The 56,966-nt window shown below is 63.6% G+C and carries 52 protein-coding genes and 4 tRNA genes (2 of these 56 only partly in view); 9 read left to right on the top strand and 47 right to left on the bottom strand.

The window, feature by feature from the left end; genetic code table 11:
* A protein-coding gene (locus AC6LJ9_RS03100) for a branched-chain amino acid ABC transporter permease (RefSeq protein WP_498146387.1) crosses the window boundary here: on the top strand, positions 1-583 show its 3' portion. The gene continues 485 nt to the left of window position 1, outside the view; 583 of the gene's 1,068 nt are visible here — the last part of the coding sequence; its start codon lies beyond the left edge, outside the window; the stop codon is at positions 581-583.
* A 99-nt stretch (positions 584-682) separates the two neighbouring features.
* Here the strand turns inward: AC6LJ9_RS03100 and AC6LJ9_RS03095 are convergent, their stop codons facing one another.
* The 18 genes from AC6LJ9_RS03095 to AC6LJ9_RS03010 all read right to left on the bottom strand — a co-directional run bounded on the left by AC6LJ9_RS03095 (position 683) and on the right by AC6LJ9_RS03010 (position 13,452).
* Positions 683-1,213, bottom strand: coding sequence for a hypothetical protein (locus AC6LJ9_RS03095; RefSeq protein ID WP_498146386.1), 531 nt, complete (start codon positions 1,211-1,213; stop codon positions 683-685).
* 148 nt (positions 1,214-1,361) lie between these two features.
* The gene (locus AC6LJ9_RS03090; protein ID WP_498146385.1) at positions 1,362-2,093 is read right to left on the bottom strand and encodes a hypothetical protein; all 732 of its coding nucleotides are present in this window, start codon (positions 2,091-2,093) and stop codon (positions 1,362-1,364) included.
* Positions 2,094-2,152: 59 nt separating this feature from the next.
* The gene (gene rpsQ / locus AC6LJ9_RS03085; RefSeq protein WP_006216549.1) at positions 2,153-2,434 is read right to left on the bottom strand and encodes a 30S ribosomal protein S17; all 282 of its coding nucleotides are present in this window, start codon (positions 2,432-2,434) and stop codon (positions 2,153-2,155) included.
* Positions 2,435-2,436: 2 nt separating this feature from the next.
* Positions 2,437-2,628 (bottom strand): 50S ribosomal protein L29, encoded by a 192-nt coding sequence (rpmC, locus tag AC6LJ9_RS03080; protein ID WP_003806912.1) that lies wholly within the window; start codon positions 2,626-2,628, stop codon positions 2,437-2,439.
* 13 nt (positions 2,629-2,641) lie between these two features.
* Complete coding sequence (gene rplP / locus AC6LJ9_RS03075) at positions 2,642-3,058, bottom strand: 50S ribosomal protein L16 (RefSeq protein WP_006389610.1); 417 nt, start codon at positions 3,056-3,058, stop codon at positions 2,642-2,644.
* Positions 3,059-3,060: 2 nt separating this feature from the next.
* Positions 3,061-3,852 carry a 30S ribosomal protein S3 gene (rpsC, locus tag AC6LJ9_RS03070; RefSeq protein ID WP_103271738.1) on the bottom strand — a complete coding sequence of 264 codons (792 nt, stop codon included), beginning with the start codon at positions 3,850-3,852 and terminating at the stop codon, positions 3,061-3,063.
* 9 nt (positions 3,853-3,861) lie between these two features.
* Positions 3,862-4,191, bottom strand: a complete 330-nt coding sequence (rplV, locus tag AC6LJ9_RS03065; RefSeq protein ID WP_006389608.1) for a 50S ribosomal protein L22 — start codon at positions 4,189-4,191, stop codon at positions 3,862-3,864.
* Between the two features lie 3 nt (positions 4,192-4,194).
* A complete protein-coding gene (gene rpsS / locus AC6LJ9_RS03060) occupies positions 4,195-4,470 on the bottom strand; it encodes a 30S ribosomal protein S19 (protein ID WP_006216555.1) in 276 nt (91 codons plus the stop codon).
* Between the two features lie 12 nt (positions 4,471-4,482).
* A complete protein-coding gene (gene rplB / locus AC6LJ9_RS03055; RefSeq protein WP_103271739.1) occupies positions 4,483-5,310 on the bottom strand; it encodes a 50S ribosomal protein L2 in 828 nt (275 codons plus the stop codon).
* Complete coding sequence (rplW, locus tag AC6LJ9_RS03050) at positions 5,311-5,607, bottom strand: 50S ribosomal protein L23 (RefSeq protein ID WP_006216557.1); 297 nt, start codon at positions 5,605-5,607, stop codon at positions 5,311-5,313.
* On the bottom strand, positions 5,604-6,224 hold the full coding sequence (gene rplD / locus AC6LJ9_RS03045; protein ID WP_103271740.1) for a 50S ribosomal protein L4: 621 nt from the start codon (positions 6,222-6,224) through the stop codon (positions 5,604-5,606). Before rplD ends, rplW begins: the two co-directional genes overlap by 4 nt.
* Before the next feature lie 4 nt (positions 6,225-6,228).
* Entirely contained in the window at positions 6,229-6,918 is a 690-nt protein-coding gene (gene rplC / locus AC6LJ9_RS03040; RefSeq protein ID WP_199770953.1) for a 50S ribosomal protein L3, read from the bottom strand.
* Between the two features lie 505 nt (positions 6,919-7,423).
* Positions 7,424-7,735 (bottom strand): 30S ribosomal protein S10, encoded by a 312-nt coding sequence (gene rpsJ, locus AC6LJ9_RS03035; protein WP_003806903.1) that lies wholly within the window; start codon positions 7,733-7,735, stop codon positions 7,424-7,426.
* 70 nt (positions 7,736-7,805) lie between these two features.
* Positions 7,806-8,996 carry an elongation factor Tu gene (gene tuf / locus AC6LJ9_RS03030; protein WP_103271742.1) on the bottom strand — a complete coding sequence of 397 codons (1,191 nt, stop codon included), beginning with the start codon at positions 8,994-8,996 and terminating at the stop codon, positions 7,806-7,808.
* Positions 8,997-9,072: 76 nt separating this feature from the next.
* The gene (fusA, locus tag AC6LJ9_RS03025) at positions 9,073-11,175 is read right to left on the bottom strand and encodes an elongation factor G (RefSeq protein ID WP_212318383.1); all 2,103 of its coding nucleotides are present in this window, start codon (positions 11,173-11,175) and stop codon (positions 9,073-9,075) included.
* Positions 11,176-11,192: 17 nt separating this feature from the next.
* The gene (rpsG, locus tag AC6LJ9_RS03020; protein WP_212318381.1) at positions 11,193-11,663 is read right to left on the bottom strand and encodes a 30S ribosomal protein S7; all 471 of its coding nucleotides are present in this window, start codon (positions 11,661-11,663) and stop codon (positions 11,193-11,195) included.
* A 169-nt stretch (positions 11,664-11,832) separates the two neighbouring features.
* The gene (rpsL, locus tag AC6LJ9_RS03015) at positions 11,833-12,210 is read right to left on the bottom strand and encodes a 30S ribosomal protein S12 (RefSeq protein ID WP_005017264.1); all 378 of its coding nucleotides are present in this window, start codon (positions 12,208-12,210) and stop codon (positions 11,833-11,835) included.
* A 540-nt stretch (positions 12,211-12,750) separates the two neighbouring features.
* Positions 12,751-13,452 carry a response regulator transcription factor gene (locus AC6LJ9_RS03010; RefSeq protein ID WP_498146384.1) on the bottom strand — a complete coding sequence of 234 codons (702 nt, stop codon included), beginning with the start codon at positions 13,450-13,452 and terminating at the stop codon, positions 12,751-12,753.
* Between the two features lie 268 nt (positions 13,453-13,720).
* On the opposite strand from AC6LJ9_RS03010, the gene AC6LJ9_RS03005 reads away from it, so the two are divergent.
* The 3 genes from AC6LJ9_RS03005 to AC6LJ9_RS02995 are packed head-to-tail and all read left to right on the top strand — an operon-like array spanning position 13,721 to position 17,908.
* Positions 13,721-14,434 carry a response regulator transcription factor gene (locus AC6LJ9_RS03005; RefSeq protein WP_212318377.1) on the top strand — a complete coding sequence of 238 codons (714 nt, stop codon included), beginning with the start codon at positions 13,721-13,723 and terminating at the stop codon, positions 14,432-14,434.
* Between the two features lie 38 nt (positions 14,435-14,472).
* Entirely contained in the window at positions 14,473-15,579 is a 1,107-nt protein-coding gene (locus AC6LJ9_RS03000; protein ID WP_103271747.1) for a FecR domain-containing protein, read from the top strand.
* Between the two features lie 13 nt (positions 15,580-15,592).
* Complete coding sequence (locus tag AC6LJ9_RS02995) at positions 15,593-17,908, top strand: CHASE2 domain-containing protein (RefSeq protein WP_498146383.1); 2,316 nt, start codon at positions 15,593-15,595, stop codon at positions 17,906-17,908.
* 15 nt (positions 17,909-17,923) lie between these two features.
* On the opposite strand, the gene AC6LJ9_RS02990 is transcribed toward AC6LJ9_RS02995, so the two are convergent.
* On the bottom strand, positions 17,924-19,222 hold the full coding sequence (locus AC6LJ9_RS02990) for a serine/threonine-protein kinase (protein ID WP_498146382.1): 1,299 nt from the start codon (positions 19,220-19,222) through the stop codon (positions 17,924-17,926).
* Positions 19,223-19,381: 159 nt separating this feature from the next.
* Here AC6LJ9_RS02990 and AC6LJ9_RS02985 point away from each other — a divergent pair, with 159 nt between their 5' ends.
* A complete protein-coding gene (locus AC6LJ9_RS02985) occupies positions 19,382-19,777 on the top strand; it encodes a TssQ family T6SS-associated lipoprotein (protein WP_498146381.1) in 396 nt (131 codons plus the stop codon).
* A 138-nt stretch (positions 19,778-19,915) separates the two neighbouring features.
* Here AC6LJ9_RS02985 and rpoC read toward each other — a convergent pair whose 3' ends face one another.
* The 14 genes from rpoC to hisN form a co-directional block, all read right to left on the bottom strand.
* Positions 19,916-24,160, bottom strand: a complete 4,245-nt coding sequence (gene rpoC, locus AC6LJ9_RS02980; protein ID WP_103271751.1) for a DNA-directed RNA polymerase subunit beta' — start codon at positions 24,158-24,160, stop codon at positions 19,916-19,918.
* Entirely contained in the window at positions 24,160-28,272 is a 4,113-nt protein-coding gene (gene rpoB / locus AC6LJ9_RS02975; protein WP_498146380.1) for a DNA-directed RNA polymerase subunit beta, read from the bottom strand. The genes rpoC and rpoB overlap by 1 nt, the downstream gene beginning before the upstream one ends.
* A gap of 163 nt (positions 28,273-28,435) precedes the next feature.
* Entirely contained in the window at positions 28,436-28,816 is a 381-nt protein-coding gene (rplL, locus tag AC6LJ9_RS02970; RefSeq protein WP_006389590.1) for a 50S ribosomal protein L7/L12, read from the bottom strand.
* An 81-nt stretch (positions 28,817-28,897) separates the two neighbouring features.
* Positions 28,898-29,422, bottom strand: coding sequence for a 50S ribosomal protein L10 (gene rplJ / locus AC6LJ9_RS02965; RefSeq protein WP_103271753.1), 525 nt, complete (start codon positions 29,420-29,422; stop codon positions 28,898-28,900).
* A 266-nt stretch (positions 29,423-29,688) separates the two neighbouring features.
* Positions 29,689-30,384 (bottom strand): 50S ribosomal protein L1, encoded by a 696-nt coding sequence (gene rplA / locus AC6LJ9_RS02960; protein WP_498146379.1) that lies wholly within the window; start codon positions 30,382-30,384, stop codon positions 29,689-29,691.
* Positions 30,385-30,386: 2 nt separating this feature from the next.
* Complete coding sequence (gene rplK, locus AC6LJ9_RS02955; protein WP_006389587.1) at positions 30,387-30,818, bottom strand: 50S ribosomal protein L11; 432 nt, start codon at positions 30,816-30,818, stop codon at positions 30,387-30,389.
* A 65-nt stretch (positions 30,819-30,883) separates the two neighbouring features.
* Positions 30,884-31,417 carry a transcription termination/antitermination protein NusG gene (gene nusG, locus AC6LJ9_RS02950; RefSeq protein ID WP_006389586.1) on the bottom strand — a complete coding sequence of 178 codons (534 nt, stop codon included), beginning with the start codon at positions 31,415-31,417 and terminating at the stop codon, positions 30,884-30,886.
* Positions 31,418-31,426: 9 nt separating this feature from the next.
* Positions 31,427-31,807 carry a preprotein translocase subunit SecE gene (gene secE / locus AC6LJ9_RS02945; RefSeq protein ID WP_103271755.1) on the bottom strand — a complete coding sequence of 127 codons (381 nt, stop codon included), beginning with the start codon at positions 31,805-31,807 and terminating at the stop codon, positions 31,427-31,429.
* A gap of 63 nt (positions 31,808-31,870) precedes the next feature.
* Positions 31,871-31,946, bottom strand: a tRNA-Trp gene (locus AC6LJ9_RS02940).
* A gap of 217 nt (positions 31,947-32,163) precedes the next feature.
* A complete protein-coding gene (gene tuf, locus AC6LJ9_RS02935; protein WP_103271742.1) occupies positions 32,164-33,354 on the bottom strand; it encodes an elongation factor Tu in 1,191 nt (396 codons plus the stop codon).
* 48 nt (positions 33,355-33,402) lie between these two features.
* Positions 33,403-33,477: transfer RNA gene (locus AC6LJ9_RS02930), tRNA-Thr, on the bottom strand.
* A gap of 10 nt (positions 33,478-33,487) precedes the next feature.
* Positions 33,488-33,561: transfer RNA gene (locus tag AC6LJ9_RS02925), tRNA-Gly, on the bottom strand.
* A gap of 159 nt (positions 33,562-33,720) precedes the next feature.
* Positions 33,721-33,807: transfer RNA gene (locus AC6LJ9_RS02920), tRNA-Tyr, on the bottom strand.
* A gap of 751 nt (positions 33,808-34,558) precedes the next feature.
* Positions 34,559-35,362 (bottom strand): histidinol-phosphatase, encoded by an 804-nt coding sequence (hisN, locus tag AC6LJ9_RS02915; protein WP_498146378.1) that lies wholly within the window; start codon positions 35,360-35,362, stop codon positions 34,559-34,561.
* Between the two features lie 596 nt (positions 35,363-35,958).
* Here hisN and AC6LJ9_RS02910 point away from each other — a divergent pair.
* A complete protein-coding gene (locus AC6LJ9_RS02910) occupies positions 35,959-36,720 on the top strand; it encodes a DeoR/GlpR family DNA-binding transcription regulator (protein WP_212313189.1) in 762 nt (253 codons plus the stop codon).
* Between the two features lie 52 nt (positions 36,721-36,772).
* Here the strand turns inward: AC6LJ9_RS02910 and AC6LJ9_RS02905 are convergent, their stop codons facing one another.
* The 8 genes from AC6LJ9_RS02905 to AC6LJ9_RS02870 form a co-directional block, all read right to left on the bottom strand.
* Positions 36,773-37,774: an asparaginase gene (locus tag AC6LJ9_RS02905; RefSeq protein WP_498146377.1), complete on the bottom strand. Its 1,002-nt coding sequence runs from the start codon at positions 37,772-37,774 to the stop codon at positions 36,773-36,775.
* Positions 37,767-38,684: a ParB/RepB/Spo0J family partition protein gene (locus tag AC6LJ9_RS02900; RefSeq protein ID WP_103271759.1), complete on the bottom strand. Its 918-nt coding sequence runs from the start codon at positions 38,682-38,684 to the stop codon at positions 37,767-37,769. Before AC6LJ9_RS02900 ends, AC6LJ9_RS02905 begins: the two co-directional genes overlap by 8 nt.
* A gap of 43 nt (positions 38,685-38,727) precedes the next feature.
* Positions 38,728-39,555: a GNAT family N-acetyltransferase gene (locus tag AC6LJ9_RS02895; RefSeq protein WP_498146376.1), complete on the bottom strand. Its 828-nt coding sequence runs from the start codon at positions 39,553-39,555 to the stop codon at positions 38,728-38,730.
* Between the two features lie 10 nt (positions 39,556-39,565).
* Positions 39,566-40,363 carry a ParA family protein gene (locus AC6LJ9_RS02890; RefSeq protein ID WP_498146375.1) on the bottom strand — a complete coding sequence of 266 codons (798 nt, stop codon included), beginning with the start codon at positions 40,361-40,363 and terminating at the stop codon, positions 39,566-39,568.
* Positions 40,360-41,043: a 16S rRNA (guanine(527)-N(7))-methyltransferase RsmG gene (rsmG, locus tag AC6LJ9_RS02885; protein ID WP_498146374.1), complete on the bottom strand. Its 684-nt coding sequence runs from the start codon at positions 41,041-41,043 to the stop codon at positions 40,360-40,362. The genes AC6LJ9_RS02890 and rsmG overlap by 4 nt, the downstream gene beginning before the upstream one ends.
* Positions 41,040-42,998 carry a tRNA uridine-5-carboxymethylaminomethyl(34) synthesis enzyme MnmG gene (mnmG, locus tag AC6LJ9_RS02880; RefSeq protein ID WP_498146373.1) on the bottom strand — a complete coding sequence of 653 codons (1,959 nt, stop codon included), beginning with the start codon at positions 42,996-42,998 and terminating at the stop codon, positions 41,040-41,042. The genes rsmG and mnmG overlap by 4 nt, the downstream gene beginning before the upstream one ends.
* A gap of 2,330 nt (positions 42,999-45,328) precedes the next feature.
* Positions 45,329-45,535, bottom strand: a complete 207-nt coding sequence (locus tag AC6LJ9_RS02875) for a cold-shock protein (protein WP_006389561.1) — start codon at positions 45,533-45,535, stop codon at positions 45,329-45,331.
* Between the two features lie 242 nt (positions 45,536-45,777).
* Positions 45,778-46,848, bottom strand: a complete 1,071-nt coding sequence (locus tag AC6LJ9_RS02870) for an AbrB family transcriptional regulator (protein ID WP_498146372.1) — start codon at positions 46,846-46,848, stop codon at positions 45,778-45,780.
* Positions 46,849-46,925: 77 nt separating this feature from the next.
* Here AC6LJ9_RS02870 and AC6LJ9_RS02865 point away from each other — a divergent pair, with 77 nt between their 5' ends.
* Entirely contained in the window at positions 46,926-48,092 is a 1,167-nt protein-coding gene (locus AC6LJ9_RS02865; RefSeq protein WP_498146371.1) for a pyridoxal phosphate-dependent aminotransferase, read from the top strand.
* A gap of 214 nt (positions 48,093-48,306) precedes the next feature.
* Here the strand turns inward: AC6LJ9_RS02865 and AC6LJ9_RS02860 are convergent, their stop codons facing one another.
* The 5 genes from AC6LJ9_RS02860 to AC6LJ9_RS02840 form a co-directional block, all read right to left on the bottom strand.
* Positions 48,307-49,833, bottom strand: a complete 1,527-nt coding sequence (locus tag AC6LJ9_RS02860) for a tripartite tricarboxylate transporter permease (protein ID WP_498146370.1) — start codon at positions 49,831-49,833, stop codon at positions 48,307-48,309.
* The gene (locus AC6LJ9_RS02855; protein WP_498146369.1) at positions 49,830-50,267 is read right to left on the bottom strand and encodes a tripartite tricarboxylate transporter TctB family protein; all 438 of its coding nucleotides are present in this window, start codon (positions 50,265-50,267) and stop codon (positions 49,830-49,832) included. The genes AC6LJ9_RS02860 and AC6LJ9_RS02855 overlap by 4 nt, the downstream gene beginning before the upstream one ends.
* Positions 50,268-50,384: 117 nt before the next feature.
* Positions 50,385-51,383 carry a Bug family tripartite tricarboxylate transporter substrate binding protein gene (locus AC6LJ9_RS02850; RefSeq protein ID WP_212313172.1) on the bottom strand — a complete coding sequence of 333 codons (999 nt, stop codon included), beginning with the start codon at positions 51,381-51,383 and terminating at the stop codon, positions 50,385-50,387.
* A gap of 122 nt (positions 51,384-51,505) precedes the next feature.
* Positions 51,506-53,002: a sensor histidine kinase gene (locus AC6LJ9_RS02845; protein ID WP_498146368.1), complete on the bottom strand. Its 1,497-nt coding sequence runs from the start codon at positions 53,000-53,002 to the stop codon at positions 51,506-51,508.
* Positions 52,989-53,669, bottom strand: a complete 681-nt coding sequence (locus tag AC6LJ9_RS02840; RefSeq protein ID WP_498146367.1) for a response regulator — start codon at positions 53,667-53,669, stop codon at positions 52,989-52,991. Before AC6LJ9_RS02840 ends, AC6LJ9_RS02845 begins: the two co-directional genes overlap by 14 nt.
* A gap of 491 nt (positions 53,670-54,160) precedes the next feature.
* On the opposite strand from AC6LJ9_RS02840, the gene AC6LJ9_RS02835 reads away from it, so the two are divergent.
* Complete coding sequence (locus tag AC6LJ9_RS02835; protein ID WP_212313170.1) at positions 54,161-55,543, top strand: ClcB-like voltage-gated chloride channel protein; 1,383 nt, start codon at positions 54,161-54,163, stop codon at positions 55,541-55,543.
* 36 nt (positions 55,544-55,579) lie between these two features.
* On the opposite strand, the gene AC6LJ9_RS02830 is transcribed toward AC6LJ9_RS02835, so the two are convergent.
* Entirely contained in the window at positions 55,580-56,491 is a 912-nt protein-coding gene (locus tag AC6LJ9_RS02830; protein WP_212313169.1) for a LysR family transcriptional regulator, read from the bottom strand.
* 263 nt (positions 56,492-56,754) lie between these two features.
* On the opposite strand from AC6LJ9_RS02830, the gene AC6LJ9_RS02825 reads away from it, so the two are divergent.
* On the top strand, positions 56,755-56,966 hold the start of the coding sequence (locus AC6LJ9_RS02825; RefSeq protein ID WP_212313168.1) for a 5-oxoprolinase subunit PxpA. It continues 565 nt past the right edge of the window; only the first 212 of its 777 coding nucleotides appear in the window; its start codon is at positions 56,755-56,757; the stop codon falls past the right edge of the window.

Below are 56,966 nucleotides of genomic sequence, written 5' to 3'. Positions count from 1 at the left end.
CCCCGCTTTCCGCCCCTTGTCCGAGCCGCTGTTCGGCGTGACGGTGGACGGACGCATCATCACCTACTACCTGATCGCCGCGGTCGCCGTCGTGCTGTTCCTGCTGCTGCTGCGCATCGTCAATTCGCCGTTCGGCCGCGTGCTGCAGGCCATCCGCGAAAATCCGTTCCGCGCCGAGGCCATCGGCTACCGCACGGTGCTGTACCGCAGCCTGTCCAACCTGCTGGCGGCCGCCTTCGCCACGCTGGCCGGCGCGCTCTACGCGCTCTGGCTGCGCTACAACGGGCCGGACACTTCGCTGTCGTTCGAGATCATGCTGAACATCCTGCTGATGCTGGTGATTGGTGGCATGGGCACCATGTACGGCGCGGTGATCGGCGCGAGCCTGTTCGTGTTCGCGCAAAGCTATCTGCAGGACGGCCTGCACCTGATCCACGAAACAGTGGCGGGCGTGGCGCCGCTGGCGCTGCTGTTCGAGCCTGACCGCTGGCTGCTGTGGCTGGGCATCCTGTTCGTGGTGTCGGTGTATTACTTTCCGACGGGGATCGCGGGACGGCTCAGGGAACTGGCGCAGCGGCGATAAGCCGGCGCGCTTGCCGCGCCGGCTGCCACGGTTCCCGGGCTCAGGCAAAAACTGCTGCCGCCTGCTTTTGCCTGGCCATCCACGGCCTCGCGCCGCGCGCTATTTCACGCGGCTGCGCACATCGTCCACGCTGCGCTTTACGTCATCCACGCGTCGCTGCAGATCGTCGATCTTGCGGCTGCTGGAATCCGCGTTGCTGTTCAGTTGCGACACGCTGCGCGACAGCTTCTCCAGTTCGTTCTTCTGGCTGTCCGCGTTGCGGCTCAGCTTGTCCAGGTCGTTGCGCTGGCCGTCGCTGCTGCGGCCGCCGTCGCCCTGCTTGCGCTCCAGCGCCGACAGTTTCTGCGTCTGTTCTTCCAGCTTGCGGCTCAGCTCCTCGTTCTTGCGCCGCAATTCCGTCAACGCATCGGCCTGCTCACTGATCTGGCGGGTCAACTTGCTGACCTCCATGCCCGCACGCACCTGACCGTCGCTACCGATGACGACCACGCTCTCGCTGAAGGGACGCTGCACAGTGACGTCCTTCAATTGCACGCTATTGAGATCGGCCTGGGCTGCCGGCGCCATCAAGACCAGCACCATCGGAACCACGCCGCAAGCGGCCACGAACTTACCCACAGATCCACGCATGTTTCACGCTCCTGCCGACTGAAGTCCGGGCACGCGGAATGCGTGCCCGCGAAAGTTGTAACAGGCGGGATCGAGGCCGGGAATACCCTGATTCCGGACAGTTGCTACGCTGGGTTTCAGACGTGGGGTGTGCGCCGAAGGCGGCCCCTCAACGCGACGGCGTGCTCAAGGTATTGGCATTGCGCAGCATGCCGTCCACCTTGCGCTGCATGGCATCGACCTGGCGCCGCGCATCCATCGTGCCGTCCAGGCGCGAGCCGGCCGGCGCGGGGGCCAGCTTCGGCATGGAAGGCGGCGGCAGATCGGCCGAACTCCGGCCCAGCGGGATCGTGCCTGCCGGCGCTGCGCGCGGACCCGGCGTTTGATTGAACAAGCGTTCCAATGCCTGCAAGCGCATGCGTTGTTCGTCGATGGCGCGCTCCTGTCCGGCGAGCGCCAGCTCGTCCTCGTCTTGCGTGCCAAAAATGGCGGCATGGTCACGCGAGTCTGCGGGAAACTGCACGCGCGGATCGGGGCCGGCGGTCAGGGCGTTGCCGCCCCGCTTGTCGATGGGCATCGGCACATCGCCAGGCGATGCGACGGACCTATCCGCGCCAGTTTGAGCACCAGGATTTGCGACGCCGGCCTTGGCGGCCGGTCCGGCCAGCCCCTGCTCCGCCACTGGCATCGCTGGCGTGGGCGCCGCGCCCACAGGCTCCGCGGGCAGCGACTGCGCCGCGGATATCGTCCAGGCTACCGTGCATGCAAACATGCTCATGCCGCACGCCGCGCGTGCGATCCGCTTGAAGCCTGAAAAACGGCGGCCCATGTCTTTGCCCTGCTCCCCATTACCTGGTTGCGCGCATCTCGACGGACGCGACAGACGAAAAAAAAACGGCAAGGGTTTGATCCCTTGCCGTTTTTATATCAGAACGGCATGCCGTCCCGATGAACTGCTACTTAGATGATACGCGCGGCTTCAACCAGACGCACCACACGCCACGACTTCGAGCGCGAGATGGGACGGCCTTCAGCGATTTCGACGGTATCGCCTTCGTTGTACTGGTTCGACTCATCGTGCGCCTTGTACTTCGCGGAACGCATGATGATCTTGCCGAAGATGGGGTGCTTGACGCGGCGCTCGACGAGCACAACGACAGTCTTGTCCATCTTGTTGCTGACGACCTTGCCAACCAGCGTGCGCTGGCGCTTGGCCACTTGGGTGTTTTGAGTTTCGCTCATCTTTATTTCCCTGCCTTCTCGGTCAGCAAGGTACGCACGCGCGCGATGTCGCGGCGCACGTTGCGCAGCTGGCTGGTATTGGCAAGCTGCTGCGTGGCCTTCTGCATACGCAGACCGAATTGTGCCTTCAGCAGGCTTTCGAGCTCTTTGCCGAGCTCGGCGGCGTCTTTCGAACGGAGTTCGCTGGCTTTCATGTCTTAGTACTCCTTAAGCACCGATATGACGCGCGACGAACGTGGTCGAAATCGGCAGCTTGGCAGCGGCCAGGCGGAAAGCTTCACGCGCGAGCTCTTCGCTAACCCCTTCCATTTCGTAGAGCACCTTGCCGGGCTGAATTTCGGCGACCCAGTACTCCGGGTTGCCCTTACCGTTACCCATACGGACTTCGGCAGGCTTCTGCGAGATCGGCTTGTCCGGGAAAATCCGGATCCAGATGCGGCCGCCACGCTTGATGTGACGGTTGATGGCACGACGAGCGGCTTCGATCTGGCGGGCGGTCAGACGGCCACGGCCGGTGGCCTTCAGACCGAATTCGCCGAACGACACGTGGGTGCCGCGAGTCGCCAGACCGGTGTTGCGGCCCTTTTGCTCTTTGCGATACTTTCTGCGAGAGGGTTGCAGCATGGTTATTCTCCTTCAGGAGCCGGAGCCGCGTCCGCCTTGCGGGGACCACGGCCACGACCACCCGGACGACCGGTGCGAGCACCTTCCGGACGATCGCCACGCGGAGCGCGGCGCGGACGGCGTTCTTCTTCACGCGGGGCGGCGGTTTCCGGCGGCAGTTCGCCGTTGGCCAGCATGTCGCCCTTGTAGACCCAGACCTTGATGCCGATCACACCGTAGGTGGTGTGAGCTTCGGAGGTGCCGTAGTCGATGTTCGCCTTCAGCGTGTGCAGCGGCACACGGCCTTCGCGGTACCACTCGGTGCGAGCGATTTCGATGCCGTTCAGACGGCCCGACGACATGATCTTGATGCCCTGGGCACCCAGACGCATGGCGTTCTGCATCGCACGCTTCATGGCGCGACGGAACATGATGCGCTTTTCGAGCTGTTGCGAGATCGAATCGGCGATCAGTTGAGCATCGGTTTCCGGCTTGCGGATTTCTTCGATGTTCACGTGCACCGGCACGCCCATCAGGCGCTGCAGATCAGCCTTCAGGCTTTCGATGTCTTCGCCGCGCTTGCCGATCACCACGCCCGGACGAGCCGAGTAGACGGTGATGCGGGCATTCTTGGCGGGACGCTCGATGATCACGCGACCAACGGAGGCGCTCTTGAGCTTCTTCTTCAGGTACTCGCGGACGCGAATGTCTTCGGCCAGCATGGCGCCGAAGGCCTTGTCGTCGGCGAACCAACGCGAGGACCAGTTACGGGTGACCGCGAGACGGAACCCAGTGGGGTGAATTTTCTGACCCATCGTGACTCCTTAAGCTCCGACCTTGACCGTGATGTGGCAGGTCTGCTTCTCGATACGGTTGCCGCGGCCCTTGGCGCGAGCGGAGAAGCGCTTCATCGACTGAGCCTTGTCCACGAAAATCGTGGTGACCTTCAGTTCGTCGATATCGGCGCCGTCGTTGTGCTCGGCGTTGGCGATGGCGGACTCGACAGCCTTCTTCAGGATGGCGGCGGCCTTCTTCGGCGAGAAGGTGAGGATTTCCAGCGCACGGCCGACCTTCTGGCCGCGGATCAGGTCCGCAACCAGGCGAGTCTTTTGTGCGGAGATGTGAACCCCACGGATAATGGCAGTAGTTTCCATCGCTTACCTCTTCGCCTTCTTGTCCGCGGCGTGACCCTTGAACGTACGGGTCAGCGCGAACTCGCCCAGCTTGTGACCGACCATGTTCTCGTTGATGTAAACGGGAACATGCTGCTTGCCGTTGTGCACAGCGATCGTCAGACCGATGAACTCGGGCAGGATCGTGGAACGGCGCGACCAGGTCTTGATCGGCTTCTTGTCTTTGCCCGCGACGGCCGTGTCCACCTTTTTGATCAGGTGAGCGTCGACAAACGGGCCTTTCTTGATCGAACGTGACATAGTGTTCGCCTCTTACTTGCGCTTGCGCCGTTGGACGATCATATTGTTCGTCCGCTTGTTGCGACGGGTCTTGAAACCCTTCGCCGGAGTGCCCCACGGGCTGACCGGCTCGCGTGCTTCACCGGTACGGCCTTCGCCGCCACCGTGCGGGTGATCGACCGGGTTCATGGCCACGCCACGAACCGTCGGGCGGACACCGCGCCAACGCATTGCACCGGCCTTGCCGATCTGGCGCAGGCTGTGTTCTTCGTTACCGACTTCACCGATGGTGGCGCGGCACTCGATGTGCACGCGGCGCACTTCACCCGAGCGCAGACGAACCTGGGCGTACGTGCCTTCGCGGGCCAGCAGGACGGCGGAAGCGCCGGCCGAACGGACCATCTGAGCACCCTTGCCGGGGATCATTTCCACGCAGTGGATGGTGGTACCCACCGGGATGTTGCGGATCGGCAGCGTGTTGCCGGCGCGGATCGGGGCTTCGATGCCCGAGACCAGCGTGGCGCCCACTTCCAGGCCACGGGGAGCGATGATGTAACGACGCTCGCCGTCGGCGTAGCACAGCAGAGCGATGTGCGCCGTACGGTTCGGGTCATATTCCAGACGCTCGACCTTTGCCGGGATGCCATCCTTGTCGCGACGGAAGTCGACGACACGGTAGTGTTGCTTGTGACCACCGCCACGATGACGGACGGTGATGTGGCCGTTGTTGTTACGGCCCGAGCCACGGGTCTTCTTTTCGAGCAGCGGCGCGTAGGGCTCGCCCTTGTGCAGGTTCGGGCTGACAACCTTCACCATGCCACGGCGGCCAGCCGAAGTCGGCTTAACTTTTACGAGGGCCATTTACTTCACCTCCGCAAAGTCGATTTCCTGGCCGTCCTTGAGCGAGACGTAGGCCTTGCGCTCATTGCGACGGCGGCCGACGAAACGGCCAAAGCGCTTGACTTTGCCCTTACGGTTGAGGACCTGCACGGACTCGACCTGCACCTTGAAGAGCAGTTCGACGGCAGCCTTGATTTCCGGCTTGGTAGCGTCAGCCACGACACGGAAAGCGACTTGCTGATTCTTCTCAGCGACGAACGTGGCCTTTTCGGTCACGATCGGAGCCAGAATGACTTGCATCAAGCGTTCAGCGTTCATCCCAGCATCTCCTCGAGTTGAGCGATGGCCGGCTTGGTGATCAGCACTTTCTTGTAGTGGACCAGCGACAACGGATCGGCGTAACGGGGCTCGACCACGGCAACGTGCGGCAGGTTGCGGGTGGCGAGGTAAACATTTTCATCGACGTTGTCGGTGATGATCAGCACCGAATCCAGGCCCAGGCTCTTCAGCTTGGCGGCAGCCAGCTTGGTCTTGGGGGATTCGAGGTCGAACGATTCGACGACGGCGATGCGGTCTTCGCGGGCCAGCTGCGACAGGATCGAGCGGATACCGGCGCGGTACATCTTCTTGTTGACCTTCTGGCTGAAGTTTTCTTCAGGCGAGTTCGGGAAGATGCGACCACCACCACGCCACAGCGGCGACGAGGTCATACCGGCGCGAGCGCGGCCGGTACCCTTCTGACGCCAGGGCTTCTTGGTGGAGTGCTTGACTTCGGAACGGTCCTTCTGGGCGCGGTTACCGGCACGGGCGTTGGCTTGGAAAGCCACGACGACCTGGTGAATCAGCGCTTCGTTGAAGTCACGACCGAAAATCGTGTCGGGCGCGCTGAACGTAGCGGCAGCCTGACCTTGTTCGTTCAGGAGCTTGAGATCCATTTACTTACGCTCCCTTCTTGGCCGGGGCCTTGATGGCCGGGCGCACGACGATATCGGAGCCAGCGTGGCCGGGGACGGCGCCCTTGACCAGCAGCAGGCCGCGCTCGGCGTCAACGCGAACGACGTCCAGGTTCTGGACGGTGCGGGTGACGTCGCCCAGGTGACCAGCCATGCGCTTACCCGGGAAAATACGGCCCGGATCTTGAGCTTGACCGATCGAGCCCGGCACGCGGTGCGAACGGGAGTTACCGTGCGACGCGCGTTGCGAACCGAAGTTGTGGCGCTTGATGGTACCGGCGAAACCCTTACCGATGGTGGTGCCCGTCACGTCGACCTGTTGGCCGGCTTCGAACACGGATTCCACGGCGATGACGGCGCCAGCCGCGAATTCAGCGGCGCGGGCGGGGTCGAGGCGGAACTCTTTCAGGATGCTGCCGGCTTCAGTGCCGGCCTTGGCGTAGTGGCCCGTTTGCGGCTGAGCCACACGCGAGGCACGACGGGTGCCATAAGCCACCTGGATCGCGGCGTAGCCGTCGGTTTCCAGCGACTTAACCTGGGTCACACGGTTGTTCGACACGTCCAGCACGGTTACCGGGATGGATTCACCTTCCTCGGTAAAAATGCGGGTCATGCCGACCTTGCGACCCACCAGACCCAGCCGGTGAGCGGCGGGCGTGGGTGTCGAATTCGACATCGTTTTCTCCATTCCCGACTGCGATTGGTCGGGGCTAATCGGGCAAAAGGTAACGGCCTTTGCCCTACGACTATGTGCAACCTGGCCCGGACTTTCCGGACGTTTCCCCTGCGGGTTTCCTTACGGATTCACGCAAAAGACCCGGCAACGCAAAGCGTCGGACCATAGTTAGACTTGCCACAAAATGGCAAGCTTGGCATATTAGCACGTTTTTTTCAGGCAACACAAGCACTTAGCGCGTTTTCCGTGTCGGCCGCGCGACGCGGAGCGGGCAGATCGGCGCCCGGGCCTGCGGCGGCATGCCGATATCTTCCGGCACTCAGCCCTGATCAATCGTTGATCAGCGGCTGACCGACAAAGTAAGCGCCTGCTAACTTACCTGCGCCTTGTGTACAGCCCGCGCCTGCGCTGGCACCGGCCACAAAACAAAATGGCCGCAGTCCCGAGGGATTGCGGCCATTTTTCACAGGTCGGCGGGCGAAGGTCGCCAACCTGCTACGCCTACTTACTGCAGCGCGATTTCGACGTCAACGCCGGCCGGCAGGTCCAGACGCATCAAGGCGTCAACGGTCTTGTCGGTGGGATCAACGATGTCCATCAAGCGCTGGTGCGTGCGGATTTCGAACTGATCGCGCGACGTCTTGTTGACGTGCGGCGAACGCAGCACGTCATAGCGACGGATGCGCGTGGGCAGCGGCACCGGACCACGGACGACGGCGCCCGTGCGCTTGGCGGTATCAACGATTTCAGCGGCCGATTGATCGATCAGCTTGTAATCGAAGGCTTTCAAGCGGATGCGGATCTTCTGGTTTTTCATGGCGTTTCCTAAAGAACGAGTTGCGAGGGCGCGGTGCGCCCCCGCTGGGTAGGTGCTGCTTGTGATCCGATTACTTCAGGATCTTGGCGACGACGCCGGCGCCGACGGTACGACCGCCTTCACGGATGGCGAAGCGCAGGCCTTCTTCCATGGCGATGGGGGCCAGCAGCTTGACGGTCATCGTCACGTTGTCGCCCGGCAGAACCATTTCCTTGTCGGCCGGCAGGTCGATCGTGCCCGTCACGTCCGTCGTGCGGAAGTAGAACTGGGGACGATAGCCGTTGAAGAACGGGGTATGGCGGCCGCCTTCTTCCTTGGACAGGATGTACACCTCGGACGTGAAGTCCGTGTGCGGGGTGATCGAGCCCGGCTTGGCCAGAACCTGGCCGCGCTGGACGTCTTCACGCTTGGTGCCGCGCAGCAGGATGCCCACGTTGTCGCCGGCTTGGCCTTGGTCCAGCAGCTTGCGGAACATTTCCACGCCCGTGCAGGTCGTCTTGACCGTCGGGGTGATACCGACGATTTCGATTTCCTCGCCGACCTTGATGATGCCGCGTTCGATACGGCCGGTCACCACGGTGCCGCGACCCGAGATCGAGAACACGTCTTCCACCGGCATCAGGAACGCGCCGTCAACGGCACGCTCGGGCGTCGGGATGTAGGTGTCCAGGGCTTGGGCCAGGGCCAGGATGGCCTGCTCGCCCAGCTCGCCCTTGTCGCCTTCCAGCGCCAGCTTGGCCGAACCCTTGACGATCGGGGTGTCGTCGCCCGGGAAGTCGTACTTGGACAGCAGTTCGCGAACTTCCATTTCCACCAGCTCGAGCAGCTCGGCGTCGTCAACCATGTCAGCCTTGTTCAGGAAGACGATGATGTACGGCACGCCGACCTGGCGCGACAGCAGGATGTGCTCGCGGGTCTGCGGCATCGGGCCGTCAGCGGCCGACACGACCAGGATCGCGCCGTCCATCTGGGCAGCGCCCGTGATCATGTTCTTGACGTAGTCGGCGTGGCCCGGGCAGTCAACGTGCGCGTAGTGACGCGATTCCGTTTCGTACTCGACGTGCGCGGTGTTGATGGTGATGCCGCGCGCCTTTTCTTCAGGAGCCGCGTCGATCTGGTCGTAGCCCTTGGCTTCGCCGCCGAACTTGGTCGACAGAACCGTCGTGATGGCTGCCGTCAACGTCGTTTTGCCGTGGTCAACGTGACCAATCGTACCCACGTTCACGTGCGGCTTGGTACGTTCAAACTTGCCTTTTGCCATGATCTCTATCCTTTGACTTTCAAGGAAATTTCGATATTTGCCGCGCCGCCTTTTGGGCGGACGCGGCGAGGGTTATTTACTTGGCCCGAGCGGCGATGACTTCGTCAGCGACGTTCTTGGGGGCCTCGGAGTAATGCTTGAATTCCATCGTGTACGTGGCACGACCTTGCGTCAGCGAACGCAGGTTCGTGGCGTAACCGAACATCTCGGCCAGCGGAACTTCGGCCTTGATGACCTTGCCGCCGCCAACCATGTCGTCCATGCCCTGAACCATGCCGCGACGCGAGGACAGATCGCCCATCACGGTACCGGCGTAGTCTTCAGGCGTTTCGACTTCAACGGCCATCATGGGCTCGAGCAGCACGGGGCTGGCCTTGCGCATGCCTTCCTTGAAGCCCATCGAGCCGGCCATCTTGAACGCGTTTTCGTTCGAGTCCACGTCGTGGTACGAACCGAAGAACAGCGTGACCTTGACGTCCACGACCGGGTAACCGGCCAGGATGCCCGACGGCAGGGTTTCCTGGATGCCCTTGTCCACCGCGGGGATGAACTCGCGCGGCACCACGCCGCCCTTGATGGCGTCCACGAACTCGTAGCCGCCGCCCGGGGGCAGCGGTTCGACCTTCAGGACCACGTGACCGTACTGGCCGCGACCGCCCGACTGCTTGACGAACTTGCCTTCGACTTCGTCGCAGGTCTTGCGGATCGTTTCGCGGTAGGCCACCTGCGGCTTGCCGACGTTGGCTTCCACGCCGAATTCGCGCTTCATGCGATCGACCAGAATTTCCAGGTGCAGCTCGCCCATGCCGGAAATGATGGTCTGGCCGGATTCTTCGTCGCTACGCACGCGGAACGACGGATCTTCCTGAGCCAGGCGCGACAGCGCCAGGCCCATCTTTTCCTGGTCAGCCTTCGACTTGGGTTCGACGGCCTGCGAAATCACGGGCTCCGGGAACACCATGCGCTCGAGCAGGATGTGGGAGTCGATGTCGCACAGCGTTTCGCCGGTCGTCACGTCCTTCAAACCCACCACGGCGGCGATGTCGCCGGCCAGAACTTCCTTGATTTCCTCGCGGTTGTTCGCGTGCATCTGCAGAATGCGGCCGATACGTTCCTTCTTGCCCTTGATGGGGTTGTAGACCGTGTCGCCCGACTTCAGGACGCCCGAGTAAACGCGCACGAAGGTCAGCTGACCCACGAACGGATCGCTCATCAGCTTGAACGCCAGCGCCGAGAACTTTTCGTCGTCGTCGGCGGTGCGCTGGACCGGATTGCCATCGTCGTCCTGGCCATCAACCGGGGGAATGTCCACGGGCGACGGCAGGTAGTCGATGACGGCGTCGAGCATGCGCTGCACGCCCTTGTTCTTGAAGGCGGTGCCGCACAGCATCGGCTGGATCTCGCCGGCGATGGTGCGCTGGCGGATGGCCTTGTTGATTTCGTCTTCGTCCAGCGAACCGGTCTCGAGGTACTTGTTCATCAGTTCCTCGGACGACTCGGCGGCAGCCTCGACCAGCTTCTCGCGCCATTCTTCGGCAGCGCCTTGCAGCTCGGCCGGAATGTCTTCGTAGTCGAACTTGATGCCTTGGCTGGCTTCGTCCCAGATGATGGCTTTCATCTTGACCAGATCGATGACGCCCTTGAACGAGTCTTCGGCGCCGATCGGGATCACGACGGGCACGGGGTTCGCACGCAGACGCGTCTTCAGCTGGTCATAGACCTTGAAGAAGTTGGCGCCGGTACGGTCCATCTTGTTGACGAAGGCCAGACGCGGCACGCCGTACTTGTTGGCTTGGCGCCACACGGTTTCGGACTGAGGCTGAACGCCGCCCACCGCGCAATAGACCATGCAGGCACCGTCCAGGACGCGCATGGAACGTTCCACCTCAATGGTGAAGTCCACGTGTCCCGGGGTGTCGATGATGTTGATGCGGTGTTCGGGGTAGTTCTTGGCCATGCCACGCCAAAACGCCGTCGTAGCAGCCGACGTAATGGTGATGCCACGCTCTTGCTCTTGCTCCATCCAGTCCATGGTGGCGGCGCCATCATGCACTTCGCCAATCTTGTGATTGACGCCGGTGTAGAACAGGATGCGTTCGGTCGTGGTGGTTTTCCCTGCATCGATGTGCGCAGAGATGCCAATGTTGCGATAGCGCTCGATCGGGGTTTTGCGGGCCATGGTGGGTAGTCCTTAAATTACCAGCGGAAATGGCTGAAAGCCTTGTTGGCTTCGGCCATCTTGTGCGTGTCTTCGCGCTTCTTCATCGCGGCGCCACGACCTTCGGACGCATCGATCAGTTCGCCAGCCAGACGCAGATCCATCGACTTCTCGCCACGCTTCTTGGCGGCTTCACGGAGCCAACGCATAGCCAGGGCCAGGCGGCGCACGGGGCGCACTTCAACCGGCACTTGGTAGTTGGCACCGCCAACGCGGCGGCTCTTCACTTCGACGATCGGCTTGATGTTGTTGATCGCCGTGCTGAACACCTCGATCGGCTCCTTGCCGGTCTTGGTGGCGACTTGCGCGAGGGCACCGTAAACGATGCGCTCGGCGACGGCCTTCTTGCCGTCCAGCATGACGACGTTCATGAACTTGGCGAGCTCGACGCTGCCGAACTTGGGATCGGGCAGAATCTCGCGCTTGGGTACTTCGCGACGACGGGGCATTGTTGCTTCCTTGTGTCTGTTCAGTTGAACCGTGTTTCATTACACGGCCATGGCCGCCCATTACAGTGACGGCCCCTTACGTGCTGCACACTATTCCAGCTTCCACTGGCGCAGCTGCACACTTTCCGGTCTGCGGAACATCCGCGGCCGGGGTACTGCGATACAGCGATTAAGCCTTCTTCGGACGCTTGGCGCCGTACTTCGAGCGGGCTTGCTTACGGTCCTTGACGCCTTGCAGGTCGAGGGAACCGCGCACGATGTGATAACGCACACCGGGCAAGTCCTTCACACGACCGCCACGCACCAGAACGACCGAGTGCTCTTGCAGGTTGTGGCCTTCACCGCCGATGTACGAAATGACTTCGTAACCGTTGGTCAGACGCACCTTGGCGACCTTACGCAGAGCGGAGTTCGGCTTCTTGGGGGTGGTGGTGTACACGCGGGTGCACACGCCGCGGCGTTGCGGGCAGTTTTCGAGCGCGGGGCTCTTGCTCTTGATGATGCTGACTTCGCGCGGCTTGCGCACGAGTTGGCTGATGGTAGGCATGACCTTTGAAATCCCTTTTACGTACCACTGGTAAGTACTTACGTACTCGTCTCTTCGAGCGATATGCTCTCGGAGAAGGCGGCTCGCGCAGGACCGCCTCTAACGTCAGATACGTAAAAGAGCGGGCCTGCCAGCAAACCATGGAACGCGCAGTACCGGAAACGGCGGAAAGCGAGGCGGCCACGGCATGTATCACTGGGCATGCATCGCATGCCCGTACACACCTGGCTGCGGGGCGGGACGGCTCGTGACGCACCTCCTACCCTGCGGTGACCTGCAAGAAGCAAGCCACGCCTGTCCTTTTCACCTTTTTTCCGCGCCCGAAAACATACGGGCTCTGCGCGCAAATAAAGCAGTAAGCCCTTTAGCATAACTTGGAAAGCACTGCACTGTCAAAGAACTTTATATGCGCAGCGTAGCGGCGTGTTGGCGGCAGAAGACTGCCGATTCGGCGTAGCTGATCGGAAATGGGGTCGCATTACGCGCAAAAAGCGCGCCCGTGGCGGGCTCAAGGAGCGCGGCGCGCGCCGCCGAAGGACCCTATTGGTCGGCGAACAGGTAGCCGCTGCCGTACACGGTACGGATGGGCAGCATCACGCCGGCCAGCTCGGCCTTGCGTCGCAGGCGGCTGACGATCACGTCGATGCTGCGCGAGCCGCTGGAACGGGCGCCGCCGCCCTCGACGCGCAGCTCGTCGCCCAGCTCATTGCGGCCGACCGCCCGCCCCGCCACTTCCAGCAGCGAGCGGACGATCAGGCGTTCGTTAGCCGACAGCGAGATGGCGGTGCCCGACGGCGCGACCAGCGTCCAGCCCTGGTCGCGCAGTTCCCACTGCCCGCTGGCGGCGCCGTCCGGGCCGGCGGCCGGCTGTCCCACGGGCAGGCGGCGCGCCAGCGCCAGCAGCATGCAGGCCAGTTCGCGCGGATCCTGTGCGCCGGACAGGCAGGCGTCGGCGCCGCTTTGCAGGCAACGCAAGCGGTCATCCAGCGAAAGCGCCTTGCCGGTCACGATGATGCCCAGCGCCGAAGAGCCATGCAGCCGGGCGATCAGGGCGTAGCCAATTTCGCCCAGGGCATCCACATCGAGCACGACGGCGTCGTGGACGCCGCTATTCAACAAGCCGAACAGTTCGAGAGAAGTCGAACAGCCGCGGGCCGAAATGCCAGCCTGCAGCAGCGCCGAAACGGCGGCAGTGCGAGCCTGCTCGTCCGGCGACATCATAAGTATGCGCAGTTGATTCATTTTCCATCCCACCCCAACCCCAAGTCCCGCATCGCCGCCGGCTTGTCACGCTTGGCGGCGGGCGATGCAGTTGAGACAGTGTGGCGGCTTGTTGCGCAACAACTCCAGTCAAGATTCGTCAAGTTTGCAAAGTTTGACGGTTGTTGGCATGACTTCGTCAGGGATCCGCCGCCCGAGTTATCATTCGTTTACACAAATTTCCCCACTCCGCAATAGGAAGCCGCTACGCGTACGTGCGCAGCCCCCTCCGCGAGACACAACGCCGCCTATGAAAATCGCGTCGCTGGAAGACGACCTGGACCAAGCACGCCGTATCCAGCAGGTTCTGACGGCTGCTGGATATACATGCAGCAGCTATCAACAGAGCCGCGACCTGCTCTCGGCCATGCGCAACGAGAGCTTCGATCTGGTTCTGCTGGACTGGCACCTGCCCGACATCGACGGCGACGACGTGGTGCGCTGGCTGCGCGCCAACATCGGCCCGCGGATCCCGGTCATTTTCCTGACCAACCGATCCAGCGAGGACGACCTGGTCGAAGGGCTGCGCGCCGGCGCCGATGATTACATCGTCAAGCCATTGCGCCCCCTGGAATTGCTGGCCAGGGTGGCCGCCCTGCTGCGCCGCAGCCAGATCGCCGAACCCGCGGACGAATCGTTCGACGTGGCGAACTACCGCGTCGAGCCCTCCGCCCGCGCCATCGCGCTGAACGGCAAGGCCGTCACGCTGGCGCCCAAGGAATTCGAGCTCGCGCTGCTGTTCTTTCGCAATCTGGGCCGGCTCATGTCGCGCGATGTGCTCGCCGAATGCGTGTGGAACAGGGAAATCCCGGCCACCTCGCGCACGCTGGACACGCATCTGTCGAACATCCGGCAAAAGCTGCAACTGCGGCCGGAACACGGCGTGCGCCTGACCTCGTCCTATGCGCTGGGTTACCGCCTGGAGCTGACCAGCGCCCAGGACGACGGCCAGCCCGCGCCGTGAGCGCCCCAGCCCATGCCACATCCGGAGAATCGCCCGCCATGCGCCGCCACCGCGCCCTTGCTTCGCTTGTCCTGTTTTCCAGCCTGTTGCTCGGCGCCGTCGCGCATGGCCAGCCCGCGGGTTCGCTGGGCGAGGACTTCATCTACCGCGTGCGCGCCGGCGATACGCTGATCAACATCGCCAACACGTACACGCGCAATTCCGCCAACTGGAATCCGCTGCAGTCGCTGAACAAGATCGTCGCGCCCGAACAGCTGCCGATCGGCCTGGAATTGCACATCCCGCTGTCCATGATTCCGGTCCGGCCCGCAGAAGCGCGCGTCGTACACGTCAGCGGCCAGGCCTCCGCCGCCGGCAAGACGCTTGCGCCGGGCGCCAGCCTGCCCGAAGGCAGCACCGTCGTCACCGCGCCCAATGGCTTCGTGACGCTGGAACTGGCCGACGGCTCCAAGCTCACGCTGCCCGCGGACGGCTCGGTGGAACTGTCTCGCATGCGGCAATTCGAAGGCACCGGCCTGACCGACTCGGTGGTGCGCGTGCAGCGCGGCAGCGTGGAATCCTCGGTGGCCCCGGAGGGCCAGGGCGTGGGTCGCTTCGAGATCCGCACGCCCGTCGCCGTCACGGGCGTGCGCGGCACGCGCTTCCGTGTGCAGAGCGGCAGCGGCGGCGTGCATAGCGAAGTGCTGGAGGGTAGCGTGCGCCTGCAACCGCACGCGCCCGGCGCCACGCCGGCCAAGCCCGTCGCCGTGGCCCGCGGTTTCGGCGCGGCGGTCGGCGCGGACGGCACGGTCGCCGGTTTGCGCCAGCTGCTGCCGGCTCCGCAGCTGGCCGCGCCGACGCGCGCCGGCGGCCAATGGACCAGCGCGTTCGAGCCCGTGCCCGGCGCCAAGAGCTATCTGGTGCGCGTATCGCGCGACGCCGATGGCGCGCAGCCCGTGTCTTCCGCGCTCTTCGCCAGCAACGACATCCGCTTCCGCGCCCCCGGCGCGGGCACCTACTACGTTTCGGTGCGCGCGGTCGACGACCTGGGCCTGCACGGACAGGACGCCGTCGCCACCTTCGAAGGCATGAGCCAGCTGTCCACCGCATTCGGCCTGGGCGTGGCCACCGGCACGGGCGGCTTCGTGACGCTGACCGATTACTGAGTTTGCCCGCGCCATGGCCGACGCCGCCCACCCGCAGGACCGCAGCTCGCGCTCAGGGCTGTGGCTGGCGGCGGCGCTGATCGCGCTGGCGGCCCTGCTGGGCGCGCTGAACGGGCTGGGCCGCGTCGACCAGATCCTGTATGACCGCGCGGTCGTCATGACGCCGCGCCCGGCATCGCCGGACATCCTGATCGTCGCGATCGATGACGCCACCATCGACGCGCTGGGCCGCTGGCCCTGGCGCCGCGCCATCCATGCCGCCCTGCTCGACCGCCTGCACGGCGCGCGGGCGGTGGGCCTGGACGTGATCTTCGCGGAACCCGACACGATCAATCCGAACGACGACGCGATTCTCGCCGACAGCCTGCGCCGCAACGGCCGCGCGGTGCTGCCCGTGGTGCTGGACCGGCTCGACCACCCGGGCAGCATGAGCATGCCCATCCCGGCGCTGGCCCAGGCCGCGGCGGGGCTGGGCTTCATCAACGCCCGCATCGACGCCGACGGCGTGGTGCGCGAAAGCGTGCTGCGCGTGCAGTTCGACGGCGACTGGTGGCGCCATCTGGCCCTGACCCTGCTGCGCATCGGCGGCGAATCCGACGTTGCCGGCCGCTTGCTCAAGCGCGCGCAACCGGATGGCAGCATTCTGATCCCCTATGCCGGCCCGCCGGCCCATACCCACACCGTGTCCTATCTGTCGGTGCTGCGCGGCGACCTGCCGGCGGACGCGCTACGCGGCAAGTATGTGCTGGTCGGCGCCTGGGCCACCGGCCTGAGCGACACCTATCCGACGCCGGTGTCCCATGACACGAGCGGCATGTCGGGCGTTGAAATCGTGGCCAATGTGTTGCAGGCGGCGCGCGACGATATCGCCTATCAGGCGCCGCCGCCCTGGTTGAACGCGCTGTTCTCCGCGCTGCCGGCGCTGCTTGCCTGCCTGGCCTTGTGGCGGCTTTCGCCCAAGCGCGCCCTGCTGGTGTGCCTCGCGCTCCTGGCCGCCGTGCTGGCGGCATCGCTGCTGCTGCTGTCGCAGGCCAATCTGTGGTTCGCCCCCAGCGCGGCGATGCTGGGCGTCGCGCTCAGCTATCCGATGTGGAGCTGGCGCAGCCAGGAAGCCGCGCTGCGCTACATGGACTACGAACTGCGCCGTCTGCAGCGCGAGTACCCGCCGGTGCTGAACGAAGCCCGCGCGCAGTCCTTCGGCCACAGCGCCTCGCTCGAGCATCGCGTCGGCGAACTGAGCCGCGCCCTGGCCCGCGTGCGCAACCTGCGGCGCTTCCTGGCGGACGGCCTGGACGGCATGCCGGACGCAACCCTGGTGTTCGACGAACAGGGTCGCATGCAATTCCGCAACCAGGCCGCGGTCATGTATTTCCAGCGGCTCGGCATGCGCCCGCCGCGCGTCGGCCATCCCGCCACGCATCTGCTCGAACGCACGATTTCAGATGATGACGCGCGCCAGCGCCTGGCCGACGCACTGAGCGGACAGGAACGCGAATCCTCGCCCTGGAGCGCCGACCTGGAAGTGCGCGATCGCGCGGGACGCGACCTGATCCTCAAGTGCGCGCCCATCCACACGGCGGAAGGCCATTTTGCCGGCACGGTGGCCACGCTCACCGACATCTCCAGCATCCGCCAGGCCGAGCGCCAGCGCGAGGAAACGCTGCGTTTCGTGTCGCACGACATGCGCGCGCCGCAAAGCTCGATCCTGGCGTTGATCGACATGCATCACGAAGCGGACGCGCGCGACAGCCAGGACGATACCCTGCGGCGTATCGCCATGCTGGCGCGCCGCACGCTGAACCTGGTGGACGATTTCGTGCACCTGACCCGCGCCGAATCGATGGCCATCCGTCCGGTCGAGCTGGACCTGGGCAGCCTGGTGCAGGATGGCGTGGACGAGTTCTGGGCCGCCGCCCAGAAGAAGAACATCGCGCTGGCGACACAGCCCGACCTGCCCGTGGCCTATGCGCTGGGCGACCAGACGCTGCTGATGCGGGCGCTGTGCAATCTGATCGACAACGCGATCAAGTACAGCCCGGCCGACACCCGCATCGATTGCGGCATAGCGGAAGACGACGGCTATTGGCGCGTCAGCGTGCGCGACCAGGGCCGGGGCATCGCCGCACAAGACCTGGACAGCCTGTTCGAACCGTTTTCCCGCGTGGCCGCCGATACGCGCAAGGACGTGGGCGGCGCCGGCCTGGGCCTGGCCTTCGTGCGCACGGTGGCGCAACGCCACGGCGGCACGGCGCAAGTCAGCAGCGAACCGGGCCAGGGCTCGGTCTTCAGCCTGCGACTGCCGATGGCGCCGGAGCACGACGGCCAGTAACCGCGCGCCCCCGCGTCATTCGAAGACGTGCGAGATCACCGCGGGCTTGCCCGCCTTGATTTCCAGCGTGCCGCGGTATGGCGGCAGATCCGCATTGCGCAGCACCACCTGGTATTTGCCGGGAATCAGGCGCAGCTCCTTCACCGGCGGACTGATGCCGCGCGCGACGCCGTTGATCCAGACCTCGCCCCAGGGCCTGATGTCCAGCCGCACCGTCACGGGTGTCGCGATGGGCCGGGGCTTGGGTTCCTCCTGCGGCTGCGCCGGCGCTGCCGGCTCGGCCTGGAAGGCGCTGTTGTCCAGGGAACGGGCCGCGCCGATCAGGGCTTCCGTTGAAGGAGGCGCGGCATCCGCGGCAACCGGCGGCTTGAACTCCGCGACCAGCGCGGGCATCGTCTGCTGCGCGAGCTGCAGCCCGGGCGGCGCCACGGGCGGCTCGGCGCGCGCCATTTGCGGCTCGGCTTGCGGCGCGGACGGCTGCGCCGGCGCCTCCGGTCGGACCATGGGCGGGTTCGGCGGCATCAGCTCGGAGCTGGTGATCAGCGCATTGGGCGCGCGGCCGGACTGGAACCAGCCAAAGGTGCCACCCACGATGACCAGCGCCAGCAACAGGCCGATCCATACCGGCTTGCCGCGCTTCACGGCCGGCTGGCGCAGATGCGCGCCGCCAACCGGCAGCGAGGCCTGTTGCGAGGCGCCGGCCGCGCCCGGAGACGCGGGCGTGGCATCTGCGTAGACCACCATGCCCAGCCTGCCCGCCAGATCCGCCAGCGACTGCGGCCGCTCGGCCGGCTGCATGGACAGGCCCTCGTCGATGACGCGCAGGAACTCCTGGCTGTACTTGGACAGGCCCAGCTGGGCCAAGGGCTCGTAGGGGTCTTCGGCCCGCCGTTCCGGCGCTGGCGGCGGGCACAGGCCGGTGACCAGGGAGTGCATCACCGCGCACAGCCCGTACACGTCGGTCCAGGGGCCGCGCGGCCACTGGGCCGTGTCGGCATACAGCTCGATCGGCGCGAATCCGGGCGCGAGCGGCAGGGAGTTGCGGCGCGAGCGGGCCACCACCAGTTCAGGCAGCAGGTGGGCGCGGGCGCCCTCGTCCATGCCGACAGTGTCCAGCGAGATGTCGCCACAGATCTCGCCCTGCGCATGCAAGGACATCAGCGACGGCAACAGATCGGACAGCAGGCGCTTGATGCGCGCCTCCGGCACGCCCCCCGCCGCAGTCGCGGCGATGGCGCTCAGGGGACGCAACGCCAATGGCGCGGCGCCGGAAAATGGGCCACGCGGCGTCAACAGGCCGGCGGATGATGACATGTTCAAGGCGGTGCTCGGGACGTACGTACCCGGGAATGACGGTTATTAGCCCGAATATTATCGAATCTGCAACACAAGGACATTGCCGAAAATGTCCGACCGCATCAGGCTGTGGCACGATAACGCCATCGCCAATCCTCACCAATTCTGCGCATGCCCATGAAAATCCGCTCCTTCGCCGCGCTGGCCGGCGTCGTCACCGTGCTTGCCGGTTGCGCCGGCATGCAACGCGCGCTGCCCGAAGCGCCCGCCACGCCCCAGGCGCTGGAACAATTGCAACAAGTGCGCGACCAGTACGCCGCCGGCCATTACGGCGAAGTGGTGCGCCAGGTGGCGAAATCGGACGAGCTGGCGGGCTCCACCCGGGCGGTGCGCGTCGAAGCCTACAAGCTCCAGGCGTTCAGCTATTGCGTCACGCGCTACACCCAGCTGTGCGTGGACAGCTTCGCCCGCATCCTGGCCCTGGACCCCTCGTTCGAGCTGGCGCCCAATGAAGCAGGCCACCCGGCCTGGGGACCGGCCTTCCAGCGCGCCCGGGAGCAGGCCGGACGCTAAGGCCCGCGCCCCGCGAATCCCGTCCGCGCAAAAGCCCGCGCGGAAAAACAGAAAGGCCGCCGATTCGCATCGGCGGCCTTTCTTGTGTCCGGCCTCCCCGCGCCAGACTGCGCACGGGGAGTTGTCCGAAGGCTCCGCTTATTCGGCGGCGTCCTCGGCGCCCAGATCGGCGACAGGGGCGTCCGCATCGGAACCCACCGTGACCGGCGCGTCCTCGAACGGGTTGGCCAGCTGGCGAGCGGCTTCGCGTTCCGCGGCCTCCAGCGCTTCCTTGTCCCTGCGGGCATGGTGGTACGCCAGGCCGGTACCGGCCGGGATCAGACGGCCGACGATGACGTTTTCCTTCAAGCCGCGCAGGTCGTCGCGCTTGCCCATGATGGCGGCCTCGGTCAGAACCCGGGTGGTTTCCTGGAACGAAGCGGCCGAGATGAACGAGTCGGTCGACAGCGAGGCCTTGGTGATGCCCAGCAGCACGTTGTCGTACGAAGCCGGACGCTTGCCCTCAGCCTCGACGCGGTCGTTCTCGTTCAGCAGCTCGGAGCGCTCGACCTGCTCGCCCGGGATGAACTCGGTATCGCCCGCATCGACGATGTTCACGCGGCGCAGCATCTGACGAACAATCACTTCGATGTGCTTGTCGTTGATCTTCACGCCCTGCAGACGGTACACGTCCTGCACTTCGTCGACGATGTAGGTCGCCAGCTTCTCGATGCCCTGCAGGCGCAGGATGTCGTGGGGATCGGCCGGGCCGTCCACGATCATTTCGCCCTTGTTCACCACCTGGCCGTCGTGCACCAGCACCTGCTTTTCCTTCGGAATCAGGAACTCGTGGCTGACGCCTTCCAGGTCGGTGATGACCAGACGCTGCTTGCCCTTGGTGTCCTTGCCGAACGAGACCGTGCCGGTGACGTCGGCCAGCATGCCGGCGTCCTTCGGCGAACGGGCTTCGAACAGCTCGGCCACGCGCGGCAGACCCCCGGTAATGTCGCGGGTCTTCTGCGATTCCTGCGGAATACGCGCCAGCACTTCACCGACCGCCACTTGCTGCGTGTCGCGCACGGTGATCAGCGCGCCCACCGGGAACGAGATGTTCACCGAGTGATCGGTGCCGGCGATCTTGACGTCGTCGCCGTTCTCGTTGACCAGCTTGATCTGCGGACGCATGACGATCTTGCCGCCGCGCGTCTTGGGCGTGATGACGACCAGCGTCGACAGGCCGGTGACTTCGTCCACCTGCTTGGCGACGGTAACGCCTTCCTCGATGTTCTCGAAGCGCACGGCGCCGCCGTATTCCGACACGATCGGACGGGTCAGCGGGTCCCAGGTCGCCAGGCGGGCGCCAGCCTTGACGGCTTCGCCATCGCCCACCAGCACGGTCGCGCCGTACGGGATCTTGTGGCGTTCGCGTTCGCGGCCGTTGTCGTCGAAGATCGCCAGTTCGCCCGAGCGCGAGATCGCCACGCGTTCGCCCTTGGCGTTGGTGACGTAGCGCATCGTGCTGGCAAAGCCAACGGTACCGGCAGACTTGGTTTCCACCGCGCTGGCCAGGGCCGAACGCGACGCCGCGCCGCCGATGTGGAACGTACGCATCGTCAGCTGCGTGCCCGGTTCACCGATGGACTGGGCGGCGATGACGCCAACCGCTTCGCCCTGGTTGACCGGCGAGCCGCGGCCGAGGTCGCGACCGTAGCAGTGCGCGCACAGGCCGTGACGCGTTTCGCAGGTCAGCGGCGTGCGGACCTTGACTTCGTCCACGCCCAGGCGGTCGATGGTGTCGACCATGTCTTCGTCCAGCAGGGTGCCGGCCTCGATGGCCGTTTCCTGCGTGTCCGGGTTGACGATGTCGATGGCGGCAACGCGGCCCAGGATGCGGTCGCGCAGCGGCTCGATCACTTCACCGCCTTCGACCAGCGCCTTCATGGCGTAGCCTTGCGAGGTGCCGCAATCGTCTTCGGTGATGACCAGATCCTGCGTCACGTCGACCAGACGACGGGTCAGATAGCCCGAGTTCGCGGTCTTCAGTGCCGTATCAGCCAGACCCTTACGCGCGCCGTGGGTCGAGATGAAGTACTGCAGCACGTTCAGGCCTTCACGGAAATTCGCCGTGATGGGCGTCTCGATAATGGAGCCGTCCGGCTTGGCCATCAGGCCGCGCATGCCGGCCAGCTGGCGGATCTGGGCGGCCGAACCACGGGCGCCCGAGTCGGCCATCATGTAGATCGAGTTGAACGATTCCTGGCGCACTTCCTCGCCGTGACGGTTGGTCACGGGCTCGGTGGCCAGCTGTTCCATCATCGCCTTGCCGACCTTGTCGCCGGCCTTGCCCCAGATGTCCACCACGTTGTTGTAGCGTTCCTGGGACGTGACCAGACCCGACGAGTACTGCTTGTCGATTTCCTTCACTTCGCGGCTGGCTTCGGCCAGGATGCTTTCCTTGGCCGACGGGATCAGCATGTCGCCCATGGCGATCGAGATGCCGCCGCGCGTGGCCAGGCGGAAGCCCGACTGCATCAGCTTGTCGGCGAAGATCACCGTGTCGCGCAGGCCGCAACGGCGGAACGACTGGTTGATCAGGCGCGAGATTTCCTTCTTCTTCAGCGCCTTGTTCAGCACCGTGAAGGGCAGGCCCTTCGGCAGGATCTCGGACAGCAGCGCGCGGCCGACCGTCGTCTCGTGACGGCGGATCACCGGCTGCCATTCGCCCGCTTCGTCGCGCTCGTGTTCCTTCAGGCGCACGGTGATGCGCGTCTGCAGTTCCACTTCGCCGTTGTCGTAGGCGCGCTGCACTTCAGCGACGTCGGTGAAGAAAATGCCTTCGCCCTTGCCGTTGATGCGCTCGCGGGTCGTGTAGTACAGACCCAGCACGATGTCCTGGGACGGCACGATCGACGGTTCGCCGTTGGCGGGGAACAGCACGTTGTTCGAGGCCAGCATCAGCGTGCGCGCTTCGAGCTGGGCTTCCAGCGACAGCGGCACGTGCACGGCCATCTGGTCACCGTCGAAGTCGGCGTTGAACGCCGCGCAAACCAGCGGGTGCAGCTGGATGGCCTTGCCTTCGATCAGGACCGGTTCGAACGCCTGGATGCCCAAACGGTGCAGCGTGGGCGCACGGTTCAGCATGACCGGGTGTTCGCGGATGACTTCTTCCAGGATGTCCCAGACCACCGGTTCCTGGCTTTCCACCAGCTTCTTGGCGGCCTTGATGGTCGTGGCCAGGCCCATCATCTCCAGGCGATTGAAGATGAACGGCTTGAACAGTTCCAGGGCCATCAGCTTGGGCAGGCCGCACTGATGCAGCTTGAGCTGCGGACCCACCACGATGACCGAACGGCCCGAGTAGTCGACGCGCTTGCCCAGCAGGTTCTGACGGAAACGACCGCTCTTGCCCTTGATCATGTCCGCCAGGGACTTGAGCTGGCGCTTGTTGGCGCCCGTCATGGCCTTGCCACGGCGGCCGTTGTCCAGCAGCGAGTCGACGGCTTCCTGCAGCATGCGCTTTTCGTTGCGCAGGATGATTTCAGGGGCCTTCAGCTCCAGCAGGCGCTTCAGACGGTTGTTGCGGTTGATGACGCGGCGGTACAGGTCGTTCAGGTCGGAGGTCGCGAAGCGGCCGCCGTCCAGCGGCACCAGCGGACGCAGGTCCGGCGGCAGCACGGGCAGCACTTCCATGACCATCCACTCGGCCTTGATGCCGGACTTCTGGAAGCCTTCCAGCACCTTCAGGCGCTTGGAGATCTTCTTGATCTTGGCTTCCGAGCTGGTGGCCTTCAGTTCGCCGCGCAGCGTTTCCACTTCGCGGTCGATGTCGATGGTGCGCAGCAGTTCGCGCACGGCTTCGGCGCCCATCAGCGCGCGGAAGTCGTCACCATATTCCTCGGTCTTGGCGAGGAAGTCGTCGTCGGACATGATCTGACCGCGCTTGAGCGGGGTCATGCCGGGTTCGATCACGCACCAGGCTTCGAAGTACAGCACGCGTTCGATGTCGCGCAGGGTCATGTCGAGCACCATGCCCAGACGCGAGGGCAGGCTCTTCAGGAACCAGATGTGCGCGACCGGGCTGGCCAGCTCGATGTGGCCCATGCGCTCACGGCGCACCTTGGCGACGGTAACTTCAACGCCGCACTTCTCGCAGATCACGCCGCGGTGCTTCAGGCGCTTGTACTTGCCGCACAGGCACTCGTAGTCCTTGATCGGGCCGAAGATCTTCGAGCAGAACAGGCCGTCGCGCTCGGGCTTGAAGGTACGGTAGTTGATCGTCTCGGGCTTGCGGACTTCGCCGTAGGACCACGAACGGATCTTCTCCGGCGAGGCGATGCCGATCTTGATGGCATCGAATTGCTCGTCTTGCGAGACTTGCTTAAAGAGGTCGAGTAGCGCTTTCATTAGTTACGCTCCAAATCCATGTCCAGGGCCAACGAGCGGATTTCCTTGACCAGCACGTTGAACGATTCCGGCATGCCGGCATCGATGACGTGATCGCCCTTGACGATGTTTTCGTATACCTTGGTGCGGCCGGTGATGTCGTCGGACTTCACCGTCAGCATTTCCTGCAGGGTGTAGGACGCGCCGTAGGCTTCCAGCGCCCACACTTCCATTTCCCCGAAGCGCTGGCCGCCGAACTGCGCCTTGCCGCCCAGAGGCTGCTGCGTGACCAGCGAGTACGGACCCGTGGAACGCGCGTGCATCTTGTCGTCGACCAAGTGGTGCAGCTTCAGGTAGTGCATGTAGCCGACGGTCACCGGGCGCTCGAATTTCTCGCCGGTGCGGCCGTCGAACAGCCAGGCCTGCGTGCGCGACGGGGTCAGCTGCATGCGCTTGGCGACGTCGTCCGGATAGGCCAGCTCGAGCATCGTCGTGATTTCCTCTTCGGTCGCGCCGTCGAACACGGGCGTCGCGAACGGCACGCCGTTCTTGAGGTTCTGCGCCATTTCCATGACTTCGTCGTCGGTCAGCTCGTCGATGCGCGCGCCCGAACCGGTCGTGTTGTAGACCTTGTCCAGGTAGGCGCGGACGTTCTTGACCTGCGCGGTGCGCTCGTCGCGCAGCATGTCGGCGATGCGATGGCCCACGCCCTTGGCGGCCCAGCCCAAGTGCACTTCCAGCACCTGACCCACGTTCATCCGCGAGGGCACGCCCAGCGGGTTCAGAACGATGTCGGCGGGGGTGCCGTCAGCCATGTGCGGCATGTCCTCGACCGGGGTGATGCGCGAGACCACGCCCTTGTTGCCGTGACGGCCGGCCATCTTGTCGCCAGGCTGCAGGCGGCGCTTCACGGCCAGGTAGACCTTGATCATCTTGAGCACGCCCGGGGGCAGCTCGTCGCCTTGCGTCAGCTTCTTGCGCTTTTCTTCGAAAGCCAGGTCGAACTGGTGGCGCTTCTGCTCCAGCGATTCCTTGGCCTGCTCCAGCACGACGGCGTGCGGCTCGTCGGCCAGGCGGATGTCGAACCACTGCCAGCGGTCCAGATCAGCCAGGTAGGCCTTGGTGATCGAGGCGCCCTTGGCCAGCTTGCGCGGGCCGCCGTTGACGGTCTTGCCGACCAGCAGCTTCTCGATACGGTCGAACTGGTCGTTCTCGACGATGCGCAGCTGGTCGTTCAGGTCCTGGCGGTAGCGGCGCAGTTCATCGTCGATGATGGACTGGGCGCGCTTGTCGCGCACGATGCCTTCGCGGGTGAACACCTGCACGTCGATGACGGTGCCGGTCATGCCCGAGGGCACGCGCAGCGAGGTGTCCTTAACGTCGGACGCCTTTTCACCGAAGATGGCGCGCAGCAGCTTTTCTTCCGGCGTCAGCTGGGTCTCGCCCTTGGGCGTGACCTTGCCGACCAGCACGTCGTCGGCGCTGACTTCGGCGCCGATGTAGCAGATGCCCGAATCATCCAGGCGGTTCAGCTGGGTTTCGGCCAGGTTGCTGATGTCGCGCGTGATTTCTTCCGGTCCGAGCTTGGTGTCACGGGCGACGACCGTCAGTTCCTCGATGTGCACCGAGGTGTAGCGGTCATCGGCCACGACCTTTTCCGAGATCAGGATCGAGTCTTCGAAGTTGTAGCCGTTCCAGGGCATGAACGCGATCAGCATGTTCTGGCCCAGGGCGAGTTCGCCCAGGTCCGTCGACGCGCCGTCGGCCAGCACATCACCCTTGGCGACGCGATCGCCGCGCTTGACGATGGGACGCTGGTTGATGTTCGTGTTCTGGTTGGAACGCGTGTACTTGATCAGGTTGTAGATGTCCACGCCGACTTCGCCGGCCACGTTTTCATCGTCGTTCACGCGGATAACCACGCGTTCGGCGTCGACGTGGTCGACCAGGCCGCCGCGCAGCGCCTGCACGGTGGTGCCCGAGTCAACGGCCACGGTGCGCTCGATGCCCGTACCCACGACCGGCTTTTCCGGACGCAGGCAAGGCACGGCCTGACGTTGCATGTTGGCGCCCATCAGCGCGCGGTTCGCGTCGTCGTGCTCCAGGAACGGAATCAGCGAGGCGGCGACCGACACGATCTGCGACGGGGCCACGTCCATGTAGTGCACGTTGGCCGGCGCGGTCAGCATGGTTTCGCCCGCTTCGCGGCAGGCCACCAGGTCGTCGACGAAACGGCCGTCTTCGTCCAGCGCGGCGTTGGCCTGCGCGATGACGTAGTGGCTTTCCTCGATGGCCGACAGGTAGTCGATCTGGTCGCTGACCTTGCCGTCGATGATCTTGCGGTAAGGCGTTTCCAGGAAGCCGTACTCGTTCAGGCGAGCGTACAGCGCCATGGAGTTGATCAGGCCGATGTTCGGGCCTTCCGGCGTTTCGATCGGGCAGACGCGGCCGTAGTGGGTCGGGTGCACGTCGCGGACTTCGAAGCCGGCGCGCTCGCGGGTCAGACCGCCCGGGCCCAGTGCGGAAACGCGACGCTTGTGCGTGATTTCCGACAGCGGGTTGGTCTGGTCCATGAACTGCGACAGCTGGCTCGAACCGAAGAACTCCTTGATGGCGGCCGAGATCGGCTTGGAGTTGATCAGGTCGTGCGGCATCAGGTTTTCGGTCTCGGCCTGGCCCAGACGCTCCTTGACGGCGCGCTCGACACGCACCAGGCCGGCGCGGAACTGGTTCTCGGCCAGTTCGCCCACGCAACGCACGCGGCGGTTGCCCAGGTGATCGATGTCATCGATCTGGCCACGGCCGTTACGCAGCTCGACCAGCACCTTGATGGTTTCAAGGATGTCTTCGTTGGTCAGCGTCATCGGACCGGTGATGTCCTCGCCACGGCCCAGACGGCTGTTGACCTTCATGCGGCCGACGCGCGACAGGTCGTACGTCTCTTCGCTGTAGAACAGGCGCTGGAACAGGGCCTCGACGGCTTCCTCGGTGGGCGGCTCGCCGGGGCGCATCATGCGGTAGATCGCCACGCGCGCGGCCATCTGGTCGGCGGTTTCGTCGGTGCGCAGGGTCTGCGAGATGTAGGGACCGCGGTCCAGGTCGTTCGTGTAGAGCGTCTGGATGTCGTGCACGTTGGCGGCGCGCAGGGCGGCCAGCACGCTTTCCGTGATCTCGTCGTTGGCGTTGGCGATGACTTCGCCGGTATCGGCGTCAACGATGTTCTTGGCCAGCACGCGGCCGTACAGGAACTCTTCAGGCACCGAGATGCGCTGGATGCCGCCGGCAGCCAGGTCGCGCAGGTGCTTGGTGTTGATGCGCTTGTCCTTTTCGACGATGACCTTGCCGGAGCGGTCCGAGATGTCGAAACGGGCCATTTCGCCCTTCCAGCGCTCGGGCACGAATTCCATCATCGCGCCTTCGCTCTTCAGTTCGAAATTATCGAAGTCGAAGAAGTTGGCCAGGATGGTTTCCGGCGTCATGCCGATGGCCTTGCACAGGATCGTGACGGGCATCTTGCGGCGACGGTCGACGCGGAAGAACAGCACGTCCTTCGGGTCGAATTCGAAGTCCAGCCACGAACCGCGGTAAGGAATCACGCGGGCCGAGAACAGGAGCTTGCCGGAGCTGTGGGTCTTGCCGCGATCGTGTTCGAAGAACACGCCGGGCGAGCGGTGCAGCTGCGAAACGATGACGCGCTCGGTGCCGTTGATGACGAAGGAACCGGTGCCGGTCATGAGCGGAATCTCGCCCATGTAGACTTCCTGTTCCTTGACTTCCTTGACCGTGGGCTTGCTGACTTCGCGGTCGAGCAGCACCAGGCGCACCTTGGCGCGCAGGGGCGACGCATAGGTCAGGCCACGTTGCTGACATTCCTTGACATCGAACACCGGTTCGCCGAGCACATAGCTCACGAACTCCAAGCGCGCCATACCGTTGTGACTAACGATCGGGAAAATCGACGTAAACGCCGCCTGCAAACCGTCGGCTACGCGTTCGGACGGGGCGGTATCCGCCTGCAGGAAAGTTAGGTAGGATTGAAGCTGAGTCGCCAGCAGGAAAGGAACGTTTTGAACGTCTTCACGCTTGGCGAAGCTTTTGCGGATGCGCTTTTTTTCGGTGTACGAGTAAGGCATGAGCACTCCGACTCGAGGTTGCATGGGCCGTCAACCACGGCCCCAGGTGATACGACTCCAGGAAACCCCACTGCGAAGGGCCTGCCCCCAGTAGGGGTTTCCTGGAAACGCAAAAGCCCGGGGACTGCAGACTACGCTGTCCCCGGGCAGATGACGCAAGGTCTTACTTGACTTCGACCTTGGCGCCAGCTTCTTCCAGCTTCTTCTTGGCGGCTTCGGCGTCAGCCTTGGCAACGCCTTCCTTGACGGGCTTCGGAGCGCCGTCGACCAGGTCCTTGGCTTCCTTCAGACCCAGGCCGGTCAGCTCGCGCACGGCCTTGATGACGCTCACCTTGTTGGCGCCGGCTTCAGCCAGCACAACGGTGAACTCGGTCTGCTCTTCAGCAGCGGCGGCGGCGCCACCAGCGGCCGGGGCGGCCACGGCCACAGCGGCGGCAGCAGCCGACACGCCGAACTTCTCTTCCATTTCCTTGATCAGCTCGGACAGTTCGAGCACGGTCATGCCAGCGATGGCGTCAAGGATTTCAGCTTTGTTAAGTGCCATTTTTCAGAACTCCAGATATTGGGTAATGCCAGGGTTTGGGTGTCGCTCGGTCGTTCAGCGAATTCCGGAAAGGACGGGCGATTAAGCCGCGGCCTTCTGGTCGCGCACGGCGGCGAGGCCACGGGCGAACTTGGTCGGAACTTCGTTGAGCGTACGCACGAATTGCGCGATGGGGGCTTGCATGGTGCCCAGCAGCTTCGACAGCAACTCTTCGCGCGAGGGCATGGTGGCCAGGGCCTTCACGCCTTCTTGGTTCAGCAAGTTGTTGGGCAGAGCGCCCGCCTTGATGACCAGCTTGTCGTTGCTTTTCGCGAAACCTGCGAGGACCTTGGCCGCCGTAACCGGGTCGGCGCTGATGCCATAGATCAGCGGACCGGTCAGTTGCTCGGACAACGGCTCGAAAGCCGTGCCGGCAACAGCACGACGGGCCAGCGAGTTCTTCAGAACACGCAGATACACGCCCGATTCACGCGCAGTTTTGCGCAGTACGGTGACAGAGGCGACGTCCAGACCACGGTACTCGGCGATAACGATCGATTGGGCCTTGGCGACTTCCGCCGAGACTTCCTCGATCACCACCGCTTTCTCTTGACGATTGAGACTCACGGTTTGAACACTCCATCAAAAGACGCTTGGGGCAGATGCCTTGCACGTCAACCGAATGCGGCGCCTGGTCGAGTTCTTCGAATAAAGAAATCTTCCTGGGGACGCCGTCTACGCTGGATCCAGACTCTGCAAGCTCCGGGATTAAGCGGGGTGGCGGGTTGGTGGGCCCTTGCGGGCTTTCCGGTTCACCACCCTGCTCCAGCGGTCTTTGACAGCAGCATCCGGAAGGATCCGGATGCGGCCCAAAGTACGTTACAGCCGTCGGCTTAGGCCGACAGCGAGGCGATTTCCACGCGCGCACCGCCGCCCATCGTGGACGAAACGGCCAGCTTGCGCAGGTAAATGCCCTTGGCAGCTGCGGGACGAGCCTTTTGCAGGGCGTCGACCAGAGCGGCCAGGTTGGTTTGCAGCTGTTCCACGTTGAACGACGCGCGGCCGATCGTGGCGTGGATGATGCCGGCCTTGTCGGTGCGGTACTGCACCTGGCCAGCCTTGGCGTTCTTGACAGCGGTGGCGACGTCCGGGGTCACGGTGCCGACCTTCGGGTTCGGCATCAGGCCGCGCGGGCCCAGGATCTGACCCAGGGCGCCGACGACACGCATCGTATCGGGCGAGGCGATGACCACGTCGAAGTCCATTTGACCGGCCTTGATCTGGTCGGCCAGGTCGTCCAGACCGACGATGTCGGCGCCGGCGGCCTTGGCGGCTTCAGCCTTGTCGCCTTGGGCGAACACGGCCACGCGAACCGACTTGCCGGTGCCGGCGGGCAGCACGACCGAACCGCGGACCAGTTGGTCCGACTTCTTCGGGTCGATGCCGAGCTGCACGGCCACGTCAATGGATTCATTGAACTTGGCGACAGCGGTTTCCTTGACCAGGGTCAGGGCTTCAGCGACCGGGTACAGCTTGCTGCGGTCGATCTTCTGAGCGATAGCGGCAGCGCGCTTGGACAGTTTTGCCATGATTAGATCCCCTCAACCGTGATGCCCATGCTGCGGGCGCTGCCAGCGATCGTGCGGACGGCGGCGTCCAGATCGGCGGCGGTCAGGTCCGGACCCTTGGCCTTGGCGATTTCTTCAGCCTGGGCGCGGGTCAGCGTGCCGACCTTGTCGGTATGCGGCTTGGACGAGCCCTTTTGCACGCCGGCGGCCTTCTTGATGAGGACCGTCGCGGGCGGGGTCTTCATGATGAAGGTGAAGCTCTTGTCCGCGAAGGCGGTGATCACCACGGGGATCGGCAGACCCGGCTCCATGCCTTGGGTCTTGGCGTTGAACGCCTTGCAGAATTCCATGATGTTCAGGCCACGCTGACCCAGGGCCGGGCCAATCGGGGGGGAGGGGTTAGCCTTACCAGCCGGTACTTGCAGCTTGATAAAGCCGACGATCTTCTTCGCCATGCTTATGCTCCTTGCGGGTTATATCGCCCCGGACCAGACGGACCGAGGCTCCCCGGGGGTTGATGTCAGGTCTTTTCGACCTGGCTGAAATCGAGTTCGACGGGCGTCGCGCGACCAAAAATGGTGACCGACACGCGCACCTTGCTCTTTTCGTAGTTGACTTCTTCGACGTTGCCGTTGAAGTCCGCAAACGGACCTTCCTTGACCCGAACCATCTCGCCCACCTCGAAGAGGATCTTGGGACGCGGTTTCTCGACGCCCTCTTCCATCTGGGAGAGGATCTTTTCGACTTCCTTCTCGGAAATCGGGGTCGGACGATTGCCCGAGCCACCCAAAAAGCCGGTGACGCGGTTCGTATTCTTGACCAGGTGCCACGTTTCGTCGGTCAGGTCCATTTCAACCAGGACGTAACCGGGGAAAATGCGGCGCTCGGTGATCGACTTCTGACCACCCTTGACCTCGACGACTTCCTCGGAGGGCACAAGGATGCGGCCGAAAGACGTCTGCAGGCCCGCGCGCTCGATGCGCTCGTTCAGGGCCTTGTGCACACTCTTTTCCATGCCAGAGTACACATGGACGACATACCAACGCTTACTCATTCGCCGTCCTTATTTCCAGCCCAGCAACAGGCCGTAGAGAATCCATTCGATGCCCTTGTCGAGCACCCACATGAAAATGCCCATGATCGCCACGAACGCGAAAACGATGCCCGTCATCTGGGTCGTTTCCTTGCGGGTGGGCCAGGACACGCGCTTGACTTCGTTGTAGGACTCGCTGGCGAAGCTCAAGGTGCGGCGGCCCGGCTCGCTGAACCAGGCGATCGCGAAAGCGATCACGAGGCTGCCGACGAACACGCCGATACGTGCAGGCATGGGTTGCGCGCTGAGCACGGAGAACCCGACGATGCCAGCAATAACGACAAGAACCGCCAGCCCGAGCTTGACCCGGTCGGCGGTACTGGTAACAGTTTCAACGCTGGTATTAGACATATTGCGACGCGAGCCGCCTGAATGCGTAACTCGCGATGATCTCCCGCGGGTTTATCCTGGCGGTGGCAGGGGCAGTAGGAATCGAACCTACAACCTTCGGTTTTGGAGACCGACGCTCTGCCAATTGAGCTATACCCCTAAAACACTACTCGTGCTCGGCACTGCTTCGCACAGCTAGCGGTGGCGCTGTTGGCACTACATTGGCGCTACGACTGAACTACTACTGATCACTTTCTGATCAGACCCCGCTTGTTTTGCCGTGCTTTCGCACAGTTGACTTGCGGAACCCGAAATCATACTACTTTTACAGCAAAAAGGGTAGAGGGGCTTGAAAAGCCTCTCTACCCTTTCTGGAATTACTTCAGGATCTTGGCGACGACGCCGGCGCCGACGGTACGACCGCCTTCACGGATGGCGAAGCGCAGGCCTTCTTCCATGGCGATGGGGGCCAGCAGCTTGACGGTCATCGTCACGTTGTCGCCCGGCAGAACCATTTCCTTGTCGGCCGGCAGGTCGATCGTGCCCGTCACGTCCGTCGTGCGGAAGTAGAACTGGGGACGATAGCCGTTGAAGAACGGGGTATGGCGGCCGCCTTCTTCCTTGGACAGGATGTACACCTCGGACGTGAAGTCCGTGTGCGGGGTGATCGAGCCCGGCTTGGCCAGAACCTGGCCGCGCTGGACGTCTTCACGCTTGGTGCCGCGCAGCAGGATGCCCACGTTGTCGCCGGCTTGGCCTTGGTCCAGCAGCTTGCGGAACATTTCCACGCCCGTGCAGGTCGTCTTGACCGTCGGGGTGATACCGACGATTTCGATTTCCTCGCCGACCTTGATGATGCCGCGTTCGATACGGCCGGTCACCACGGTGCCGCGACCCGAGATCGAGAACACGTCTTCCACCGGCATCAGGAACGCGCCGTCAACGGCACGCTCGGGCGTCGGGATGTAGGTGTCCAGGGCTTGGGCCAGGGCCAGGATGGCCTGCTCGCCCAGCTCGCCCTTGTCGCCTTCCAGCGCCAGCTTGGCCGAACCCTTGACGATCGGGGTGTCGTCGCCCGGGAAGTCGTACTTGGACAGCAGTTCGCGAACTTCCATTTCCACCAGCTCGAGCAGCTCGGCGTCGTCAACCATGTCAGCCTTGTTCAGGAAGACGATGATGTACGGCACGCCGACCTGGCGCGACAGCAGGATGTGCTCGCGGGTCTGCGGCATCGGGCCGTCAGCGGCCGACACGACCAGGATCGCGCCGTCCATCTGGGCAGCGCCCGTGATCATGTTCTTGACGTAGTCGGCGTGGCCCGGGCAGTCAACGTGCGCGTAGTGACGCGATTCCGTTTCGTACTCGACGTGCGCGGTGTTGATGGTGATGCCGCGCGCCTTTTCTTCAGGAGCCGCGTCGATCTGGTCGTAGCCCTTGGCTTCGCCGCCGAACTTGGTCGACAGAACCGTCGTGATGGCTGCCGTCAACGTCGTTTTGCCGTGGTCAACGTGACCAATCGTACCCACGTTCACGTGCGGCTTGGTACGTTCAAACTTGCCTTTTGCCATGGCTGACTCCTGACCTGGATTGCGCTTCTGACTGAAGAAAAGAAGTTGTGGTGCCCATGACGCGGATCGAACGCGTGACCTCTCCCTTACCAAGGGAGTGCTCTACCACTGAGCCACATGGGCGTATAAATCTTGGAGCGGGTGAAGGGAATCGAACCCTCGTCGTAAGCTTGGAAGGCTTCTGCTCTACCATTGAGCTACACCCGCGGCTACCCTTTCACCTTCTCGTACTTCCCAACACCTTCAAATTCAGGCCCTTGGAACCTTACGACCTTCGTTGCAAAGGCCGCCCAGCTCCCAGGGCTTGCATTTTAAAATCCAGGCCGCCGATGATCTAGCCGCGCCTGGATTTAGGTATAGGGTCTCTGGTGGAGGAGGTTGGATTCGAACCAACGTAGGCGCAAGGCCAACAGATTTACAGTCTGCCCCCTTTAACCACTCGGGCACCCCTCCAGCGGAGAACTTGAGATTATGAACACTTTCGAATCCGGTGTCAAACGCCGGGATCGAAAATTTCCAATTTCCAGTCCTGCCTCCGCCGCGTTTCCGCGCAGAGGGGGCGAAGCTTACAGGTTTCTGCGAAACGCTGCACGGAAAAGTTGCGCCCGCCGGGCCCGGGGACTCCGGGCGCGGCGTGCGGGTTTATCCGTCTGCCGGACCAGCCGCCCCCCCCTTCCCGGCAAAACAAGCTGCGCCCGAACCGCCGCGTTTCGCCCCACCTCTGCCCACAACCCTTTCAGCACCCTGCTCTCTTGCGCCCGCCGCCACCCCAAAAAAAAGAACAAGGACGCGGCAGATAGACAGAACCGCCTTCCCTCTTTCACCCACCCGCCAACAGATGCGCAATGGACGACGGTCAGGCCCTCCCCTGCCCTCACACAGAACAATCACAAGCTCTCGGCAGTGCGCCAGACCCGCCCCCATCCTCATGCGCTCCCCGGCCGAAGAAATGGCGCAATTCTCGCAATCCGGGCGCGCCAAGCCAAACCCGCCATATTCTTGCGATACACCGTCTCACCCAATTTATGAGCTTTTACTCGCTTATTTGAATAAGCAAGCTTTAGCTCATGAATTTTCATATGCAAATCTTTACTCGCAAAATATCCGACGCTTTGCTCGTAAAACTTCAACGCACGAAGTAAAGCGATTGCTCGCATTCAACACGAGACCGCGGCGCTCGAATCGCTGCCGTTCCTGATTCGTTTCAAACCAGGTGCGCCAACGCACGCATGGCCTGCTGATGCAGCTGTGGCGTAGCGGCGGCAATCACACGACCATCCGAATCCAGGCCTGGCGGCCGGCCGGCCCAATCAGTGATGACGCCGCCCGCGCCTTCGATCACCGGCATCAGCGCCAGATAGTCATAGGGCTGCAATCCCGCCTCGACCACCAGGTCGACATGGCCGCTGGCGAGCAAGCCATAGCTGTAGCAATCGCCGCCATAGCGACGCATGCGCGTCGAACGCGCCAGGGCGTCGAATGCGGCCAGTTCGGCGGCATTGAAGATATCGGGCGAGGTTGCGTACAGAATGGCCTGGTCCAGGCTTACACAGCGGCTGGCCGAGCAAGGCTGTCCGTTCAAGGTCGACACGCCACCCTGCGTACCGATCCAGCGCTCGTCCAGCATCGGCACATCGATCAGGCCCAGCACCGGCCTGCCCCGGTGCAGCAACGCCAGCAAGGTGCCCCACAAGGGATTGCCGGAAATGAAGGCGCGCGTGCCGTCGATGGGATCCAGCGACCACACGAATTCCGCCTCGGCCTGCTGCACGCCATACTCTTCACCAAAAATGCCGTGTTCGGGATACTGCTGCGAGATCGCCGCCCGCAACGCTGCTTCGACTTCGCGGTCGGCCTGGGTGACCGGGCTCTCGTCGGCCTTGGTGTCGATGGACAGGGGATGCCGGAACCACTGCCGCGACAAGGGCCGGACCCGGTCCGCCAGTGTCTGGGCAAATGCGGCGTAGGCGGCCAACTGCTGTGCCGCGAGCGGCGTCGAGGTATGCATAGCTGTACTCCAAAACAGGGCAGGCCCGGATACATGGACCCGTCAGGCAAGCGCCACGCACCGGCTTGAACGCCTGCCTGCTGTTCGGCGACGCAAAAGCGCCTGGTCCGTTGCAGGCAAAGGAATCCCGGCTGGACGTTTTGCCACAAATTTGCAAATATACCTAGAAATACAACCCGGATTCTGACATCTGGATGGCAGCCCGCGATAAAGCGGATGTTTGGCCGTTCCAGGCGCGCGGCGTCGCTCCATGATGCCGCGAATGGGCCACGCTGACGCCGCGACTCGCGCCTGCGGCGGTTTCAAGATCAGGGCTGCCTGACCCCATGCGATCCGACCCGTTTCCGAACAACCCTGTGGACAAGTCTGTGGGCAATTGCTTGCGCAGCTTTTGTTGGCCTGCCTCCCGACTTGAATCCGCCATTGCCGCGGCGGGCGCTCGCCGTTCCGTACCCGGACGAATTCCCCGTCCCCGGGGGACCTGCGTGGCAAGCCCGGGCCGTATCATGCCAACTGCGCCGGGACGGCTACGCGTGAATCGGCTCTCCCGGGCACCCGGCGTGCAACGCGCCGGCTATAGATAGGAAGCATCCGTTATGTGGCAAGAAGAGCGGTATCAGCGAATCCGCGCGCTGCTGTCTACATTGCAGCAAGTCTCGACCGACCGCATCGTCGGCGAATTGGGCGTATCCCGGGAAACCGTCAGGCGCGACCTGCTCGAGCTGGAAGCGTTGGGAGAACTGCGCCGCGTGCATGGCGGCGCGGTACCGGTGCACAGCGAGCCGCCCATCGCCGAGCGCGTGCATACCCGCGTGAAGTACAAGCGCGCCATCGCGCGCCTTGCCGCCAGCCTGACCGCCAGCGGCCAGACCCTGTTCCTGGACGCCGGCAGCACCACCAGCGTACTGGCCGACGAGTTGGCCACGCAGAGCGGGCTGACCATCATCACCAACTCGTTCGACGTGGCGCGCAAGATCGGCGCCGCCGGCAACGGCGCCAACGAAGTGCTCATGCTGGGCGGAACGGTGGGCGGCCCGGTCTGCGCCACCGCCGGCGGCGTCACCGTGGCCGAGATCCACCGCTATCGCGCGGACCTGGCGCTGCTGTCGCCGGTGGGCGTGGATGCCGAATGCGGCGCCACCAGCTACGACCTGCGCGAAGCCGACGTGGCGCGGGCCATGGCCGACAACGCCAGGCAGCGGGTGCTGCTGGCCGACTTCAGCAAGATCGGCGTGTGCAGCCGCATGTCGTACTGCGCCGCGGACCGCATCGACCACCTCGTCACCAACGCGTCGGCGCAAGCCTTGCCCGCCTATGCGGCGCTGGAATCCGTGGTGGGCGCGGTGTCGATTGCCTGACGGCGCATGGCCGCGCCAGGCGCTCAGGTCGAGCACACGGCGCGCGGCCTGATCAGTAGCGTTCGAAGCAATGCTGCAGCGCCACCGGATCACGCGTGGCGGACAAACCCAGCATCAACAGGATGCGCGCCTTCTGCGGGTTCAGGTCTGTCGCCGCGATGAAGCCCAGCGCGGCGTCATCGAGTTCGACGTCGCGCGCGACGAAGCCACTGCCGGCGCGGCTGGAGCGGACCACGGCCACGCCGGAAGCGGCGGCGCGCGTCAGGGCGCTGATGGCTGCGTCGGTCGCATTGCCGTCCCCGACGCCTGCCAGCACGATGCCTTGGCTCACGGATGCCATGAAATCGATCACGTCGGCCTGCAGGTCCGCATGCGCGTATACGATGCCCACGCGGGGCCAGCCCGACTTTTCCAACAATGCGAGTGAAAACTCGCTTTGCGTGGAATGCGTGGTGGCGTTGCGGGAATAGAACTTCGGCGCGCCGCCGTGCATGACGCCAGCCCGGCCGCGATTGGGCGAGCTGAACGCGCACAGGCCGGCGCTGGCGATCTTCTGCACCTCGCGCGCATAGTGGATGTCTTCGTTCATCACCACCAGCGGCCCGCGGCCGCGGGCCTCGGCATGGCGCGCCAGCGCCACCGCGTTGTACAGATTGGCGGGACCTTCGGCGCCCAGCGCGGTGGCCGGGCGCATCGCGCCAACCAGCACGACAGGCTTGTCATGGCGCACCACCAGGCTCAGGAAATACGCGGTCTCTTCCAGCGTATCCGTGCCGTGCGTGATGACGATGCCGGCCACGGATGCATCCTGGCACAAGGCATCCACGCGCGCGGCCAGCGCGCGCCAGACCTCATGCGTCATGTTCTGGCTGCCGACGTTGGCCACCTGCTCGGCGCGAATGCGGGCAATGCCCGCCAGCTGCGGCACGGCGGCCAGCAGATCATCCACCGAGAAGGAGCCGGCCTTGTAGCCGGCCGAGATCGCGTCGGCCTGGGCGCCGGCGATGGTGCCGCCGGTCGCCAGCACCGCCACCACGGGCAGCGCGTCAGGCATCAACCACTCCGGACAGACCCTGGCGTTCGAGTAGGGAGTTCAGGTGTTCCCAGCCGTGGAAGTCGATCACGATCTGGCCCTTGTCCTTGGCCCCGACCTTGAGCGCGACGCGCGTGCCCAGATGATCGGACAAGGCTTCCTCCAGGCGCGTCAGGTCGCGCGACACGCCATTGGCCTTCTTGCGCGGCGCCGATGCCGACTCGGCATCCTTGGCGGTCTTGGCGACCAGCTTCTCGGCCTCGCGCACCGACAGGCGGCGGGCGATGATCTGGTTGGCCAGCTGGATCTGCGTGGCCGCGTCCACGGCCAGCAGCGCGCGCGCATGGCCCATGTCCACATCGCCGGCCAGCAGCATGGTCTGCACGGGCGCGGCCAGGTTCAACAGGCGCAGCAGATTGCTGGTGGCCGAGCGCGAACGGCCGATGGCCTGGGCTGCCTGTTCGTGCGTCAGGCCGAATTCGTCGAGCAGGCGGCGCACGCCATGCGCTTCTTCAAGCGGGTTCAGGTCCTCGCGCTGGATGTTCTCGATCAGCGCCATGACGGCGGCGTGCTCGTCCGCCACTTCGCGCACCAGCACCGGCACTTCCTTCAGGCCGGCCAGCTGCGCCGCGCGGAATCGCCGCTCGCCGGCGATGATTTCGTACTGTCCGGGTTCTTCGCCCAGTTCGCGCACAAGAATGGGTTGCATGATGCCTTGTGTGCGGATCGATTCAGCCAGTTCGCCCAAGGCGCCCTCGTCCATGCGCGTGCGCGGCTGATATTTGCCGGCGCGCATCTTGGAGACGGGCAAGGTGGACGGCGGACCCTCGGGCTTGGCCTGCGCCTTGCCGATATTCTCGATGGCGGGCGCGTCGGCGCCCAGCAGGGCATCCAGTCCGCGACCCAAACCCTTGGGTTTCTTGGTGGCCATAGTTAAATCCTCTTTCCTTCTGTTTTTGTATCCCGAGCCGGGCTCAGGCGGCCGCCTGCTCGGCGGGCAGGCGGTACCAATACGCGTAACAGTCTTTGAAACCGTAGCGGGCGTACAAGGCGCGCGCGGCGGCATTGTCCGGCTCCACCTGCAAATAGGCGGTGGCCGCGCCGTCGGCCGCGCCTGCGGCCAGCAAATATTCCACCAGCGCGCCGGCATGGCCTTTGCGCCGTTCCTCGGGATGCGTAACGATATCGAACAGGCCCAGCAAGTCGCCGTCGCGCACGGCCAATCCCGCAGCCACGCAACGGCCATCGCCGGCATGCGCCAGCACCGGCGAGATATCCACAGCCAATCCCGCCAGGCGTGCGCGATGTTCCTCGACATGCTGCGGCAAGGCGCCGCGCATGCGTCCAACTTCATCGGCAAAGCGGACCGGGTCCGCCATTGCGAACGTCAGCCTGGCAGGCGCGGCCTGCGGCCGAGGCGCCAATGGCGCGGACATGACGCGGGTTTCTTCGATCAGTGCATAGCCGCGCGCGGCCAGTTCGTCGTCCAGGGAAAAATCCGGTCCGATGGACGTCAGGCGGAACAGCATCGGCAGGCCGCGGCGCGCGTACAACGAAGAACAATACGCCAGCCGCTCATCGAGCGGACGTGTGGATAACCCCAGCACATTGATGCTGCGCACCCGCTTGGCCGCCGACGGCGCAAAACGCACCAGCCAGCCGTCGTAGAGCACCTGCGCGGAAACGGCCGTGGCGTTCAGCGCGGCCTCTTCCAGCCGCACGCGCAGGCGGTCGCGCGCATCGTCCTGAGGACGCGCGGCAGGCGCTGCGGAGGGGCGGGAAAAGAGCGTTGCTGCGGACATGGCTGCGGCGTCAGTTGAGTTCCTTGACGCGCTCGATCATCTCGGCGCCGAACGAGATATAGGCCTGCGCGCCGCGCGAGCCGCGGTCGTACACCACGCCGGGCATGCCATAGCTGGGCGCTTCGGCCAGGCGCACGTTGCGCGGCACCACGGTCTTGAATACCTTGTCGCCGAAGTGCGACTCCAATTGGGCGGACACCTGCTGCTGCAACGTCATGCGCGGATCGAACATCACGCGCAGCAAACCGATCACGCGCAGGTCATCGTTGATATTCCGGTGCACGCGCTTGATGGTATTGACCAGGTCGGACAGACCTTCGAGCGCGAAGTACTCGCACTGCATGGGAATGATGACGCCATGCGCCGCGGCCAGGCCGTTGAGCGTGAGCAGCGACAACGTGGGCGGGCAATCGATCAGCACGAAATCGTACTCGTGCTTGATCGAATCGATGGCGGCCTTGAGCTGACGCTCGCGCTCGTCCATCTGCACCAGGTCGATTTCCGCGCCCGACAGTTCACGGTTGGCCGGCAGCACGTCATAGCCGCCCGACTCGGAGCGCACGCGCGCCTGCGCGATGGTGGATTCTCCGATCAGCACTTGATAGAGATTGGACTCCAGCGAGTTCTTGTCGATGCCGCTGCCCATCGTGGCATTGCCTTGCGGATCCAGGTCCACCAGCAGCACGCGTTGCTTGTGCGTGGCAAGGCCGGCCGCCAGGTTGATGGCGGTCGTCGTCTTGCCCACACCGCCCTTCTGGTTGGCAATACAGAAAACGCGGGCGGTTTCGCTGGGGGGAATGTTGTTCATAGGGTTCCTTGACTGCGGCGCATCCAGATCAGGCAGCGTTCTGCTTGCAGCTCCGGCACGTGGAGCGGCTGTATGTGGTCGACTTGCCATGTCCCGCGCGCGTGCAACGCCTGAATTTCATCGTCGGGGACCTTGCCCTTCATCGCAACGAGGGTACCATCGTTGCGCACATGGCGACCCGCGAGTTCGGCAAAATCATCCAGGGATGCGAAGGCGCGCGACGTCACAATATTGCACTCGCCGGGCTCCAGCGTTTCGATGCGGGCATGGCGGGCCTGCAGATTGGGCAAGGCCAGCGCGCCGCTCATCTGGCGCACGAATGCGGTTTTCTTTTCGACGGCGTCGATGCAGGTCACGGACCAATGCGGCCGCATGATGGCCAGCACCACGCCGGGCAGGCCGCCGCCCGAACCCACGTCATAGATCTTGGCAGGCGCCTCGCCCAACGCGGCGCTCAACGGCGCCACGACGGACAGGCTGTCGAACAGATGCTGGATGAGCATCTGTTGCGGGTCACGGATGGCGGTGAGGTTGTAGGTGCGGTTCCAGCGCTGCATCTGCGCCAGATAACCGAGCAGCTTGTCCACAGCTTGCGCGTCGACCGGCAGGCCGAGTTGCGCGCATGCCTGGGACAAGCGGCCGGCCATGTCGGCGCCGGCCGCTTGCGCTTGTGACGTCATGCCGCGGCCTCCTCGGGGCCCGCCTCGGACGAGGCATCGCGGCTCAGCTTGCGCGTGCCATAGTGCAGGCGCTTGAGATGAATCATCAGCAGCGAGATCGCCGCCGGGGTCACGCCGGAAATGCGAGCCGCCTGGCCGATGGTTTCGGGCCGGTGCGTCTTGAGCTTCTGGCGCACTTCGAACGACAGGCTGGTCACGGCGTCGTAGTCGACATCGGTGGGAATGGGCTGCAGTTCGTGCGAAATCTGCTTCTGCACTTCGTCCTGCTGGCGAGCAATGTAGCCGGCGTACTTCACCTGGATCTCGACCTGCTCGGCCAGCTCATCGTCGGCAACCACGCCGGGACCAGCGAGCAGCGAACCATCCAGGTTGCGGGCGGCCATCAGCGATTCATAGGAAACGCTCGGCCGTTTCAGCAAGTCAGCTAGTGAGTACTCACGTTCTATCGCCTTGCCCAGCAACGGTTCCGCGACTTCGGCGGGCAACACGCGCGGATTGACCCAGGACGATTTCAAGCGCTCGACTTCGGCGGCAACCGCATCACGCTTGCGATTGAACGCATCCCAGCGCGCATCGTCGACGATGCCGAGGCGGCGACCGATTTCGGTCAGACGCAGGTCGGCATTGTCTTCGCGCAGGCTGAGACGGTACTCGGCACGCGAGGTAAACATGCGATAGGGTTCGGTCACGCCGCGCGTGGCCAGGTCGTCGACAAGCACGCCCAGATAGGCTTCGTCGCGACGCGGCGTCCATTGTTCGCGGTCCAGCGACTTGAGCGCGGCATTCACGCCAGCCAGCAAGCCCTGGGCCGCGGCTTCTTCGTAACCCGTGGTGCCGTTGATCTGGCCGGCGAAGTACAGGCCTTCGATCGCCTTGGTTTCCAGCGTGCTCTTCAATCCACGTGGATCAAAGTAGTCATATTCGATGGCATAGCCGGGACGCAGGATATGTGCGTTCTCCAGACCGGGCAGCGAATGGATCAGGTCCAGCTGCACGTCGAACGGCAGGCTGGTGGAGACGCCGTTGGGGTAGACCTCATGCGTGTCCAGCCCTTCCGGCTCCAAGAATACCTGGTGCGACTCCTTGTCGGCGAAGCGATGAATCTTGTCTTCGATCGACGGACAGTAGCGCGGACCCACGCCTTCGATCACGCCGCTATACATCGGTGAACGATCCAGCCCGCCGCGGATGATGTCGTGCGTGCGGGCATTGGTGTGCGTGATCCAGCAGGGCAGCTGCCGAGGATGCATGGCCACATTGCCCATGTACGAGAACACGGGAATCGGATCCAGATCACCCGGCTGCTCTTCCAGGATCGAGTAGTTGATCGTGCGGCCGTCGATACGGGGCGGCGTTCCAGTCTTGAGGCGGCCTTGCGGAAGCTTCAGTTCTTTCAGGCGCTGGCCCAGGGAAATCGCCGGCGGATCTCCGGCACGACCGCCGGAATAGTTCTGCAGACCCACGTGGATCAGTCCGTTCAGGAACGTCCCAGCCGTCAGGACAACCGTCTTGGCGCGAAACTTCAGGCCGACCTGGGTTACGGCGCCCACGACGCGATCGCCCTCCACCATCAGATCTTCCACCGCCTGCTGGAACAGCCAGAGATTAGGCTGGTTTTCCAGGCGGCCGCGGATAGCCTTGCGGTACAGCACACGGTCGGCCTGGACTCGCGTCGCACGCACTGCCGGCCCCTTGGAGCCATTCAGAATGCGGAACTGAATGCCGGCCTCGTCCGTCGCCAACGCCATGGCGCCACCCAGCGCGTCGACCTCTTTGACGAGATGTCCCTTACCAATCCCGCCGATGGAGGGATTGCAAGACATTTGGCCTAGGGTCTCGATGTTGTGGGTCAGTAGCAGCGTCTGTGCGCCAGTGCGCGCAGCCGCCAGCGCCGCCTCGGTGCCGGCGTGACCGCCACCGACAACGATGACATCGAATTCGCGGGGGTAATCCATGATGGGGGGAGAAGATAAGAGAGCGTTCGGTGCTCATTATAGAGGCAGGGGGGGCATGTTTCACGTGAAACATGCTTTACCGTGCCTGGATTCGTCTGTCACGTTGGTCCGGTGTGAGAAAAGTGCGACGTGGAGACAAGCTGTAGAGGGTAAATATGTCGGCATCTGCCCAAGTCTTATGTTTCACGTGGAACGGTTGATACCTTGGTCAGGTATTGATTGAAGGGTGCCCGTTCTCCCCTAGACAGGCAAACTCGAAGTCGTGGCCTCCGATGGATGTATCTCGGGGCTAACTCCCAGAGTATTTAGGGAATGTCCGCACATCTCAATATCAATGTTTCACGTGAAACATGGACAAGGCCCTACCTACATCAACATCAGTCAGGGATATGCCGTATCCCTTCCCTACGAATCGGAGGATTCCTTTTGCTGATGTTTCACGTGAAACATGGATACCTACGTCGTTCGATCCAACCACTTGCCTTAGGAGTCATGTTTCACGTGAAACATCGCACCTGGCTGACAGTCGATGCTGTGGGCTGGATTGCCGTTCCGTGTTTCACGTGGAACATTCACCCACATCACTTTGCTGGCAATTGAGCCGAAGCCTGTCATGTTTCACGTGAAACCACGATGATCCGTTCTATGCATCTCCGATTGAATCCGTAGCACGATCAGGCAACCCGCATTCGCGTTTCACGTGAAACATTCAATGGAAAACGCAGATTTCCACCCCCTACCCTACCCCTATCCAAAACAATTGGCTCATTTCTGAAAGCAAGACCTCCCACGCCGCAGAGCCACCCTTTCATCTCCATCGCACTAAGCAAACTGATCCTCGAATTCATGCTGTCTATGTCGCACCCGATTCATAAGAATCTGCCAATGTCCGGAATCCGTTCACTCCAACATCGCCCGCCAGAATAGACACGATGACCGTGATACGCTTTATCCACAACATCAGCATGTTTCCGAAGATCAGCGACAGCCGTACCCATTTTCATGTGAAGCAGCACGGTTCTTTTTTCAACACGCACGTGAGTGCAGTGAAGTACCAAAAACAACGTTGAATATCTGACTTCACTTTATCCACATGAAACGTCCCGCCCGAGGCCAAGCCGATCTGTGGACAAAGAAGTGGACAACCCAAGCTTCGGCCCTGGACGATACGTTCAACGCATCATCCACCACAGCCGGTCGAATAGGCTGCCTATTCCTTCATGGATGATCCTGGGCGGAAAAATGGCTTTTGAATCAATGGATACGCTGATTCCCAGGGGTAGTGCACGGCGGCGAGACATTGTGGATAAGCAGCAGCCTATGGTTGCGATAGGCAAGATTGCACTAAGCTGAATTCTGTGGACAACCCCTCGTCCGGACTCGCGGGAACTAGCGAGTAAATCCCATGTCCAACCGCCCTGTTCTCACGTCAGGCTGTTCTACGACTTTTCCACAAAGTTGTTATCGCGCGCCAGACATCTTGCTGCCACATCCCGATCCCATACTCGAACACCCGCTGCGCAATTTCCATTGCGCAGCACACTGGATATGGCCGCCCTCATCCTTTTGGCTGATCCACGGGAAAACGCTGTGGACAAATCCATGGGCCGCTCCTGATTCATTTTTTTGAGGAGCAATCCCCGCGGATCGTTCCGACCACGGCCCGCCGACTTCTATTTATTGTTCGCGGCGCCTTGTAATTCCCCTCGCTCAGACGTTCACGCAAACCGGAATAATTCACCGGCCGCCGGCCGATATCCCCATTTCTATCCACAGACCGGATACCCCGTTTTTGTGCAAACTACGGGGAATTCTGTGCATAACCAAGATGGGGATATCTTTGTGAACAACCATGCGCCGGACCGTCAAAAACCGCGCATATGGACGGCCTGGTCGCCTCCGCCTTATTGCTGCACACACCCAGCTGAGGCCTCGGATAACAGGTAAGAGCCCGAATTTCCTAGGGAAAAAGCAGGTATCCCCCTGCGTGGAAAGCGATATGCCAGGTTTCATGGGAAACGCGGCCCCGGCAGACAGGTCATTCAAGCCACCGCAAAAAACTGTGCAAAACCACGCTGACGGACATCTATTGATCCAAGATTGCGCACAAAACCAAGACCCGTCCGAGAAAATTATCCACAGACTTATCCAGAGGATTCACATTAAGTTAGTATTCACTAACATAACCATCGGCAAGTCCGAAAATGCCGCTAGCGCGGGATCAACACCGATAAGGACCGGCCCAAATGAAACAACGCCCCAGACCGCAAGGTCTTGGGGCGTTGTAGCCAGGATTCAACCTGGCAGACGGGAAATTGGGATTTCCCGATTTAGAGCGGGCGAATTTCGGCCGCTTGAGGTCCTTTCGGACCATCCTTGACTTCGAATTCGACTTCCTGACCTTCGTTCAGGCTACGGTAACCGCGGCCTTGGATGGCGGAAAAGTGTGCGAAAACATCGGTGCCGCCGGCGTCCGGCGTGATGAACCCGTAACCCTTGTCAGCATTGAACCACTTGACTTTGCCCTTCTGAGCCATTTTCCTAGCGTCCTGTAATTAACGAGATTGCAATGAATCAAGGACGCCGTGACAACTGAACGACCGGTAGGGATACCTGCGTTGCTGCTGCGTTCACGTTCGTCAAAAGACGACAGAACGCGATCGCGCGCTGCTTGAATCAACTGCAGAATCAGCATACTCATCACACATTACAGAGTCATATAGTTGTTTACCCGAATGTCGCATTTTTCAGACTCGTCGGACGTCTTCAGGTAATACCGTTATGCGGAATCTCGCTGCCTGCGCGCCAGAAAGTTGTACATCGGTCCGGTCACCAGCACCACGAACACCATGCGCGTCACATGGAACGCCGTTACCACCGGAACCCCCAGCTGCAGCACCTTTGCCGTGATCGCCATCTCGGCGATGCCGCCCGGCGTCGTACCCAGTATCAGCGTGGGCACAGGCGCGGCCGACCATAGCGACAGCAATGCGCCCAGTCCGAACGCCATCGCCAATGCGACCACCGTGAACACGGCCACGGCCGCGATGAAACGTGGCGCGGCGCGAAAGAAATCGGGGCGATAGCGGTCCCCCAGGGACCAGCCGATGAACAGTTGCCCGATCTTCGGTACATAGTCCGGCAGCGCCGACAATTCGATGCCGGACAACGTCAGCGCCATCGCCACCGACATCGATCCCAGCACCCAGGGATTGGGTAGCCGCAGCCTCATGAACAGCAGCCCGCCCATGCAGGTCAAGGCCACCAGCGCCGCCAGCCCAGGCCAATGCACCACGCGCGGCCCAGGCACGGTCGGATCCAGCCCGGCCACGCCCCACCACTGGAACAGGAAGGGCACCATCACCACCACCAACAGCACGCGCACGCTGTGCGCCGTGGCCACGCGATCGATGCGCGCGCCATGGCGCTCGGCCAGGTTCGCCATCTCGCTGGCGCCGCCGATCGCCGACGAGAACCATGCCGTCTTGAAATCCACGTCCGTATAACGGCGCAGGATCGCGGTGCCGATGAAGGACAGCCCCAGCGCGAACAACATGCCCGCGATGATCGGTCCGGCATTGCTGCCGATATGGCCGACCACCTGCGGCGTGAAGTACAGGCCCAGCGACGTGCCGATGACCCACTGTCCGGCGTTGCGCGCCGGGCGCGGACACACCGTCCGCAAGCCGCCTATGCGCGTGGCCGCCGTAACCAGCAAGGCGCCCAGCATCCACGGCAAGGGCATGTGCGCCCATACCGCCGCCAGCGCGCCCGCCAACGCAATCAGCAAACCTGCCACCACCCGCCATCCCGCGTTGCTGCCCGCCATCCTGTCCACGCATATGCTCATGAGAAAACCAGATTATGAGTTAGTGGGATACTTACGAAAACTCTCAGCGCGTTCTCGCGTCCACACTTGCGCCAACCATGATCCGATCCAAACTGCCCGACGTCGGCACCACCATCTTCACCGTGATGAGCCGGCTGGCCATCGAGCACAAGGCCATCAACCTCGGCCAGGGCTTTCCCGATTTCGATCCCGACCCGGCGCTGTGCGCGTTGGTATCCAAGGCCATGGCCGACGGCCACAACCAATACCCCTACATGCCCGGCGTCGCGCCGCTGCGCGAAGCCATCGCCGCCAAGGCGCGCGAACTGTACGGCCACGCCTACGATCCAGAGACCGAGATCACCGTCACCAGCGGCGCCACCGAAGCGCTGATGGCCACCGTGCTAGCCGCCGTCGGCAGCGGCGACGAGGTCGTCGTCATCGAGCCCTGCTACGACTCCTACCTGCCCGCCATCCGCCTGGCCGGCGGCACCGCCGTGCCCGTGCCGCTGCGCGCGCCGACGGCTGACGATCCCTACTACCGCATCGACTGGCAGCGCGTGCGCGACGCCGTCACGTCCAAGACGCGCCTGCTGATGCTGAACTTCCCGCACAACCCCACCGGCGCCGTGCTCGACGACAGCGACCTGGACGCGCTGGAAGCCATCGTGCGCGACACCGGCGTGCTGCTGCTGTCGGACGAGGTCTACGAACATATCGTGTTCGACGGCAAGCCTCATGCCAGCGTCGCGCGCCGTCCGCTGCTGGCCGAGCATGCCTTCGTCATCTCTTCCTTTGGCAAGACCTATCACACCACCGGCTGGAAGATCGGCTACTGCTGCGCGCCGCGCCAGCTCAGCGCCGAGCTGCGCAAGGTGCACCAGTTCATGGTGTTCACGGTGCCCTCGCCCATGCAGTACGCGCTGGCCGAATTCATGCGCGATCCCAAGCCCTACCTGGACCTGCCGGCCTTCTACCAGGCCAAGCGCGACCGCCTTTCCGAAGGCCTGGCCAAGACGCGCTTCCGCCCCCTGCCCAGCCCCGGCACGTTCTTCCTGCTGGCCGATTACAGCGATATCTCCAGGCAGGCTGAAGCCGACTTCGCGCGCGACCTGACCGTGAACCACGGCGTCACCGTGATTCCCGTTTCGGCCTTCTACCGCCAACCCAACGCGCCGGAATCCAATCACCGCATCGTGCGCTTTTGCTTCGCCAAGAAGGACGCGACGCTGGATGCCGCGCTGGAGCGGCTTGCTTCGGTATAGTCCAAGCGCCGCAGCAACCAGAAAGAGCGCGCCACTCGGCGCGCTCTTTTCATTTTCATCAATACGAGCAAATACTCGCTATCTGTCCGTCGAACACAAACCCTTCGAGAATTCACGCGTAAAAAAAGGGCGCCGCAAGGCGCCCTGTCCAAGAACCGGCAGAGGCGCCCCACGGTGCCGCGCCTGCCGGCGCGCGGCCCGCCGGGGCGTCCGGTCATGCCGGTCCGGCGGCAACCTTCTTCTGCGCGCGCAAACGGCGCATAAGCTGCGGCACCACAACCACGGCGCCGGCGGCCACCCACAACGTGATGGCGACCGGGCTGTTGAACAACACCGATACGTTGCCGTCGGTGATGGACAAGGCGCGCCGCAGGTTCTGTTCCATCATGTTGCCCAGCACGACGCCCAGCACCAGCGGCGCCATCGGCAAGTCGAACTTGCGCAGGAAATAACCCAGCGTGCCAATGCCGGCCACCAGCAGCAGGTCGAACGTGCCCGCGTTGATCGCATACACGCCGATGTAGCTGATGCACAGGATGCCCGGCACCATCAGCCAACCCGGCACCGACAGCACCTTGGAGAACAGCCGCACCATCGGCACATTCATGATGAACAGCAGTACGTTGGCCACGAACAGCGAGGCGATCAGGCCCCAGACCAGCTCGGGCTTGGAATCGAACAGCACCGGCCCCGGCGTGATGTTGTAGAGCGTCAGCGCCCCCATCATCACCGCCGTCGTGCCCGAGCCCGGCACGCCCAGCGTCAGCATCGGCACGAAGGAACCCACCGCCGAGGCCGTGGCCGCCGCCTCGGGCGCGACCAGGCCGCGCATGTCGCCCTTGCCGAACTTGGCGTCCGGATCCTTGGCCTCGATGATGCGCTTTTCCTGCGAATAGGCCACGGCCGCGGCCACGCTGGCGCCCGCTCCCGGCAACACCCCCACGCCGAAGCCGACGAAGGCGCTGCGCACCACGCTCCACCAGGTGAACGCCAGCTCCTTCAGGTTGAACAGCTTGCGGCCGCTGGGCTTGACCTCGACGCTATGGCCGGCCACGACCTTCTCCAGCATTTCCAGCATCTCGCTGACCGCGAACAGGGCGATCACCACCACCACGAACTCGATGCCGTCGGACAGGTGCACCAGGTCGAAGGTATAGCGGTATACGCCCGAGTTCGCATCCACGCCCACCACCGAGATCGACAGGCCGATCATCGCCGCCAGCACGCCCTTGACCGGCTGCTTGCCCAGCAGGCTGGTCAGGCAGCAGAACGCGAAGATCATCAGCACGAAATACTCGGCGGGACCGAATGCCAGCGCCCATTTGGCCAGTAGCGGCGCGAGCAGGATGATGCCCACCACCGACACGATGGCGCCGAAGAACGCCGACCACGCCGACAGCGACAGCGCCACGTTGGCCAGGCCCTGGCGCGCCAACGGATAGCCGTCCAGCGTGGTCATGATGGCGCTGGCTTCGCCCGGCACGTTCAGCAGGATGGACGTGATGCGCCCGCCGTACTCGGCGCCCACGTATACGGCCGCCAGCAGGATCAGCGCCGTTTCGGGCGGCAGGTTCATGGCAAAGGCGATGGGAATCAGCATCGCCACGCCGTTGATCGGGCCCAGTCCCGGCAGCACACCCACCAGCGTGCCAAAGAACGAGCCGATGGCCGCGACCAGCAGGTTGGTCAGCGAGAACGCGACGCCAAAGCCGATGGAAAGATGATCGAGGATGCCGCTCATATCAGGTTCTCCAGCAGTCCGCCGGGCAGGACCACGTCCAGCACCTTGTCGAACAGCACGAAAAAGAAGACGCTCATGACCACGCCGCCAATGGCGCACTTGCCCCAGCCGCCGCCGAACAGCCGGCCCACCGCCACCGTCATCAACGCGGTGGCGATGATGAAGCCCAGCCACTGGAACAGGAAGGCGTAGCCCACGCAAAACAGCACCATCAGCGCGATGCGCCCGTTGGCGCCGGGCGCGTTGGCCTCCACCGGATTACCGCCCTTGATGGCCAGCCGCAGGCCGCACAGGCCGATGATCAGCGCCAGCAGCAGCGGAAAGGCGCGCGGGCCGACGGGCTCGTAGGCGAACGGCGCCTCGATGTCCCATCCGGCCCAGGTCATGAAGGCCGCCAGCGCAAGCGCCGCGATGCCCAGGGTTCGATCGTTCATGGTGATGTCTTTCCGTAATGGCCGGAACGCGGCGTAGCCTCGCCCCGCCGCCTGCGGATGAACCGAAGGCGGGCTGCAACGCAGCGTTCGGGTTGGAATGAAGGCCGGCGGCCCAGGTCACTTCTTGACCAGGCCGAAGCTCTCGGCCAGTTCGCCGTACTGCTTCACCTGCTGCTTCACGTAGGCGTCCAGCTCGGCGCCGGTCTTGCTGAAGGGAAACAGGCCCTGCTGTTCGCGCAGCTTGGCGAATTCCGGCGTGCCCGTGGCCTTGTTGAACGCCTGGACCCAGAACTCATAGTCGCTGTCGGATACCTTCGGACCCACGTAGAAGCCGCGGATGATGGGCCAGACGATGTCATAGCCCTGCTCGCGCGCGGTGGGCACGGTGTTCAGCTTGCCCGGCAGGCGCTGGTCGTTGAACACGGCCAGCACGCGAATGGGGGCGCCGCCCTCGAGCATGGTGAAGGCTTCGGCCGCGTCGCCCATGTAGGCCTGGATATGGCCGCCGCGCAACGCGGTCACGGCCTCGCCGCCGCCTTCGAAGGCCACGAAGCGCATCTTCTTGAAGTCCACGCCCGCTGCCTTGGCGGTCAGCGCGGCCTTCATCCAGTCCTGGCTGCCGACGGTGCCGCCGGCGCCCAGCACGATCTTGGTCGGATCCTGCTTGAAGGCCTCCATCAGGCCCTTCAGGTCGGTGTACGGCGAATCGTTGCGCACCACGGCCACGCCGTAGTCGGTGCCGATGCCGGCCAGCCAGCGCACGTTGTCGACGTTGTACTTGCCGAACTTGCCCTGTGCCAGGTTGAGCAGCGAACCGCCGGAAAAGGCCACGATGGTGCCCGGCTCGTTCGGATGCTGGGCCACGATGTTGTTGTAGGCCACGGCGCCGATGCCGCCCGGCATGTAGACGATGCGCATGGCGGTCTTGAGCGCCCCGCTCTGCTTCAGGCCCTCGGTGGCCAGGCGGCAGGTCAGGTCGAAGCCGCCGCCGGGCTGGGCGGGGGCGATGCACTCCGGACGGCGGGGTTCGGCGGCGGCCTGGGCGGCGCCCAGCGACAGGGTCAGGGCGCCCAGCGCCGTGGCGGCGGCCAGGCGCAGCTTCAAGCTCGTCTGCATTGTTGCGTCTCCAAAATTTATAGGTCTGGGTTCGATGCCCGCCTTGCCGGCTGGCCGTCCCGGGCGAGGCTCTGTTGGCCCCGCGGACGCAACCGTACAAAACGGAACCTTTCCAACACCTTTCAAATTCTGTGATTTTCGTGATGCATCGCAGCATCCGCGATGTTTTCCAGGGTAAACACCAGCGCCGCGCGCAAGCCGGGCTGCGGCGCCCGGTTCTCCAGGACCAGCTTCGCGCCCAGGATCTCGGCGATGGTGCCGACGATGGCCAGGCCCAGGCCGGCGCCGGGCTTGTTCTTGCCCGCCGCTCCCCGGCGGAAACGCACGCAGGCGCGGGCGATGTCCTCGGCCGACATGCCCGGGCCGCTGTCTTCCACCACCAGCCTTGCCGTCCCGTCCCCGACTTGCACCCGGACCGTCAGGTCCCCGCCCTGCGGGCTGTAGCGGATGGCGTTGTCCACCAGATTGCTGACCGCCTCCCGCAACAGCCAGTCGGCCGCCGGCACCTTGACCGGTCCGGGCGGCGCATCCATGCCCACGTCCAGCTGGCGGGTACGGGCCGCCGGCAGCAGGGCGCGTATGACGGCGTCCGCCGTCTCGGCCAGGTCCACCGGCTCGGGCACGAACCCGCCTTCGGCCAGGGAGGCGTCTTTGGCGCGCGCCAGGGCCAGCATCTGGTTGGTGGTACGCACGGCCCTGTCCAAGCCCTCCTGCATCGCCAGAAGGGCTGTACGGACCTCCTGGGGGTCTGTTTCGCGCAAGGCATAGGCCGTCTGGGTCCGCAAAACCGACAAAGGCGTGCGCAATTGGTGCGAGGCGTCGTCCAGGAACTGGCTTTGCACCCTCGCCTGAGCCGCAAAACGGGCCATGTGGAGGTTTATGGCGCTGACCAGGGGTAGGACCTCACCTGGCATGTCCGATGCGTCTACGGGGCTTAAATCGTCCGAGGAACGCCTTTCCACATCCTGACGCAGTCGTTCCAGGGGCCTCAGGGCCATGAAAACCCCCAGGATGACCACCAGGACGCTGATGACGATCACCGCCAGGTCGCGTTCCACCGAGCGCAACAGCACCCGGTGCAGGAATTCCTGGCGGGTGCCCAGCCCTTCCGCGACCTGCACGATTATACGTCCCCCTTTATTCGCGTACAGCGGCGGATCCATCGGACGGGCCAGCGCCGCCACGCGCACCGGCGTGCCCAGGTAGTCGGCATAGAAAAACTGCGCCTCGCCGGATTCCAGCGGCCGGTCGGGCATGGGCAGGTCCGGATGACCGATTTCGGCCAGCCCGTCCTCGGTGGCCACCCGGTAGAACACGCTGCCATTGGCCGTCAGCTCGAAGAATTCCAGCATCAGGTACGGCTGCTCCATGGCTAATCCACCGCTGGCTGTGGATATGTTGTGGTCGATGGCGCGCAGCGCTCCGGCGAGCGAACGGTCATAGGCTGTGTCGACCTGGTTGCGCAGCTGGTGGTTCGACAGCCACAGCGCGCCGATCATCACCAAGACCAGCGTCGGAATCAGCCACCAGAGCAACTGCGTTTTCAGCGTCCGGGGGCGCCTGCCCTGTGCCGGCAGGCTGTTTTTCGCGTCGATTTTTTCCGTACTACGGGTTGTCAACAGCGTTCTCCAGGCAGTAGCCCATGCCGCGCATGGTCACGATCTGCACACCGGTATCCGTCAATTTCTTGCGCAAGCGGTGGACCAGCACTTCGATCGCTTCCAGGTTGATGTCCGCATCGTCGGTCAGGATCCGGTCCAGGATCTGCTGCTTGTTGATCGGTTCGCCGCTTTTCTGGATCAGCGTGCGCAGCACCGCGTGTTCACGTGGGGATAACTGCAGGGGCTGTCCGTGGACCGTGAATTTTTGCGTAGCGGTATCGAAAACCAGGTTTCCCAGGATGTGCCGCGGACGTTCGCGTCCTCGGCTGCGCCGGATCAGCGCGATCAAACGCGCCTCCAACTCTTCCACAACAAAGGGTTTTGGCAGGAAATCATCGGCGCCTTCATGCAGCGTGCCGATTTTTTCGGCGAGTGAGTCGCGCGCAGTGAGGACCAGCACCGGCGTTCGATCGTCGCGCGCGCGCATCCTGGCCAGCAAGGAATGGCCATCCATGCCCGGCAATCCCAGGTCGAGCACGACCGCGTCGAATTCTTCCATTGCCAAACGCCGTTCGGCAACTAGCCCGTCATCTGCCCATTCCACAACGAAACCCGCGTGACGGGCCAGGCTGCGTGCCAACCAGCGGGCAAGTTCAGCTTCGTCTTCTATCAGAAGGATGCGCATGGACGAAGTCCGGGGGGGAGTGGCTGGGAGGTGAGAGAGAGCATGTTTGTCTTTTCCCTGTAGTTCTCTTTATATAAAGACTAATGATTAATAAGGCCTGTGGATAACTACCTTAACCTTGAAAACCTGTTTTTTTTCATAGCTTTAGGACGGTTTTTGGCTGTGCAAGAACTCTGTGTGGGAAAAAAGTCGAAGTTGGACAAGATTTGGCGACCCCGCCAAAACCCCCGCTTGTTCAACTTGCCTCCACAACATGTGCACAACAACGCGCCCCAGTAGTTATCCACAGGCTGATTCTTGCCGGACAGGCTCCGGATCGCCATTTTTACCCCTGAAAAACCCGCTTTGCCCATCCTGTTTTTCACCCCCTGGGAGCCTCCAGAAAGCCCTGTGAGGCACGTTCGCGGGCAGGCATTCCAGGCCCCATGCGCGCGCTCGGTTGACGGTCCGCTGAACAAAAAGTGAGCAGCGTCCGCCGTAGAATTCCGGCCATGGCAAAAGAAATTCGAATCGGAAAATTCCGCTGGGCCGGCGCGTTGCGCGGCCAATTGGTGGCCGAAAACCTGCCCTACACCTTGTTCACAGCCGCCTTGATGGGACTGCTGGGCGCGCTGGCCACCGTGGTGTTCCGCGAGCTGCTTTCCTGGATACAGGTGGTGCTGGGCGGAGAGGACACGCCGCATGGCATGGTCTATCTGGCACGCGGCCTGGAGTCCTGGCAGCGGCTGCTGTTGCCGGCGGCCGGCGGCGCGCTGGCCGGCCTGGTCCTGCAGCTGGCCTCGCGCTGGCTGCCCAGGCGCGGCGCGGCCGACTACATGGAAGCCATCGCCGTCGGGCGCGGCGTCATCGGCTTTCGCCAGACCTTGGCGCGCAGTGTGTCCTCGCTGTTTTCCATCGGATCCGGCGCTTCCATCGGGCGCGAAGGGCCTATGGTGCAGCTGGCGGCGATGCTGTCCTCATTGAGCGGCCGCTTTCTGGTCCTGCCGCCACGGCAATTGCGCCTGCTGGTGGCTTGCGGCGCGACGGCCGGCATCACCGCCGCCTACAACGCGCCCATCGCCGGCGCCCTGTTCATTTCCGAGATCGTCTATGGCGTGATTTCCTCTGCCACGCTGGTGCCGCTGGTGGTGGCCTCGGTCGTGGCCAATATCGTGACGCGGCAGATCCTGCACTACGACGCGGTGTTCCACATGCCGCCCTTCGACTTCGTGTCCGGCTGGGAAGTGGCCAGCTATCTGGGACTGGGCCTGTTGGCCGGCCTGCTGGCGCCGCAGTTCCTGCGCCTGCTCGACCTGTCGCGCGCCGGCTTTGGCCGCCTGCCCGCGCCGTTGTGGACCCGCATGGCGCTGGGCGGCCTGATCGTCGGCGCGTTGTCGCTGTACAAGCCCGAGGTCTGGGGCAATGGCTACAGCGTGGTCAACAGCATGCTGCATACGCAATGGGCCTGGTCGGCGGTCGCCGCCATTCTGCTGTTGAAGATCATCGCCACGGCCGCCAGCGCCGGTTCGGGCGCGGTCGGCGGCGTGTTCACGCCTACCCTTTTCGTCGGCGCGGCGCTGGGTTCGCTCTATGGCATGGGCTTGCAGGCCCTGCTGCCGCCGGGCGCGGTGTCCACGCCCGCCAGTTATGCCGTGGTCGGCATGGGGGCGATGCTGGCCGCCACGACCTATGCGCCGCTGATGTCCATCCTGATGATCTTCGAGATGACGCTGAGCTATGAGGTGATGCTGCCGCTGATGCTGGCCTGCATCACGGGATATGCCCTGGCGCAGCGGATACGGCCGGCGTCCGTGTACGCGAAGTCGCTGGCGAGCAACCGGTTGGCGCGTGAAAGATTCGGCGGAGGGCGGGATGGGAGTGGCCGTTCTTCCTGAGTGGCTTGTTCTCTTAATATGAGCTATTGCTCATAATCAAGCCTGGCCTACCCGTTGCGCCGTATAGGCATGCCGAAAATACTCGCGCACCGCCCGCATCGCGGGCGATATCTCCGCGCCCTTGCGCCAGGCCAGTCCCACGTTCATCGGCGGAATCGGATCCTTGAGCTGGATCGTTTCGATGCGCCGCCCTTCCAGCGACCAGGGTCGGTAGACCATGTCCGACAACACCGCCACGCCGCTGCCGTTGGCCACCATGCTGCGCACCGCCTCGACCGACGAAGTGCGCAGCCGCACGTCCGGCTTGAACGGCGTTTCGTTCCAGTAGCGCAGCGCCGTATAGGCCGCCTCGTCCACCGTCAGCATGATGAAGGGCTCGCGCGCCACGTCTTCCAGCGTGACGGTATCGCGTTCCAGCAAGGGATGCCGGGCCGGCAGCCATAACCGCCGGGGCGAACCGAAGAAATGCTCGACCGCCAGGTCCGGGTTGGCCACGTTGGACGTCAGCAGCACCGCCATGTCGTAGCGGTTGGCGATCAAGCCTTCCTCGATCGCGCTGCGGTTCAGCTCGTGCAGCTGGATGTCCAGCCGCGGATACAGCTGCGACAGCCGCTGCAGGTGATACGGCAGGAAATAGCCGATGACGGTATAGGACGCGGCCAATAGCAGGCGGCCCGACACGTCCTCGGCCGCGCTCGGCATGCGCAACGCCTCGTCGACCGAGGACAGGATGTTGTAGGCGTGGTTGAGAAAGCCTCGGCCGCTGTGCGTCAGCGTCACGCCGTGGGCGCTGCGTTCGAACAGCGCCGCGCCCACGGTTTCCTCCAGCTCGCGGATGGCGCTGGTGACGGCGGACTGGGAGATCGCCAGCTGGATCGCCGCTTGCGAAATCTGGCCCAGTTCGGCCGCGGCGACGAAGTACTTGAGCTGGCGCAGCGTGATCGACATGGAGGGTGCTATCTGATTAATCGATATCCAGAACGCAGAATATCTATTAATCCTGGCTCGAGCCAGAAACCAAAATCTAGGGATTTCCCTTGGTTTTCATAGGGAAAGGCCAAATTGATGCGCTTCGTCGTAACTGCGTCGTATCTGAATTTCAGATACTGAACGATCAATAAAAAGAACTTTTTATCCCCGTCCGCCTTGGCTACTGTTCACGTCAAGCGCCGCGCCACACGCGGCCCGCAACAAGACGGAGACATCCCACAATGCGCAAGCGGAGCATCGACCTGAATTCCGACATGGGCGAAGGATTCGGCCCATGGACCATCGGAGACGGCGTGGACGACGCCATCATGCCGTTGATCAGCTCGGCCAATATCGCCACCGGCTTTCACGCCGGCGATCCCAACATCATGAACCGCACCGTGTTGCTGGCGCGCGAGCATGGCGTATGCATCGGCGCCCATCCCGGCTTTCG

The organism is Achromobacter sp. 1011811831, assembly GCF_059760905.1.
Note: the sequence above shows the minus strand (reverse complement) of the source record. Positions and strands in the feature narration are given on the sequence as shown.

Coding starts and splice junctions, on each gene's coding strand:
- AC6LJ9_RS03095 (WP_498146386.1), bottom strand. CDS start 1,213: ATGCGTGGATCTGTGGGTAAGTTCGTGGCCGCTTGCGGCGTGGTTCCG.
- rpsQ (WP_006216549.1), bottom strand. CDS start 2,434: ATGAGCGAAACTCAAAACACCCAAGTGGCCAAGCGCCAGCGCACGCTG.
- rpmC (WP_003806912.1), bottom strand. CDS start 2,628: ATGAAAGCCAGCGAACTCCGTTCGAAAGACGCCGCCGAGCTCGGCAAA.
- rplP (WP_006389610.1), bottom strand. CDS start 3,058: ATGCTGCAACCCTCTCGCAGAAAGTATCGCAAAGAGCAAAAGGGCCGC.
- rpsC (WP_103271738.1), bottom strand. CDS start 3,852: ATGGGTCAGAAAATTCACCCCACTGGGTTCCGTCTCGCGGTCACCCGT.
- rplV (WP_006389608.1), bottom strand. CDS start 4,191: ATGGAAACTACTGCCATTATCCGTGGGGTTCACATCTCCGCACAAAAG.
- rpsS (WP_006216555.1), bottom strand. CDS start 4,470: ATGTCACGTTCGATCAAGAAAGGCCCGTTTGTCGACGCTCACCTGATC.
- rplB (WP_103271739.1), bottom strand. CDS start 5,310: ATGGCCCTCGTAAAAGTTAAGCCGACTTCGGCTGGCCGCCGTGGCATG.
- rplW (WP_006216557.1), bottom strand. CDS start 5,607: ATGAACGCTGAACGCTTGATGCAAGTCATTCTGGCTCCGATCGTGACC.
- rplD (WP_103271740.1), bottom strand. CDS start 6,224: ATGGATCTCAAGCTCCTGAACGAACAAGGTCAGGCTGCCGCTACGTTC.
- rplC (WP_199770953.1), bottom strand. CDS start 6,918: ATGTCGAATTCGACACCCACGCCCGCCGCTCACCGGCTGGGTCTGGTG.
- rpsJ (WP_003806903.1), bottom strand. CDS start 7,735: ATGAAAAACCAGAAGATCCGCATCCGCTTGAAAGCCTTCGATTACAAG.
- tuf (WP_103271742.1), bottom strand. CDS start 8,996: ATGGCAAAAGGCAAGTTTGAACGTACCAAGCCGCACGTGAACGTGGGT.
- fusA (WP_212318383.1), bottom strand. CDS start 11,175: ATGGCCCGCAAAACCCCGATCGAGCGCTATCGCAACATTGGCATCTCT.
- rpsG (WP_212318381.1), bottom strand. CDS start 11,663: ATGCCCCGTCGTCGCGAAGTACCCAAGCGCGAGATTCTGCCCGATCCC.
- rpsL (WP_005017264.1), bottom strand. CDS start 12,210: ATGCCTACCATCAGCCAACTCGTGCGCAAGCCGCGCGAAGTCAGCATC.
- AC6LJ9_RS03010 (WP_498146384.1), bottom strand. CDS start 13,452: ATGAATCAACTGCGCATACTTATGATGTCGCCGGACGAGCAGGCTCGC.
- AC6LJ9_RS03005 (WP_212318377.1), top strand. CDS start 13,721: ATGAAAATCGCGTCGCTGGAAGACGACCTGGACCAAGCACGCCGTATC.
- AC6LJ9_RS03000 (WP_103271747.1), top strand. CDS start 14,473: ATGCGCCGCCACCGCGCCCTTGCTTCGCTTGTCCTGTTTTCCAGCCTG.
- AC6LJ9_RS02995 (WP_498146383.1), top strand. CDS start 15,593: ATGGCCGACGCCGCCCACCCGCAGGACCGCAGCTCGCGCTCAGGGCTG.
- AC6LJ9_RS02990 (WP_498146382.1), bottom strand. CDS start 19,222: ATGTCATCATCCGCCGGCCTGTTGACGCCGCGTGGCCCATTTTCCGGC.
- AC6LJ9_RS02985 (WP_498146381.1), top strand. CDS start 19,382: ATGAAAATCCGCTCCTTCGCCGCGCTGGCCGGCGTCGTCACCGTGCTT.
- rpoC (WP_103271751.1), bottom strand. CDS start 24,160: ATGAAAGCGCTACTCGACCTCTTTAAGCAAGTCTCGCAAGACGAGCAA.
- rpoB (WP_498146380.1), bottom strand. CDS start 28,272: ATGCCTTACTCGTACACCGAAAAAAAGCGCATCCGCAAAAGCTTCGCC.
- rplL (WP_006389590.1), bottom strand. CDS start 28,816: ATGGCACTTAACAAAGCTGAAATCCTTGACGCCATCGCTGGCATGACC.
- rplA (WP_498146379.1), bottom strand. CDS start 30,384: ATGGCAAAACTGTCCAAGCGCGCTGCCGCTATCGCTCAGAAGATCGAC.
- rplK (WP_006389587.1), bottom strand. CDS start 30,818: ATGGCGAAGAAGATCGTCGGCTTTATCAAGCTGCAAGTACCGGCTGGT.
- nusG (WP_006389586.1), bottom strand. CDS start 31,417: ATGAGTAAGCGTTGGTATGTCGTCCATGTGTACTCTGGCATGGAAAAG.
- secE (WP_103271755.1), bottom strand. CDS start 31,807: ATGTCTAATACCAGCGTTGAAACTGTTACCAGTACCGCCGACCGGGTC.
- tuf (WP_103271742.1), bottom strand. CDS start 33,354: ATGGCAAAAGGCAAGTTTGAACGTACCAAGCCGCACGTGAACGTGGGT.
- hisN (WP_498146378.1), bottom strand. CDS start 35,362: ATGCATACCTCGACGCCGCTCGCGGCACAGCAGTTGGCCGCCTACGCC.
- AC6LJ9_RS02910 (WP_212313189.1), top strand. CDS start 35,959: ATGTGGCAAGAAGAGCGGTATCAGCGAATCCGCGCGCTGCTGTCTACA.
- AC6LJ9_RS02905 (WP_498146377.1), bottom strand. CDS start 37,774: ATGCCTGACGCGCTGCCCGTGGTGGCGGTGCTGGCGACCGGCGGCACC.
- AC6LJ9_RS02900 (WP_103271759.1), bottom strand. CDS start 38,684: ATGGCCACCAAGAAACCCAAGGGTTTGGGTCGCGGACTGGATGCCCTG.
- AC6LJ9_RS02895 (WP_498146376.1), bottom strand. CDS start 39,555: ATGTCCGCAGCAACGCTCTTTTCCCGCCCCTCCGCAGCGCCTGCCGCG.
- AC6LJ9_RS02890 (WP_498146375.1), bottom strand. CDS start 40,363: ATGAACAACATTCCCCCCAGCGAAACCGCCCGCGTTTTCTGTATTGCC.
- rsmG (WP_498146374.1), bottom strand. CDS start 41,043: ATGACGTCACAAGCGCAAGCGGCCGGCGCCGACATGGCCGGCCGCTTG.
- mnmG (WP_498146373.1), bottom strand. CDS start 42,998: ATGGATTACCCCCGCGAATTCGATGTCATCGTTGTCGGTGGCGGTCAC.
- AC6LJ9_RS02875 (WP_006389561.1), bottom strand. CDS start 45,535: ATGGCTCAGAAGGGCAAAGTCAAGTGGTTCAATGCTGACAAGGGTTAC.
- AC6LJ9_RS02870 (WP_498146372.1), bottom strand. CDS start 46,848: ATGAGCATATGCGTGGACAGGATGGCGGGCAGCAACGCGGGATGGCGG.
- AC6LJ9_RS02865 (WP_498146371.1), top strand. CDS start 46,926: ATGATCCGATCCAAACTGCCCGACGTCGGCACCACCATCTTCACCGTG.
- AC6LJ9_RS02860 (WP_498146370.1), bottom strand. CDS start 49,833: ATGAGCGGCATCCTCGATCATCTTTCCATCGGCTTTGGCGTCGCGTTC.
- AC6LJ9_RS02855 (WP_498146369.1), bottom strand. CDS start 50,267: ATGAACGATCGAACCCTGGGCATCGCGGCGCTTGCGCTGGCGGCCTTC.
- AC6LJ9_RS02850 (WP_212313172.1), bottom strand. CDS start 51,383: ATGCAGACGAGCTTGAAGCTGCGCCTGGCCGCCGCCACGGCGCTGGGC.
- AC6LJ9_RS02840 (WP_498146367.1), bottom strand. CDS start 53,669: ATGCGCATCCTTCTGATAGAAGACGAAGCTGAACTTGCCCGCTGGTTG.
- AC6LJ9_RS02835 (WP_212313170.1), top strand. CDS start 54,161: ATGGCAAAAGAAATTCGAATCGGAAAATTCCGCTGGGCCGGCGCGTTG.
- AC6LJ9_RS02830 (WP_212313169.1), bottom strand. CDS start 56,491: ATGTCGATCACGCTGCGCCAGCTCAAGTACTTCGTCGCCGCGGCCGAA.